Source organism: Alteromonas sp. OM2203 (assembly GCF_048517045.1).
Lineage (GTDB): Bacteria > Pseudomonadota > Gammaproteobacteria > Enterobacterales > Alteromonadaceae > Alteromonas > Alteromonas gracilis.
In genome coordinates this window covers 2,420,235-2,477,905 of the sequence record NZ_CP183209.1, presented here as the reverse complement: position 1 = coordinate 2,477,905, position 57,671 = coordinate 2,420,235, and the positions used below count along the sequence as shown (strand labels likewise).

54 protein-coding genes (1 of these 54 only partly in view) are annotated in these 57,671 nt (G+C 44.0%); 29 read left to right on the top strand and 25 right to left on the bottom strand.

The window, feature by feature from the left end:
- From fadE to purM, 4 genes are all read right to left on the bottom strand, one after another.
- Window positions 1-728 carry the beginning of an acyl-CoA dehydrogenase FadE gene (gene fadE, locus ACM0P2_RS11065; RefSeq protein ID WP_159119155.1) on the bottom strand. It extends 1,735 nt beyond the left edge of the window, so the window shows 728 of its 2,463 coding nt (coding positions 1-728); its start codon is at window positions 726-728; the stop codon falls past the left edge of the window.
- A gap of 376 nt (window positions 729-1,104) precedes the next feature.
- Entirely contained in the window at window positions 1,105-1,851 is a 747-nt protein-coding gene (locus tag ACM0P2_RS11060; RefSeq protein ID WP_236547125.1) for a DUF3108 domain-containing protein, read from the bottom strand.
- Complete coding sequence (gene purN, locus ACM0P2_RS11055; RefSeq protein WP_159119153.1) at window positions 1,811-2,461, bottom strand: phosphoribosylglycinamide formyltransferase; 651 nt, start codon at window positions 2,459-2,461, stop codon at window positions 1,811-1,813. The genes ACM0P2_RS11060 and purN overlap by 41 nt, the downstream gene beginning before the upstream one ends.
- Window positions 2,458-3,498 (bottom strand): phosphoribosylformylglycinamidine cyclo-ligase, encoded by a 1,041-nt coding sequence (purM, locus tag ACM0P2_RS11050; RefSeq protein WP_159119150.1) that lies wholly within the window; start codon window positions 3,496-3,498, stop codon window positions 2,458-2,460. Before purM ends, purN begins: the two co-directional genes overlap by 4 nt.
- 301 nt (window positions 3,499-3,799) lie before the next feature.
- On the opposite strand from purM, the gene ACM0P2_RS11045 reads away from it, so the two are divergent.
- Window positions 3,800-5,239 (top strand): DUF2066 domain-containing protein, encoded by a 1,440-nt coding sequence (locus ACM0P2_RS11045; RefSeq protein WP_159119148.1) that lies wholly within the window; start codon window positions 3,800-3,802, stop codon window positions 5,237-5,239.
- A gap of 6 nt (window positions 5,240-5,245) precedes the next feature.
- Entirely contained in the window at window positions 5,246-5,989 is a 744-nt protein-coding gene (hda, locus tag ACM0P2_RS11040) for a DnaA regulatory inactivator Hda (protein ID WP_159119146.1), read from the top strand.
- Window positions 5,990-6,063: 74 nt separating this feature from the next.
- Here the strand turns inward: hda and ACM0P2_RS11035 are convergent, their stop codons facing one another.
- From ACM0P2_RS11035 to arsC, 4 genes are all read right to left on the bottom strand, one after another.
- On the bottom strand, window positions 6,064-8,031 hold the full coding sequence (locus tag ACM0P2_RS11035) for a hypothetical protein (protein WP_419226596.1): 1,968 nt from the start codon (window positions 8,029-8,031) through the stop codon (window positions 6,064-6,066).
- 108 nt (window positions 8,032-8,139) lie between these two features.
- Window positions 8,140-8,562, bottom strand: coding sequence for a DUF2069 domain-containing protein (locus ACM0P2_RS11030; protein WP_120959129.1), 423 nt, complete (start codon window positions 8,560-8,562; stop codon window positions 8,140-8,142).
- 50 nt (window positions 8,563-8,612) lie between these two features.
- Window positions 8,613-9,215, bottom strand: coding sequence for an NAD(P)H:quinone oxidoreductase (gene wrbA / locus ACM0P2_RS11025; protein WP_159119144.1), 603 nt, complete (start codon window positions 9,213-9,215; stop codon window positions 8,613-8,615).
- A complete protein-coding gene (arsC, locus tag ACM0P2_RS11020; protein ID WP_173358545.1) occupies window positions 9,215-9,568 on the bottom strand; it encodes an arsenate reductase (glutaredoxin) in 354 nt (117 codons plus the stop codon). Before arsC ends, wrbA begins: the two co-directional genes overlap by 1 nt.
- Before the next feature lie 231 nt (window positions 9,569-9,799).
- Between arsC and ACM0P2_RS11015 the strand changes: the two genes are divergently transcribed.
- Window positions 9,800-10,309, top strand: a complete 510-nt coding sequence (locus ACM0P2_RS11015) for a TlpA family protein disulfide reductase (protein WP_159119141.1) — start codon at window positions 9,800-9,802, stop codon at window positions 10,307-10,309.
- A 13-nt stretch (window positions 10,310-10,322) separates the two neighbouring features.
- Here ACM0P2_RS11015 and ACM0P2_RS11010 read toward each other — a convergent pair whose 3' ends face one another.
- Entirely contained in the window at window positions 10,323-11,786 is a 1,464-nt protein-coding gene (locus ACM0P2_RS11010) for a M48 family metalloprotease (protein ID WP_105931409.1), read from the bottom strand.
- A 327-nt stretch (window positions 11,787-12,113) separates the two neighbouring features.
- Between ACM0P2_RS11010 and ACM0P2_RS11005 the strand changes: the two genes are divergently transcribed.
- Entirely contained in the window at window positions 12,114-13,187 is a 1,074-nt protein-coding gene (locus tag ACM0P2_RS11005; protein WP_159119139.1) for an AI-2E family transporter, read from the top strand.
- Window positions 13,188-13,306: 119 nt separating this feature from the next.
- Here the strand turns inward: ACM0P2_RS11005 and bcp are convergent, their stop codons facing one another.
- Together bcp and ACM0P2_RS10995 are read right to left on the bottom strand one after the other, a co-directional pair.
- A complete protein-coding gene (bcp, locus tag ACM0P2_RS11000) occupies window positions 13,307-13,771 on the bottom strand; it encodes a thioredoxin-dependent thiol peroxidase (protein WP_159119137.1) in 465 nt (154 codons plus the stop codon).
- A complete protein-coding gene (locus ACM0P2_RS10995; protein ID WP_159119135.1) occupies window positions 13,749-14,312 on the bottom strand; it encodes a glycine cleavage system protein R in 564 nt (187 codons plus the stop codon). Before ACM0P2_RS10995 ends, bcp begins: the two co-directional genes overlap by 23 nt.
- Before the next feature lie 178 nt (window positions 14,313-14,490).
- On the opposite strand from ACM0P2_RS10995, the gene dapA reads away from it, so the two are divergent.
- The 5 genes from dapA (at window position 14,491) to ACM0P2_RS10970 (ending at window position 21,048) form a co-directional block, all read left to right on the top strand.
- Window positions 14,491-15,375 (top strand): 4-hydroxy-tetrahydrodipicolinate synthase, encoded by an 885-nt coding sequence (gene dapA, locus ACM0P2_RS10990; protein WP_159119133.1) that lies wholly within the window; start codon window positions 14,491-14,493, stop codon window positions 15,373-15,375.
- Between the two features lie 12 nt (window positions 15,376-15,387).
- Window positions 15,388-16,491 (top strand): outer membrane protein assembly factor BamC, encoded by a 1,104-nt coding sequence (gene bamC, locus ACM0P2_RS10985; RefSeq protein ID WP_173358546.1) that lies wholly within the window; start codon window positions 15,388-15,390, stop codon window positions 16,489-16,491.
- Between the two features lie 12 nt (window positions 16,492-16,503).
- A complete protein-coding gene (gene purC, locus ACM0P2_RS10980; RefSeq protein ID WP_159119129.1) occupies window positions 16,504-17,217 on the top strand; it encodes a phosphoribosylaminoimidazolesuccinocarboxamide synthase in 714 nt (237 codons plus the stop codon).
- A 324-nt stretch (window positions 17,218-17,541) separates the two neighbouring features.
- Window positions 17,542-18,414 (top strand): DMT family transporter, encoded by an 873-nt coding sequence (locus ACM0P2_RS10975; protein WP_159119127.1) that lies wholly within the window; start codon window positions 17,542-17,544, stop codon window positions 18,412-18,414.
- A gap of 300 nt (window positions 18,415-18,714) precedes the next feature.
- On the top strand, window positions 18,715-21,048 hold the full coding sequence (locus tag ACM0P2_RS10970) for an EAL domain-containing protein (RefSeq protein ID WP_159119125.1): 2,334 nt from the start codon (window positions 18,715-18,717) through the stop codon (window positions 21,046-21,048).
- A gap of 40 nt (window positions 21,049-21,088) precedes the next feature.
- On the opposite strand, the gene ACM0P2_RS10965 is transcribed toward ACM0P2_RS10970, so the two are convergent.
- The gene (locus ACM0P2_RS10965; protein ID WP_159119123.1) at window positions 21,089-22,186 is read right to left on the bottom strand and encodes an NADH:flavin oxidoreductase; all 1,098 of its coding nucleotides are present in this window, start codon (window positions 22,184-22,186) and stop codon (window positions 21,089-21,091) included.
- A gap of 303 nt (window positions 22,187-22,489) precedes the next feature.
- On the bottom strand, window positions 22,490-22,804 hold the full coding sequence (locus tag ACM0P2_RS10960; protein ID WP_159119121.1) for a hypothetical protein: 315 nt from the start codon (window positions 22,802-22,804) through the stop codon (window positions 22,490-22,492).
- Window positions 22,805-23,135: 331 nt separating this feature from the next.
- Here ACM0P2_RS10960 and ACM0P2_RS10955 point away from each other — a divergent pair, with 331 nt between their 5' ends.
- Window positions 23,136-23,378: a DUF2164 domain-containing protein gene (locus tag ACM0P2_RS10955; protein ID WP_120959140.1), complete on the top strand. Its 243-nt coding sequence runs from the start codon at window positions 23,136-23,138 to the stop codon at window positions 23,376-23,378.
- 76 nt (window positions 23,379-23,454) lie between these two features.
- Here ACM0P2_RS10955 and ACM0P2_RS10950 read toward each other — a convergent pair whose 3' ends face one another.
- The 5 genes from ACM0P2_RS10950 to ubiG form a co-directional block, all read right to left on the bottom strand.
- The gene (locus ACM0P2_RS10950) at window positions 23,455-24,192 is read right to left on the bottom strand and encodes an SDR family oxidoreductase (protein ID WP_159119118.1); all 738 of its coding nucleotides are present in this window, start codon (window positions 24,190-24,192) and stop codon (window positions 23,455-23,457) included.
- 261 nt (window positions 24,193-24,453) lie between these two features.
- Window positions 24,454-24,726: a class I ribonucleotide reductase maintenance protein YfaE gene (gene yfaE, locus ACM0P2_RS10945; protein WP_159119116.1), complete on the bottom strand. Its 273-nt coding sequence runs from the start codon at window positions 24,724-24,726 to the stop codon at window positions 24,454-24,456.
- Between the two features lie 12 nt (window positions 24,727-24,738).
- Entirely contained in the window at window positions 24,739-25,869 is a 1,131-nt protein-coding gene (gene nrdB, locus ACM0P2_RS10940; protein ID WP_159119114.1) for a class Ia ribonucleoside-diphosphate reductase subunit beta, read from the bottom strand.
- A 123-nt stretch (window positions 25,870-25,992) separates the two neighbouring features.
- Window positions 25,993-28,314, bottom strand: a complete 2,322-nt coding sequence (gene nrdA / locus ACM0P2_RS10935; RefSeq protein WP_159119112.1) for a class 1a ribonucleoside-diphosphate reductase subunit alpha — start codon at window positions 28,312-28,314, stop codon at window positions 25,993-25,995.
- A 544-nt stretch (window positions 28,315-28,858) separates the two neighbouring features.
- Complete coding sequence (ubiG, locus tag ACM0P2_RS10930) at window positions 28,859-29,563, bottom strand: bifunctional 2-polyprenyl-6-hydroxyphenol methylase/3-demethylubiquinol 3-O-methyltransferase UbiG (protein WP_159119110.1); 705 nt, start codon at window positions 29,561-29,563, stop codon at window positions 28,859-28,861.
- Between the two features lie 301 nt (window positions 29,564-29,864).
- Here ubiG and gyrA point away from each other — a divergent pair, with 301 nt between their 5' ends.
- The 12 genes from gyrA (at window position 29,865) to ACM0P2_RS10870 (ending at window position 44,475) form a co-directional block, all read left to right on the top strand.
- Entirely contained in the window at window positions 29,865-32,579 is a 2,715-nt protein-coding gene (gene gyrA, locus ACM0P2_RS10925) for a DNA topoisomerase (ATP-hydrolyzing) subunit A (RefSeq protein ID WP_159119108.1), read from the top strand.
- 144 nt (window positions 32,580-32,723) lie between these two features.
- Window positions 32,724-33,809, top strand: a complete 1,086-nt coding sequence (gene serC, locus ACM0P2_RS10920; RefSeq protein ID WP_159119106.1) for a 3-phosphoserine/phosphohydroxythreonine transaminase — start codon at window positions 32,724-32,726, stop codon at window positions 33,807-33,809.
- A 1-nt stretch (window position 33,810) separates the two neighbouring features.
- Window positions 33,811-35,094 carry a 3-phosphoshikimate 1-carboxyvinyltransferase gene (gene aroA / locus ACM0P2_RS10915; RefSeq protein ID WP_159119104.1) on the top strand — a complete coding sequence of 428 codons (1,284 nt, stop codon included), beginning with the start codon at window positions 33,811-33,813 and terminating at the stop codon, window positions 35,092-35,094.
- A gap of 169 nt (window positions 35,095-35,263) precedes the next feature.
- Window positions 35,264-35,935, top strand: coding sequence for a (d)CMP kinase (gene cmk / locus ACM0P2_RS10910; protein WP_014976668.1), 672 nt, complete (start codon window positions 35,264-35,266; stop codon window positions 35,933-35,935).
- Between the two features lie 119 nt (window positions 35,936-36,054).
- Complete coding sequence (rpsA, locus tag ACM0P2_RS10905; RefSeq protein WP_105931390.1) at window positions 36,055-37,725, top strand: 30S ribosomal protein S1; 1,671 nt, start codon at window positions 36,055-36,057, stop codon at window positions 37,723-37,725.
- 76 nt (window positions 37,726-37,801) lie between these two features.
- Complete coding sequence (gene ihfB / locus ACM0P2_RS10900) at window positions 37,802-38,089, top strand: integration host factor subunit beta (protein WP_014949641.1); 288 nt, start codon at window positions 37,802-37,804, stop codon at window positions 38,087-38,089.
- 197 nt (window positions 38,090-38,286) lie between these two features.
- Window positions 38,287-40,629 carry a PilZ domain-containing protein gene (locus ACM0P2_RS10895; protein ID WP_173358551.1) on the top strand — a complete coding sequence of 781 codons (2,343 nt, stop codon included), beginning with the start codon at window positions 38,287-38,289 and terminating at the stop codon, window positions 40,627-40,629.
- An 82-nt stretch (window positions 40,630-40,711) separates the two neighbouring features.
- Window positions 40,712-40,969 (top strand): LapA family protein, encoded by a 258-nt coding sequence (locus tag ACM0P2_RS10890; protein WP_173358564.1) that lies wholly within the window; start codon window positions 40,712-40,714, stop codon window positions 40,967-40,969.
- The gene (lapB, locus tag ACM0P2_RS10885) at window positions 40,969-42,138 is read left to right on the top strand and encodes a lipopolysaccharide assembly protein LapB (RefSeq protein ID WP_105931388.1); all 1,170 of its coding nucleotides are present in this window, start codon (window positions 40,969-40,971) and stop codon (window positions 42,136-42,138) included. Before ACM0P2_RS10890 ends, lapB begins: the two co-directional genes overlap by 1 nt.
- A 6-nt stretch (window positions 42,139-42,144) precedes the next feature.
- The gene (gene pyrF / locus ACM0P2_RS10880; RefSeq protein ID WP_159119096.1) at window positions 42,145-42,843 is read left to right on the top strand and encodes an orotidine-5'-phosphate decarboxylase; all 699 of its coding nucleotides are present in this window, start codon (window positions 42,145-42,147) and stop codon (window positions 42,841-42,843) included.
- Window positions 42,844-43,519: 676 nt separating this feature from the next.
- Complete coding sequence (locus ACM0P2_RS10875; protein ID WP_173358553.1) at window positions 43,520-43,870, top strand: hypothetical protein; 351 nt, start codon at window positions 43,520-43,522, stop codon at window positions 43,868-43,870.
- Between the two features lie 83 nt (window positions 43,871-43,953).
- Window positions 43,954-44,475 carry a hypothetical protein gene (locus ACM0P2_RS10870; RefSeq protein ID WP_173358554.1) on the top strand — a complete coding sequence of 174 codons (522 nt, stop codon included), beginning with the start codon at window positions 43,954-43,956 and terminating at the stop codon, window positions 44,473-44,475.
- Between the two features lie 502 nt (window positions 44,476-44,977).
- On the opposite strand, the gene ald is transcribed toward ACM0P2_RS10870, so the two are convergent.
- Window positions 44,978-46,111 (bottom strand): alanine dehydrogenase, encoded by a 1,134-nt coding sequence (gene ald / locus ACM0P2_RS10865; protein ID WP_105931386.1) that lies wholly within the window; start codon window positions 46,109-46,111, stop codon window positions 44,978-44,980.
- Window positions 46,112-46,295: 184 nt separating this feature from the next.
- Between ald and lrp the strand changes: the two genes are divergently transcribed.
- The 7 genes from lrp to ACM0P2_RS10830 all read left to right on the top strand — a co-directional run bounded on the left by lrp (window position 46,296) and on the right by ACM0P2_RS10830 (window position 54,492).
- Window positions 46,296-46,781 (top strand): leucine-responsive transcriptional regulator Lrp, encoded by a 486-nt coding sequence (gene lrp, locus ACM0P2_RS10860; RefSeq protein WP_105931385.1) that lies wholly within the window; start codon window positions 46,296-46,298, stop codon window positions 46,779-46,781.
- Window positions 46,782-47,070: 289 nt separating this feature from the next.
- Window positions 47,071-49,845, top strand: coding sequence for a DNA translocase FtsK (locus tag ACM0P2_RS10855; protein ID WP_173358555.1), 2,775 nt, complete (start codon window positions 47,071-47,073; stop codon window positions 49,843-49,845).
- Window positions 49,846-49,861: 16 nt separating this feature from the next.
- Window positions 49,862-50,608 carry an outer membrane lipoprotein chaperone LolA gene (gene lolA, locus ACM0P2_RS10850; protein WP_159119084.1) on the top strand — a complete coding sequence of 249 codons (747 nt, stop codon included), beginning with the start codon at window positions 49,862-49,864 and terminating at the stop codon, window positions 50,606-50,608.
- A complete protein-coding gene (locus ACM0P2_RS10845) occupies window positions 50,595-51,902 on the top strand; it encodes a replication-associated recombination protein A (RefSeq protein WP_419226595.1) in 1,308 nt (435 codons plus the stop codon). The genes lolA and ACM0P2_RS10845 overlap by 14 nt, the downstream gene beginning before the upstream one ends.
- 75 nt (window positions 51,903-51,977) lie before the next feature.
- Window positions 51,978-52,361 (top strand): fluoride efflux transporter CrcB, encoded by a 384-nt coding sequence (gene crcB, locus ACM0P2_RS10840; protein WP_419226594.1) that lies wholly within the window; start codon window positions 51,978-51,980, stop codon window positions 52,359-52,361.
- A 10-nt stretch (window positions 52,362-52,371) separates the two neighbouring features.
- Window positions 52,372-53,670: a serine--tRNA ligase gene (gene serS / locus ACM0P2_RS10835; protein ID WP_419226593.1), complete on the top strand. Its 1,299-nt coding sequence runs from the start codon at window positions 52,372-52,374 to the stop codon at window positions 53,668-53,670.
- 117 nt (window positions 53,671-53,787) lie between these two features.
- Window positions 53,788-54,492, top strand: coding sequence for an SOS response-associated peptidase family protein (locus tag ACM0P2_RS10830; RefSeq protein WP_419227699.1), 705 nt, complete (start codon window positions 53,788-53,790; stop codon window positions 54,490-54,492).
- 128 nt (window positions 54,493-54,620) lie between these two features.
- Here the strand turns inward: ACM0P2_RS10830 and ACM0P2_RS10825 are convergent, their stop codons facing one another.
- The 6 genes from ACM0P2_RS10825 to ACM0P2_RS10800 form a co-directional block, all read right to left on the bottom strand.
- Window positions 54,621-55,058 carry a host attachment protein gene (locus ACM0P2_RS10825; protein WP_419226592.1) on the bottom strand — a complete coding sequence of 146 codons (438 nt, stop codon included), beginning with the start codon at window positions 55,056-55,058 and terminating at the stop codon, window positions 54,621-54,623.
- A gap of 372 nt (window positions 55,059-55,430) precedes the next feature.
- Window positions 55,431-55,778, bottom strand: a complete 348-nt coding sequence (locus ACM0P2_RS10820) for a TusE/DsrC/DsvC family sulfur relay protein (RefSeq protein WP_419226591.1) — start codon at window positions 55,776-55,778, stop codon at window positions 55,431-55,433.
- Window positions 55,775-56,086, bottom strand: coding sequence for a hypothetical protein (locus ACM0P2_RS10815; protein ID WP_159119070.1), 312 nt, complete (start codon window positions 56,084-56,086; stop codon window positions 55,775-55,777). Before ACM0P2_RS10815 ends, ACM0P2_RS10820 begins: the two co-directional genes overlap by 4 nt.
- On the bottom strand, window positions 56,086-56,454 hold the full coding sequence (locus tag ACM0P2_RS10810) for a DsrE family protein (protein ID WP_159119068.1): 369 nt from the start codon (window positions 56,452-56,454) through the stop codon (window positions 56,086-56,088). Before ACM0P2_RS10810 ends, ACM0P2_RS10815 begins: the two co-directional genes overlap by 1 nt.
- Window positions 56,454-56,843 (bottom strand): sulfurtransferase complex subunit TusD, encoded by a 390-nt coding sequence (gene tusD, locus ACM0P2_RS10805; protein ID WP_159119066.1) that lies wholly within the window; start codon window positions 56,841-56,843, stop codon window positions 56,454-56,456. The genes ACM0P2_RS10810 and tusD overlap by 1 nt, the downstream gene beginning before the upstream one ends.
- A 56-nt stretch (window positions 56,844-56,899) precedes the next feature.
- Window positions 56,900-57,565, bottom strand: a complete 666-nt coding sequence (locus ACM0P2_RS10800; RefSeq protein WP_014949619.1) for a Bax inhibitor-1/YccA family protein — start codon at window positions 57,563-57,565, stop codon at window positions 56,900-56,902.
- Window positions 57,566-57,671 lie beyond the last annotated feature (106 nt).

Genomic DNA, 57,671 nt, shown 5'->3' with positions numbered 1-57,671 from the left:
CCAGTCAATGCGAAACAAGGAATTTCTTCACCAGCTGCAAGACGCGGAAGATAATGGTCTTGCTGTTCTTTTGTTCCGTAGTGCTGAAGAAGTTCGCCAGGCCCTAAAGAGTTTGGAACACCAACAGTACTAGAAAGTACCGCGCTTACGCCTGCAAGTTTTTGTAATACACGTGATTGTGCGTACGCTGAAAACTCAAGACCGCCGTACTCTTTTTTGATGATCATGGCGAAAAACTTGTGTTCTTTCAAGAACTGCCAAATTTCAGGAGGAAGATCCTGGTCTTTATGGTTAATTTGCCACTCGTCAACCATGGAGCAAACTTCGTCACATGGACCGTCTAGAAAAGCTTGTTCTTCGGCAGACAGTCGACCTTTGGGGATACGATGTAATTTGTCCCAGTCTGGTTTACCGCTGAAGATATCGCCGTCCCACCATACGGTACCAGCGTCGATAGCCTCTTGCTCTGTGCTAGACATTTCTGGCATAACTTTGCGGTAGAAGGCAAGCAGCTTCTTAGAGATGTGCTGCTGTCTGATATTTACAAGTGTGAATGGCAGCGTTAAAGCAAGAAACACTACCCAACCAAGCAGGCCTATGTCACCGAAAAGGGTGCCTAAAATCATAACACCTGCGCCCATGGCAACTGCCGTTACCAAACTGGTGCGCTGATAGCTAGCAACCGCTAGTGTCAGAACAACCAGTAAAAACCATATAAAATCTGCCATACTTCACTCCTGAAAGGCGTTGAACGTTACGCTAGTCATTTTAATCACTCTACCAATCGCCGTTTTTTCTTAGCAAATATCGAGGTCAGACCAGCATGCTGTAAACCTATTATTTAAAAGTGCAAAGATCAAGATTTTTACATGAATATTCTATTAACAACGTGATAAATAGTAGGCTTTAACCGAGGACCTTAACTAAGTATAGTTATAAATTCTTTTAACTATATGAATTATTGTTGTAGGACCACATCACTATTTTGGTGAAATGGCTTGAGCGAAAAAAAAGCGCCGACTGGGAAGTAGCGGCGCATTTTTGTATTGAATGTAAAAAGGCGACGAAGGTTCGAGGGCAGCAAGCGCCACTCATCAAGTCAGGTTACTGCATTTCGAACGATCTGAGTTTAATATCGCCTTGTTCGTCACCTTCTTTAAACTGTTGCAGTCTAACAAGCGTGTAGTTCAGTGATGGTGCAAACCATGCAAACGTTTCTCTCGTTTTCGATTCTCGAATAAGTTTAACCTTCACTGTTTCTATTTTGCCATACGGTAAAGACAGCACTTCTTCGTCCACAACCTGAACGCCGTAGTGTCTTAGCTCGCCACGATAGTTCACAAAATTATAGTCTAGCGATGTTTCACCTTGCGCTAAGCGTTTAGCGAGGTCGATTCGGTAAATCTGGTTATCGAACTCGCCGTTCCACTCAAACGTGTCGCCGTTTTCGACTGAAATTTTACCTTCGCCCTGATGGCTAAACGTTACTTTCAATTCTTTATCCGGACCAGTGCCTGAGCGATTATAGTAGTACTCTGAGGGAACAACCGTGTTGTCATCTATAGTGAAAATAGAATGTTCACTGCGCTTGTCCGACAAAAAGAATTTAGACACTTTAGACGTATAAATAAGCGAATATTGCTGATTGCCTAATTCAGAAAGCTCTATATTTGCTTCACCGACATCGTCTCCCCACTTATAAGCGGTATAAGTCGCTTTGTAGGGCTGTAGTGGTAATTGTGCAGTACTGTCTGTCTGGGAGGCGGCTACATTCAGCGATATAGCCAAAAGAAAACTCAGCCCGAGAGGTTTAGTCGTTTGCATAACCAGATTCTGGAAGTTCTTGCTCATCTAAAACTGCCTTATTGTTTCGCATCGAAAGTCGACCGGCACTAAACCAAGATAGCACAAGCGGATAGATGCGGCGTTCTTGTTCCTGAACACGCTCAGCCAAATCGCTGGCGGTGTCTTCTTCAAACACCGGTACGCGACTTTGAATGATAACTGGACCACCATCAAGTTCTGGCGTAACAAAGTGCACGCTTACACCGTGTTCTTCGTCGCCATTGTCAATAGCTCGCTGATGCGTATTCAATCCTTTGTACTTCGGCAACAAAGATGGATGAATGTTCACTAATTTTCCAGTGAAGCTGTCTACAAACTCTGGCGTTAATATACGCATGAAGCCTGCAAGCACTACGCAGTCGGCACCAAAAGCATTAATTTGGGCTTTGAGTGCTTCGTCGTAAGACTCTCTGGAGTCGAAAGTAGTGTGATCTAAGCATATCGCTTCGATCCCAGCTTCTTTAGCACGCTCTAACCCGTAAGCATTCGGTCTGTTGCTGATAACACCACTTATTTGGGCGTTGAGACGCCCAGCTGTTATCTCGTCAATAATTGCTTGTAAATTACTTCCGTTTCCAGAAATAAGCACACATAGTTTGGTTACAGAATTACTCACGCGTTGATCTCTACTTGCTCATCGCCGTCTTTAGCTGCGATATCGCCAATAACCCACGCATTTTCACCGTGCTGCTTCAGAATATCCAATGCTTGGTCTGTATCTGTCTCGTCAACAACGATAACTAGGCCCACGCCACAGTTAAAGGTGCGATACATTTCATGACGCGTAACGTTTCCGTTTTCCTGTAACCAAGAGAAAATTTCAGGCCATGTCCACGTGCTTTCATCAATAACCACTTTCGCATCTTCAGGTAGCACGCGAGGGATATTTTCCCAAAAACCACCGCCAGTAATGTGTGAAATAGCACTTACCTTTACTTTTTCAAGTAACGCTAATACTGACTTAACATAAATGCGTGTTGGCGCTAATAAGTGATCAATAATTGGCTTGCCGCTTAAATCTGCGTTAACGTCTGCGCCGCTTACTTCAATAATTTTTCTTACTAATGAATAGCCGTTTGAGTGCGGACCCGATGAACCAAGAGCAATCAGTTTTTGACCAGGTTTGACATTGGTTCCGTCAATCACGTTGTCGGCTTCAACGACACCGACGCAAAAACCGGCAATGTCATAGTCGCCGTCGTGATACATGCCCGGCATTTCTGCGGTTTCACCACCAATTAGCGCGCAACCTGCTTGCTCACAGCCTGCTCCAATACCTGTTACCACAGACGCTGCAACATCCACATCGAGCTTACCAGTGGCGTAGTAGTCAAGGAAAAACAGAGGCTCTGCACCTTGTACGATCAGGTCGTTTACACACATAGCCACTAAGTCTATACCTACGCCGTCGTGACGGTTTGCATCCATTGCAACTCTTAGTTTTGTACCCACGCCATCTGTACCCGAAACAAGTAGCGGCTTCTTATATTTAGTAGGCAGTTCGCACAAAGCACCAAAGCCGCCCAAATTACCTTTTACTTCTGGTCTATGGGTTTTTTTGGTAACAGATTTAATGCGTTCAACAAGTTGATTACCTGCATCGATATCTACGCCTGCATCTTTGTAACTTAAAGAGGTTTTATTTTCGCTCACGGTTGGGCCCTGAAACTAAGAGGTAGAAAACCGCGGATTCTACCAGCAAGTCGGCACAAGTCCAATTTGTGACGGCTATTTTATGTGCTTTTTGATCTTTTTTATTTTATGGATGAAATTAAATGCAATATAAAAGACAATAGAACGCTACTTTTGGTGAACATCTTGCTTTATAAAATGTTTCGCCTCAAAGGTAGGGGCATGCAGTGCGGCAGTTAAATCGTTTTATCGCGCAGCGGTATAGTCGATTAATGGCGGGTTAGCTAGGTAAGGATTTGATTTGAGAGAGTATGGAGTGTCAATGTTAACGGCAGTAAAACGCAATATCAGTGGGACCAACAAAAAGAGACAACGCTCTAAATGTATTTTAGGTCTTTCATTGATTGCACTGCTGAGCTATACAAGCCCTGCACTGGCTTCTCAGCGTATTGTGGTAAACGAAGCGCAGATTCAGGTGGAAGACCAATCTCAGCGAACTCAACAAGCTGCCCAGAAAAAGGCATTACAGCAAGTACTCGTGAAAATGTCTGGAAGTACAGGTGTATTAGAAAATGCCGGCGTTCGTGCTGTGCTAACGTCACCTCAGTCTTTGCTTCGCTCTTACCGTTTTTCTTTCGAGAACGGCAAAACTTACTACGTCGCCGAATTTGACCAACCTAAGCTTAACGAATTACTTCAAAGAGAAATGCTTCCACTATGGGGGGACAGGCGTCCAGAGACTATTGTGTGGCTGGCCAAAGAAGACGATAACGACGCCAGAGTCATTTTAGATGAGTCACTAGACACTGAACTACAGCGTGCCCTTAAACAAACGGCAAAAGAGCGAGGCGTTCCCCTTAGTTTACCGCTAATGGATCTCACCGACAGTGTGAATATTTCTTCTTATGACGTATGGGGGCGTTTCGCCGGTCCATTGCGCAAGGCGTCCGCTCGTTACAGCGTAGATAACATCATAGGGGCTCGCGTATATCGCAATGACGCCAGTGCAATTCCAGACCTGCCTGAAAATGTTGTGCCATCGGGAACTGTTGAATCACTAGATGATGTGCTTCTTGATGAAACACAAAGCGATGAGCAGGGGACTGAATCTTCTGAGCCTTCAGCAGGTACTTCGGAGCCTTCAGCAGGCGGGCAAGACGGATTTAGTAGCGAAATAAACCCCATGCAAGATCAGCATGCCACTCAGTACAACACGTTACAAGAAAACACTCCAAGCAAGCAGTCGGATAGCGTGACGCCTTCACTGATTGATACCAGCAGCAACACAACCCTTCCATTTACCATGGATGAATTTGCTGATTATGCGAAACGTGCTAGCGAAGGTGAATACGCACTTGATTGGGTGTTCATAGGCGGAGGCAAGGTCAGTTACGGCAGTATTTATGGGGATTCTCCCGAAGCATTAGGTAGTCAACTCATTGATGCTTACTCAAATTACCTCTCTTCTCTTTATGCCATCGTTGGCATTGAGGCGTCAGAGCGTGAAGTGGTAAATGTATCAATCGCTAACATTGGATCAATAAGCAGCTATGCCTCCGCAACTGATTATCTCAACAGTTTAAGCGTTATCGAAAACGCATCGTTAATTGAGCAATCAGGCACTGTGGCCACTTATTCATTGACACTAATTGGCACCTATGACGATTTACTCAACAGTATAAAACTTGAGAGTAAACTTCGTCCTGTTACTGATGCGTACGGACAAACCGTTGAAGGGCACAGTTTCTATTGGAGTAACTAATTTAGCATGCAACTGCCTTTGCCTGTAACGCTACCCGTTGACGAGAACTTCGATAGTTTCGTTAATACGGGCAATGAAGAAGTGGTTTCGATACTTGAGCAGATCGCTGCTGGGCTTCCATATTGGCGGGAGTCTTACGAGTTAGGGCCATTATCGTCACTGCAGTTACCCTTGCTCACTCTATTAGGAAGCAGTGCTACTGGTAAAAGTCATTTGCTGTTCGCCACGTGTCATCAATTGGCCGATAAAGCAGTAAGTCACCTCTATCTCAATTTAAATGATTACCAGTCATGGTCACACGACATTTTTGAGGGGCTTGAAAACCTCTCACTTATTGCGCTCGATAATATTCACGCAATTTCCGGTGATATGGTGTGGGAAGAAGCACTATTTGACTTGCTAAACAGGGTTGTCGAAACCAAGCGTGCATTGGTTATATGTACTAGCCACCTAGGCCCGTCCAACCCTGCGTTTATACTTCCCGATCTGCGGTCCCGTCTTGCTTGGGGTGTGATATATCATGTAAATCGACTTGATGATGCAGGGCGAGAAGAAGCGGTTCGCCTTCGTGCGGAAGAACGCGGCTTGAAACTTTCTAAACAAGCGCGACAGTTTCTTTTACATCACAGTGAACGCGATTTAAAAAGCTTGATGTCGTTACTGGCACGATTAGATACCCGTTCATTGCAAGAACAAAAGCGGCTTTCAGTTGCTATGGTTAAGCGAGAATTGGATCTCGGTGAACAGTGACTCTTTAAAGGCTATATTACCGACACTTTCATCAACCAACTGAAACGCAACAAACTCGTTCAATAAACAATACCTTACCGATGCCCATTTCTGTCGTTAAATCGTGATGTAGTTTTGAATTCTTCACTAACCGTCATGGTATTATCTTCGTCTACGTCAACTATTGGTTCGGCAGCATCAATAAATACGCTAACACCAGCTACTTGTTCATCTGGGTTCACACTAGATGCAGAGTCACGCCAAGTAATGTTGGTAGGGAGCATGAAAGGAGCAGGCAATGAAGCCTGAATGGTAGGAACGTCCAAATCAGGCAACAACCTACTTGCTACGTAGTCGAGGCGCATGGTGACATTATCATCACTTATGCGATTGCGCTGCGCCCAGGTCGGTACAAAAGTGCCATCATCCAGCGTATCCCGTGTAAATACGCCAACGTCTGCTTCGGCGCTCAAGCGGTAAAGCATCATAAAGCGTTCAAAGAGCATAGCAAGGTCTTCGCGTTCGGTGAAATAAGCATAGAAATCTACCGCACCATCGTCCTCAAACCAATTGGCAACTTGTTGTGCAGTGTAATTACGCTGCGCATTAGATGCTGTAGCGCCGCCGAACCTTACGTCCGCCAGTGCGTGTAGTTGAGAAGAAGTAAGAGGCAGAGCAGACGTCAACCCTGTTGAAATTGGGGAGCGGTCGTCATAAGACGAAAGCGGGCTTGCGCTATCATTTAATTGTTGCCACTCGGTATAGTCAAAAAAGTCGTTGGCGTGCGCGAGTTCATGATACAAAAGGTAGCTCAGCGCCGCCTCAACATCAGCTCCGTTTCTAGGCTGCCGTTGGGCTACATTTGATGTGCTGATAATTGGAAAATAATATTCGCCATTTTTCACGTAGCGCCACGTTGTAGTAAAGTCGAGTTCGTTGCCGAAACCACTCCTATAGTCTGGGCGCGTATTCAACGTATCCCGTTCTTGTGGGGTTCGCCAAAAATTATTCCCGTCCAGATAAATAGCGCCCGTAGCCACCCAATAAAACGAGGGGCGAATATCGTATGAGATAACCACGGCCGTTGTTGCTCGAAAAAGCTTCAGCATATCTTCTTGGGTGGCTGAAGTTTCCAAAAAGTCTTTGAAAGCATCACCCATCCAAGGGTGAGAAACATACGTTCTATCTAAAATATCGTCTATGGTTGGGCTTTCAGTCACCTGTCCGATCAGTGGTAAGCTTGAAAACGAGCAGCTATTTGCCACCTGATTATTGTAAACACACGCTTTTAGCGCGTCGGCGTAGGGGCTGTTCGTGCGATAGGGCATCATGTGGGCGCTAACGGTTTCGGGAAGACCTGTTTCGTCGTCTACAAAAAATCCGTTATTGTTGATATCAATATTTTTTACAAGTACTTGCGCTGTGTCCGTAAGCGCCTCGCCATTAGACAACATAACGGTACTTTCTATTTCTATTACGCTATCGCTATTGACGTTAGGCGCTTGAAAATAAATTGAGTGAGAGTAATCGCCATCATCAAAGGTAAATTGACTCACTGATGGTCCGGACTTCTGACGCCATTCAATGGCAGTGATCGCTAAGTTACCTGCGTTTACTGTATCTACACGCAAGGAAACGCGACCGCCCTCAGAGGCTTCATGCCCGAGGCGTAAAGCTGCCAGTGGTGCGTTATTTTCGGCGACCTGTAGCGTGATACTGTCAGTCAACCGAGAGCCATTTACAAGCTCAGCGTTAACCGTAATGTCGTAACTACCGGCAGAAAGTGCGTCGAAACCAATAGTTTGTGTATGCGCGTTGAGCGGTTGTTGTGAGAGGCCTGTCACTTGCCATTCTATGCTGCTTATCTCTGCACCCGCTGGCGCTGACACAGCAAAATCGACGGAATCACCAGCTTTCGCATTTTCAGCGCCTAAAATGTTTATCGACAAGGGCGCTGTGGGCGTTGAAGGTGGGGCATTATTGTCAGAGCCTGAGCCGCCACAGGCGGTAAGTAACGTTAATGGTACTACACACCACACTAACACTGGTACTTTGCACTTCATTTTAACCCCTCGTAAAATTCAACACTGTAGGCCCCGCACTTGCACATTACTGGGTATTATTTCTGAGTGTTATTTCTGAGCATTATTTCTGAGTGTTATTTCTGAGTATTACTGCGAGCCCTGCTCAAAGCGCGCTTTCTCTTCTTCCATTTCGTCTTTTAGCTTTTTTATACCTAAGCCAAGTTCTCTGCCACGTTTTCTTGCAAATGCGGCACAGCCAACGAACATACCCGTGCACAACAGTATTTCTACCACAGCATACCAACGTTCATCAGGAACGGCATAGGCTACAGTACATCCGTGAATAAGATAAAAAAGAACGACGAAGTTAGCCCACGCATGTGTATATGGCTTACCCTTCAATACGCCCCAATAAGGTAACAATAAAGGCAAAATATAAAATAGGGCAATAAATAGGGGCGAGTACGTATGCATTTTAGTAAACGTAAATTGCCATAATGTTATCCAAACAATAAGCCCAGTGTGACTGATGAGTGCTAGATAGCGAAAAAAACGCGTATCTGATGCCATGTTAATTCTCCGATGAAATTGTGTTTCAAATTGTCTTTAAAATTTCGCTATTAGGTTTTCTGCTCGAGTTTTTTCGCCAGCATGGCCAGACGCTTGCCCTGCGCAAGGCATAATGCCTTTTCATCTGCGCTGAGCCTTTCAGGTGTTTTTTGCCCTGAATGTGCCACATGCGTTGCGCCATAGGGCGAACCGCCCGTTGTTGTGCTGTGCAATTCCGGCTCGCTGTACGGCAAGCCGCAAATCACCATGCCATGATGCATAAGCGGGATCATCATTGAAAGAAGCGTAGATTCCTGGCCGCCATGCATGGATGAAGAAGAAGTAAATACACATGCAGGCTTATTTATAAGCGAACCTTTTAACCATTGACTGCTGGTCGAATCTAAAAAGTGTTTCACTGGCGCAGCCATATTGCCAAAACGTGTAGGACTACCTAACGCCAGGCCACTACACTGTTCAAGTTCTTGAAGCGTGACTTCTGGAACCAAATCTGACGCATTCGCCTCGGTGTCCTCATCCTGTACGTCGTGAATACGCTTCACTGTGCGCACAATAACCGGCATATCCTCAGAAGAAACACCTTGTGCGATGGCATCGGCCAGTCGCTTGGTGCTGCCATGGCGGCTGTAATAAAGAACGAGTATAGGATGCACTATAGTATTTCCAAGACTGATTCGGGTGGACGGCCAATTCGCGCACTATCACCGTTAACAACGATTGGACGTTCTATTAACTTTGGTGTCGATGACATTGCCTCGAATAACGCATCGTCATTTACTGTGCTGTCACCTAAATTGGCGTCTTTATATTCGTTTTCTTTTGTACGCATCATCTCTCTGACCGATTCAACGTTAAGTTTTTTAAATATATCTTTTAGTTCTTGAACTGAGAGAGGGCGCTTTAAATACTCAACGATAACGGGCGAGATGCCTTGCTCTTGCAAAAGAGAAAGGGTTTGTCTGCTCTTTGAGCAGCGCGGGTTATGGATAATCGTAATGGCCGTCATAGATGCTCCTATTTGAGTGATCCTTTGAATTGGCGCGAACTATTGCGTTTTTGCCGAAGAATATCAAGCAGTTTACCGTTAAGTGGCATAGAGCGTGCAACTATCTACAAACGGAAATAGGGGGAGGTGAGTTATCAACGCGCGTTGGTTGGTTTAAATTAGAATAGAGATAAAAAACGGAATCTGGCACTATATTTACAGGTAGCGCTATTAAACGAATAAGAACCTAATATGAGTGTATCAGACACCCAATCCACTGTTGCGAAAGCCAAACTCTTCGTCTTTACGTTATTAATAGCGAGTGCAGCTCTCGCCGGTTTATTTACCTATCAATACCTTCAGCACGATTTTGAAACTTTAGATGGAAAAACATACCGCTGGAAAGGGTTAGAAGGGCAGTGGATAGTCGTAAATTATTTCGCCCCATGGTGCGCACCATGCCTTCGTGAAATGCCCGAATTAGCGATTTTCAATTCATCGTTGCCAGAAAAAACGCAACTTTTTGCGATTAATTACGACCCCAAATCTGCAAGCGAACTGGCTGAAATGACAAAGGAGTTTAATATTACCATTCCTGTCATCGTCAGTTCACAAAACACGAAACTGCCGATGAAAAAGCCACCTTACTTGCCAGCCACATTTATCATTGGGCCAGACGGGAAGGTAATTGATACCATTATGGGAGAGTTAACCGCTGATAACTTAAAACAGCGCCTCGAAATACTCAAAGGCGCTAATTAACAAGGGAAAGGCGCTAAAGCCTTTCTAGCCTTTCTTCCTGGTCTCTAAACTGCTTTATTCGTGCCCTTATTCGTTGCTTTTCTAAATGGTCTTCGCCAGCAAAGTTATAGGCATACTGTAACTCATCTACTGCACGGTTATAGGCGCCGTAGAGGGCATAGACTTCAGCTTTGCTCTGATGCATTTGAGAAAAGCGCTTAGACTTCTGATACGCTTCACTCATTAGTTGATGCGCAATTTGATAATCTTTCTTCACAAGTAAAAAGTCTTTAAGCAAGGAAATTGCATCGTCGTACTTTTGTGCACTGATATATGCATTCGCTTGATTAAGTGCCAATACTTGATTTCGAGGGTTATGTGTAACGTGTGGGCTCAGCAATTCGACAGCTTTAAGCGGTTCACCGAGCGAAATATAAATGTCGGTCAAAGCGTCAAGATAGAAAAGGTTATTGCTATCACCTGCAATAAGCTCGTCCATTATATTTTTGGCTTTCTCGGTTTGTTCTTCGCGCATGTAGGCCAGTGCCAGCCCATAAAGTGATGCTTCTTTACTGCGCTGAACGTTTTGTTGCACTGCGGCTTCAAAATATTCAACCGCGTAATCGGCTTTGAATGAATAACGGGCTTTGATACGTGCTTTGGCCAACTCAAATTGCTTATTGATAGGGAGATATCTGCGCGGGTAGTCTCCAGCTCTACTTCTTGCATCAGCAATACGCGTTTCCGTTAATGGGTGCGTAAGAAGGCGCGCAGGTGGTCGTGAGACCATCCGGTACTCTTCGGCCATGGTAGAAAAGAATGACGCGGCAGCAGTAGGGTCAAAGCCTGCTCTAGCTAGCATGGAGATACCAATCCGGTCGGCTTCTTGCTCATTGGTTCGGGTATAATCAATTTGTAGCTGAGCAGATGCTGCAGAGCCGGCCTGCATTGCTGCAATACCTGCTTCTGGATTAGCCATGGCAATAAGCACACCACCAATAAGTGACGCCAACGCCAGCGGTGATGAACGCTGCTGCGCCTGCATCCGCCGGGCAATGTGTCTTTGAGTAACGTGCGAAATTTCGTGCGCTAGCACGGAGGCTAATTCACTTTCATTTTCTGCTCGCCGCATCAACCCGGTATGAACGCCAATGTGTCCGCCAAAAAATGCGAAGGCATTAATCGCATCATTGTTCACCCAAAAAAATTCAAAGGGAAATTTAGCATTGTCGGCATGAACAACTAAACGGTTTCCTAAATCCTGCAAGTATTCGTCCAACACAGGGTCTGATATAACAGGACTTTGTCCGCGCATTTGACGCATAACGGCGTCGCCCACAATCATCTCTTTATCGAGTGATATGGCATCTGAGGCAACAACGCCAATTTCAGGAAGCGCGTTTTTATTGCTGTATTTGGCATCTTGTGCAACAGCCGTTAAGCTCGAAGTGAGCATGAAGGAAAGGGCAAACAAAGATGCTGAAAACTTTTTTCTCATGAACCTACAATCATTGTACACGGTTAATACTGCATAACGCTTAGAGCGCTAAGTTGCTAAACAGTTTCAAATTTTATTTTTTTCTAACATACATTCATCTTGGATAGACATAATGCCGAAGTTGTCTCGCTTATACTATGTTATTTGAAGCAAACTCTGTTTCTTTTAACAATATTTACTTAAAAACAGCTTAATACCCAACATTACATACGATGAAATCATCATACCAGTTTGATTTTCAAAGATTCTTAAGTTCTCCTTATTGCTAACTGCTAGTGCTATCAACTATGATGCGTGTCCTATTCTTAGTAATTTCTGGGCGTTTATATGATTAGCGTTTTTGGTCGTTGGTACCGACGCAAATTTTCCGATCCTGATGCAGCGATGCTGCTTATTCTTATTCTCTTAACTACGGCCGTCTTGCTGTTATGGGGCGGATTAATCATGCCGGTGCTGGTAGCGGCAGTGATTGCCTATTTACTAGATTGGCCGGTTTGCAGACTGGTAAATATTGGCGTGGGAAGAACCGTTGCTTGCGGGATCGTGATGTTAGGTTTTATTACCATCACCATTTTTACGCTTATCGGTTTAGTGCCCATCATATCAAAACAAAGCGTTAATCTTATCCAAGAGACTCCACTTATTTGGCAAAAGGCCCAAGAGTGGATATTAACGCTACCTGAAAAATATCCTGACTATGTGCAGGTATATCAAATACATCAAATGATGGAAGGGCTTAACGAAAAGCTTGTTGAAGTGGGCGAAACCCTTATTTCCGCATCGTTTAGTAACATTGCCAACTTTGCTGCGCTGCTTGTATACATGGTACTCGTGCCTTTAATGGTATTTTTCATGTTGAAAGATAAGCTTTTCTTCTTAGAGAGCATATCTCGTTTGCTACCAAAAGAGCGCCGGCTAATCACCCAAGTTGGTCACGAAATGAACGCGCAAATTGCTAACTATATTCGCGGTAAAGTCATTGAGATCATTATTGTCGGTGCAGTAAGTTGCGTCACGTTTGTGTTGATGGATCTGCGCTATGCAATACTACTTGGTGTGTTGGTTGGCTTTTCTGTACTTATTCCCTACATCGGCGCGGCTGTGGTAACCATCCCCGTGGCGGTGGTAGCGATGTTTCAATGGGGAATATCCCCAGAGTTTTGGTATTTAATGATAGCTTACGGCATTATTCAGGCATTAGACGGCAACCTATTGGTGCCGCTGCTTTTCTCCGAAGCAGTAAGTTTGCATCCCCTTTATATTATTGTCGCGGTATTAGTGTTCGGTGGTTTGTGGGGTTTTTGGGGCGTGTTTTTCGCTATTCCATTGGCCACGCTGGTTAAGGCTGTGATAACGGCTTGGTCGAGTAATCCAGTTGTCATACCTGAACAAGCTGGATAACGTTGTCAAAGTTGCTTCAAATGCCATGAAGATTGTGATGATGACAATGTGATGACAAATAAAAAAGCCTCGGGCGTTTTAAACGCCCGAGGCTTTTTTGAATATCGTGCCAAGTGGTCTTAGCTATTTAAGTAATCTAAAACCACGGTGTGGTGGTCTTTTGTTTTAAATTTATTAAATACGTGTTCCACAACGCCATTTTCATCAATCAAGAATGTTAGACGGTGAATGCCATCATATTCTTTGCCCATGAATTTTTTAGGGCCCCATACGCCAAACGCGTCTGCAACGGCGTGGTCTTCGTCAGAAAGCAGCGTAAAATTCAGGTTTTCTTTCTCGATAAACTTTGGGAGACGTTTAACTGCATCAGGACTAATCCCAAGAACAACCACATTTTTATCTTGGAGTTCTTGGTTTACATCTCGTAAACCCTGTGCCTGAACGGTGCATCCTGGCGTCATGGCTTTAGGGTAAAAATACACTAATACTTTTTTGCCCTTAAAATCGCTAAGGGAAACGGTTTGATCATCTTGGTTCTGCAATGAGAATTGCGGCGCAACATCACCAGCTTGTAACGTTTTCATTGGGATCCTTTTTCTGTTTGTCTACTACTTTGCCCGTCACGTTTAACGAAGCAAACAGGGCCATTAGATCAGTTTCTAAACTGTCCACGTTTTCATCGGAAGGGAGAGAGACCACGAATTTACATCGCATATTGTCCTTACCGGTTACTTTATCCTTAAAAGTGCGCTGCCGAAATGCGCTTATCATGGCGTATCGTTCTGCAAAAAAGCCAGTTACAGACTTAATAAGACCCGCAGCATCTTCACCACTAAATTCAACGTTAAAAAGATGGGCTAAGTTCTGTTTTTCATGGTGACTTGTTCGCTTCATCATCGATAGCAAATTAAGTCGCTGGAACAGAGCTGGAAGAAAACACTCCGCCTTGGTAATTGCGCTTTGTGTCCCTTCAATAATCATGGTCAAAGAGAACTCTTTGCCATATATGGCTTGTCGACTATCAAGAATATTGCACTGCGCTTCTGATACTGTCGTAGCAATTTCACTTAATATGCCCGTATTGTCTGTACCCAGAATGGTGACGATAAGTTGGTGTTTCGACATCTACTTCACTTCAATGGTAACAATGACGGGATGTTAGCACAGAGTTTTTTTAGAAGTCAGTGCATTTTTGTTGCCTTTGAATAAGATATTGTCAAATTCTTGTCATTTTACATGCGCTATTACTTGTGTTTAAGCACTGACATATTTACCATGTGCGCTCACATTTTGCGGAGAGATTATGTTTACTGGTAGTTACGTAGCACTCGTCACGCCGATGCTCGAAAACGGCGACATTGATTACAAGTCTTTAGAGAAACTTGTGAAGTTTCATGTAGAGCAGGGTACTCACGGTATAGTGTCAGTTGGTACTACTGGTGAGTCGGCAACGTTACCTTTTGATGAGCATATAAATGTAGTCAAGGAAACCGTTGCTATTGCGTCAGGTGCAATACCTGTTATCGCTGGTAGCGGTGCAAACTCTACTGCAGAAGCAATATTCCTCACGGAACAGCTTGGTTCAACAGGTATTGACGGCTTTTTAAGCGTGGTACCTTATTACAACAAGCCTCAGCAGGCCGGTATGGTTGCTCACTTCAATGCGATTGCAGACGCCAGTGATTTACCCGTTATTTTGTACAATGTGCCCGGCCGCACAGTAGCAGATATGTTGCCTGAAACCGTTGCCACATTATCTGCGCATTCGAATATTGTTGGCTTGAAAGACGCAACTGGCAGTATTGAACGTCTTAAAGCAACGCAGCCTCTTGTACCGGATAATTTTGTGTTGTTAAGCGGCGACGACGGCACCAGCTGCGAATTTATGCGTGAAGGTGGTCACGGCGTTATATCAGTGACGGCGAATATTGTACCCAAGGCCATTGCGCAAATGTGTGAAGCAGCGCTTGCTAAAGATTTTGACAAGTGTCGCGACATTGATGAAACAATCAAGTTGCTACACAGCGAACTATTTATAGAGCCAAATCCAGTAATGCCTAAGTGGGCGTTATATAAAATGGGCATGATGGAAAGTGCTGTTATGCGCTTACCAATGGTTTTACCGGAACTATCAAGCCAAAAACGTATCGAAGAACTACTAAAAAAATACGCATTGATTTCTGGTTAATAAGGAACACAGATGAAAAGAACGCTGGCTATAGCAAGTTCAGTAGCGATGGTTGCACTTGCAGGTTGTTCAAGCCAAATAGATAGAAAGACCGCGTCGGGCAGCTACGAATATTTAAAAACGAAAGAAGAGAAGTCGTTAGAAGTACCTTCTGATCTAGAAAAGCCTACATTCTCACGGGAATTCGAAGTACCTGCATTAGGCGAGAACGCTGATGCTGATTTTGTTGGGAAGTCACTGATGGTACGCTCGCCAGCTTTAGTTTTGCCCCTTGTGACTGGCTCACATGTTGAAGAAGGTAAAAGTTCAGCCACGATTTGGTTTGACCAAGTCGATGACAGTCAGCCGTTAAGCCAAGCTATTTGGAATTCGCTATTAAGCTTCTTGGATGAGCAGGGTATTGGTGTTGATAAATTCAGCCCTGAAGAAAAAGTGCTGGTTACTGACTGGATAGTGATTAAAAAAGAAATCGATGGGCCCTGGTACAGTTTCACTGATGAAGAAAGTGAAATAGGTGAGCGTTTCGAGTTTAAACTAGACGTCAAACCACATGGACGAAGTGCTGCGCTTACGGTAGATCTTAAAGATTACATGCAAACCTTGAATGGCGACGTCATTGCTGAAGTATCCTCTATGGAAGAGCGACGAGAAGAAGTCGAGGTGCTTAATCAAGTGATTGGTCATTACGAGTACCAAATTCAATTGGCTGAAACTCGACGCATTGCGCGTATACGTCAAGGTATTCAAACCGAGATGGGCTTCAATGACGACGGCGACGCCGCTTACATTGTTGAAGCGCAATATGACGTAGCGTGGCCTAGAATGTTGCTTGTGCTGCGCAAACTTGGTTTTGATGTAAAAGATTTAGATAAATCTAACGGCCTGCTCTTTGTCACCTATAATGGAGATCAAGGTAGCTGGTGGGATGGTTTATTCTCAGGCGATGATCAACTCCTTAAGAAGGGCGATTATCGTTTGAAAGTTGCAAAAGCGGGTGCAAATCGCACATCAGTGACTTTCATGAATAATGAAAGCGTGCCGTTTGAAGCAAATCAGGTTTCCGACCTTTACAGCGCCTTTGCTGAGGTCATGTCAGAAGATAATCTTGATATATAACTGAGACTGAGAATGGAAAAACGCGACGAGCTTTACCGCGGTAAAGCAAAAACTGTTTATTACACTGATGATAGCGATAAATTGATCCTTCACTTTAGAAACGACACTTCGGCGTTTGACGGTGAAAAAATTGAGCAGTTAGATCGCAAGGGTGAAGTGAATAATAAGTTTAATCACTTTATTATGACGAAGCTTGAAGAGGCTGGTATTGCAACGCAAGTTGAAGCACTGGTGTCTGATACTGAGTCTTTAGTTAAAAAGCTCGACATGATCCCCGTTGAGTGTGTGGTGAGAAACTTGTCTGCAGGTTCATTGGTTCGCCGACTAGGTGTTGAGGAAGGCAAAGAACTGAATCCACCTATTTTCGAGTTTTTCCTTAAAAACGATGCGCTGCACGACCCTATGGTTAATGATTACCATATTTTATCGTTTGGCTGGGCCACAGAGTCTCAAATTGCTGAGATGAAAGCATTAACGTTCAAAGTGAACAGCGTGCTAAAAGCGCTGTTTGATGAAGCGGGTATGTTACTTGTGGACTACAAACTAGAGTTTGGCGTTGATAAAGATGGCAACATCGTTTTAGGTGATGAATTTACGCCAGATGGTTGTCGACTGTGGGATAAAGATACCCGTAAGAAGATGGACAAAGACAGATTCAGACAAGGCTTAGGGTCTGTTGTTGAGACCTACATAGAAGTGGCAGAACGTTTAGGCTTATCGCTATAACTGGAACCACTTCTTCAGTTAATTTTCAAAAAGAGGACCAAAAGGTCCTCTTTTTTATTCCGGATTTGCGAATAAGTTATACCCGTCCGCATAGGTCATTACGCACTCAGCGAGAGTTAAAATGTTCGTAATCGCTGCGTGTTACCGCAGGTACAATGGTTCTATATCGTGGTGGCACAACAAAGAGTACGGACATAACGATTTAGCATCTCCCTAGTAATTTGAAGGCACACAGACGTGACGTTAAACAACCTGCTTCCATCGCTATATCTAAATAAGCTATTGTAGATAAAGAAAAATGAGAGCGTATTAAGGAATGAATCTGTGTTTAAGACTTTTTCATTAGTAACTTTGGCTATGGTTGCATTTGCGGCCAATTCACTGTTGTGTCGAATGGCACTTGCCAATACGTCGATAGACCCTGCCAGCTTTACTATATTGCGTTTAATGAGCGGTGCCATAGCTTTAGTCGTTCTCTCGTTAATATCACAAAGCCGAAAGAGCAACGTTGAGACACCAATAAAATTTTGGCATGACCTAAACAGCAATGCTAGTGTGCTTGGTGGTGTCTCCCTGTTTGTTTATGCAATATGTTTCTCATACGCATATATTTCTATGTCAACCGGCACTGGGGCCTTGTTACTGTTCGGTGCTGTCCAGCTAACGATGATATCAGTGGGCCTGTTCAAGGGAGAACGATTTGAGAAGCTGCAGTGGCTTGGTTTTGTGTTAGCGTTTGCGGGGTTGATCATCCTACTTCTTCCGGGAGCTTCGGCGCCATCTTTAATGTCAGGTATTATAATGACGACCGCAGGTGTTGCGTGGGGAGTATATTCTCTGTTAGGTAAAAGAAGTGCGTCTGCACTAATGTCTACGTCGGGCAACTTTATTTATGCTGCTTTGTTTTGTATTCCTATACTGGTTGTTTCGTACCTAAATTTGGGTGGGTTTACGCAAGATAAAGTCGGAATTTATTATGCGCTTACTTCGGGCATTTTTGCATCAGGGTGCGGCTATGCAATTTGGTATAGCGCTTTGCCGCTCGTTAAATCGACAACCGCGGCCACGGTGCAGTTGAGTGTTCCCGTACTCGCTTCGATTATGGGATGGATAGTCTTAGGCGAGGCGTTGACAATGCAAATATTGATCGCTTCTATCATTACGCTAGGCGGCATTTCGCTCGTAATTAGAAAATAGTGATAACACGTCTCGCTATCATTAGGCGTTTAACATTTCCTTTTTCTGGTTGTATATTAAAAAGCCATTATACTAATGGGCAATACTTGAAGCGTTTTTGAGTGATACTCTAGTGAATACGATTTTTCTTAATCAACGTGAAAAATTTAATTGTTCAAATTCTGATATATAAGTACTTTTCTGTTCCGGCGTTTAAGAGTATCGAATAGAGAATACTCTCCGACATGAACATAGGATAATACCCATGGGTATAAACGCTAAACATTGACGGCGGGCGTTCCCTTTGCGAAGGAGTAAGTTTTGCAATTACCCCCACCCATTTTAAACGATGATGAAAGAGTTAAAGCGGTAGAACGACTGGGGTTACTCGACACCCTGCCGGAAGAACGCTTTGATCGATTAACCCGATTAGCGTCAAGCATCTTTGGATGTCATTTCGCGACAATTACCTTTATTGACGCCGAAAGGCAGTGGATTAAGTCTTCAGTTAATCTTGACTTGGGTGAAAGCGCCCGTGAACTTTCATTTTGCGCTCACACTATCGCACAAAATGAAGTGCTGGTCGTTACTGATACCTGCAATGACAAACGTTTTAGAAATCACCCTTACGTAACTGGCTGCCCACATATTCGTTTTTATGCTGGGGTCCAACTCATGGCAGAAGGCCAACCCGTTGGAGCATTGTGTGTTTTTGATACCGAAGCAAAACAGTTTGATGAAACAAGCATTGAACAATTAGGCAATTTAGGCAAACTCGTCGAATCAGAGCTTCAGCGGCAACAGGTTACTGAATTGTCTAATCAGTTGGAAGAGTATCAGCGTCGTCTTGCTCGCACGCAAAAAATAACGCGTGTAAGAAGTGCCATACTCGAAAAAGTAGTTAATGCAGTGTCTTTACAAGTTGTGCTCAACGACATTGTGTATGCCATTGAAACTGAATTTTCAGAACAGATATGCAGTATATTATTGTTAGAGGATGGCAAGCTTAAAAAAGGGGCTGCGCCGTCACTGCCTGATTTTTATAACGAAGCTATTAATGGCGTTGAGATAGGTGTTGGTGTTGGTTCCTGTGGAAATGCCGCAGCAACCAACACACTGACTATTGTAGAAGATATCAGCACGCATCCCTTTTGGGCTGCATGGAAGGGTCTGGCAGAAAAAGCTGGTGTAGGCTCATGTTGGTCACAACCCATTCAAGACTCTAAAGGTCAAGTTATCGGAACGTTCGCTATCTATCATAAAGAAAAAGCCGTTCCGTCGTCCGAAGAGATCATTTTAATTGGGCAGTTTGCACATATCGCAAGTATTGCTGTGGAAAGAGAGTTGGCCAAAGCGCTTATCTGGAAGCAGGCTAATTTCGATGTGTTAACTGGCCTACCTAATCGTAATTTAATGCTAGATCACCTGCAACTTGCCATGGTTTCGGCTGACCGTGATGAAGAGAAAGTCGCAGTAATTTTTCTAGATTTGGACAACTTTAAAGATATTAATGACGCACTTGGTCACGATCTTGGTGATAAATTACTGGTCGAGTGCGCAGAACGTATAAAAAAGGCGTTGCGAGCAAAAGATACTGTATCTCGGCTAGGTGGCGATGAGTTCATTATTATACTCAACGGTATTTCTGGATTGAGCTCCGTCGAAGCTGTCGTTCAAAAGATACTGGATGCTATTGCCAAACCATATATGTTGGACCTTCAAAGAGTTCACTCTAGCGCAAGTTTAGGAATTACTATCTATCCTGATGATGGTCGTGATGTAACTAACCTATTGAAGAATGCTGATCAGGCAATGTATGGCGCCAAGGGTAAAGGAAAAAATAGTTATCAGTATTACACTCATGAAATGCAGACGGCGGCTATTAAAAGGATCACCTTACTCAATGACCTGCGTTACGCCGTAAAGAACAAGGAGTTGTTTATTGAGTATCAACCTATCTGTAACTTTGACAGTAAAAAGGTTGTGAAAGCTGAGGCATTGCTAAGATGGCAGCATCCAGAAAAAGGCAGGATCCCGCCAGACGAATTCATTCCACTTGCCGAAGAGTCGGGACTTATTATTGAAATTAGTAATTGGGTTTTCGATGAAGTGTGCAGGAATATCAAGCATTGGAAGTCGCGCTTTTGTAGCGAACTACAAATAAGTATTAATACATCACCGAGCCAATATTTTAACGCAGAGTCGAATATCACTGAGTGGCTGAATTTACTGTTGGATAGAGGCATATCAGCGCGCTCCATTCTTTTAGAGGTTACGGAAAACTTGCTAATGGAAGCGAATGATATGGTGTCTAAAAAGCTGTTTGAATTTAGGCAGGCTGGTGTCGATATCGCACTTGATGACTTTGGTACAGGCTTCTCGTCTATTTCCTATCTTAAGAAATTCCCTACCGATTACATCAAAATAGACAAAAGCTTTGTAAAGTCTATGACGGACGTGAGCAACGATAAAGTACTGTGCGAGGCCATCATCGTGCTAGCTAAAAAGCTTGGAATTAGTGTGGTTGCAGAAGGTGTGGAAACACAGGAGCAGTATGACATCTTAAAGCGTATGGGGTGTGATTACGCGCAAGGTTATCTGATTGCTCGACCACTATCCGAGGCGGATTTCGAGTCTTTTCTTATAGCACATTAGCGCAACAGGCGTTGCGCTAGTCATAAACTTGCCAGAGCGTTTAAGAGAGCGTTGCAAGCGATTGACCCGAATATGTTTCAAGCGCTTCTGTTCGGTTTTCTTTTATCTTATTCGCCCAATTAGGGTCTTGAAGCAGCGCTCTACCCACAGCAACTAAATCAAATTCCTCAGCGTTTAGACGTTCAAGCAGATCGTCAACGGAACGAGTATCTGAGCCTTGACCTTTGAAGGCACCGAAGAAATCATCATTCAGTCCCACCGATCCAACGGTTATCGTAGGTTTTCCAGTTAGCTTTTTCGTCCAACCCGCAAGATTTAACTCGCTACCTTCAAATTCATTTTCCCAATAGCGTCGCTGAGAACAATGGAATATATCGACGCCAGCCTCACTCAATGGAGTCAAAAATTTTTCTAATTCTTGGGGTGATTGTGCTAGACGCGCGGTGTAGTCTTGTTGTTTCCATTGTGAATAACGAAGTACGATAGGGAAGTCGGGCGAAGTTGCGCTTCGAATAGCTTTGATAATCTCAACAGCAAAACGGCCACGGTTTTCCATGCTGCCACCCCAACTGTCAGTGCGTTGGTTCGTGCCTTCCCAGAAAAATTGGTCAACAAGATAACCATGAGCACCGTGTATTTCTATTCCGTCCATGCCAATGGCTTTTGCGTCGGAAGCAGCCTGAGCGAATGCTGCAATTACAGATTCAATATGCTCAACAGTCATAGGCTCGGCGCCTTGCTTACCTGGCTTGAAGAGACCAGAAGGCCCTGCACTTGGAAGTTCAGGGTAGGGCGCTTTTTCTGCAACACGAGCCATACCAACATGCCACAATTGAGGCATTATTTTTCCACCCGCGCTATGCACTTCATCAACTACATGTTTCCAACCTGTCAGCGCTTCTTCTCCATGAAATTGAGGGATGTTTTTATCCATCGTTGCGACTTTATCGTTAACCGTTGTTCCTTCAGTAATAATAAGGCCTGTTCCACCTTGTGCCCGACGTTTGTAGTACGCTGCAACGTCAGCCGTTGGAATGCCGTTGGGAGAAAATTGACGCGTCATCGGCGCCATTACAATACGATTAGTTAGTGAAAGATTACCTTGTGAATAAGGTTTAAACAGTGCGTTAGCTGCCATTATCTATTCCTGATTATTATTTCGTTTTTAAGATTTTATAAAGTCCCATAGGGGCTTTTAGGTCTTAGCATTGACAACATTGGTTTGACGGTGAAAGCATTTTATTTGTAGCAGACTTATTGCTTCATCGCATGTTGTGCTCAAAGTATTAAAGCAAATTCGAGAAACTAAAAAGAGCTTTGATAGCAGTCGATATTACTTGGGAGGAGGGCTAAGTCAATTTTCTAATGTTGATAGTAAATAATAAGTAAAAATGAACTATCGGGCGCACGATGCGGCGCCCTTGCTAAAACATCATCAATGTTAATCTAAGATTTCAACTATTTCTCTTGTGGCTTGAATAAGTCTTACCACTTTGTTTTCAATACGAACGGTAATTAAGCCGTCGTTATCTAATGGCACAACAACGCGAGCATGGCCGTAAATATCACGGTCTAGACGTTTGCCAACATCTAACTTTTTTTCCCAACCTGGGGGGAGTTCTCCTGTCCGCTCATATTTTTTTTCTATACCTGGTGGTAGTGAGTTACCCTCATGCGGGTTGGTTGGATTAGCGGTAGCGGGTAAGCTATTTAACGATATAGCGGCTGCAATACCTAGAATGGGTAAAATTTTCATTGTTCACCTCTCAAGTTACTTAAAAGCCCTGCATCTTCAACTTAGTCAATCATGTTACTCATGGATCCTAGAGCAGCGACGCTTTCGGTTCGAGCGCATTTAGGCCCGGTATTTAAAACAATTTTTAATTAATGTTGAAAATTAAAAATACTGATGTGGAAGAAGTAATGCGAAACCTGTACCAAAACGAAATTTTTGGCCTAAAGATCTAAAGTTATAATGATTGTCATGTTAACGTTGACATTGCTTGGGTCGCATATGTTTACCGAACGCCAAGCTTTGAGTAATAGCAAAGGACGGTCAAGTTTAGAAATAATGTCGAGGAGTGATTATGAGTGATATTGAGTTTACGCGAGAGGAAAAAGAAGCATTAGTCGCCAAGTTGCAACGATATTTTGATAGTGAATTGGGGGTGGATCTCGGTCAATTTGATGGCGAATTTCTTCTTGATTTCATTGGTAAAGAAATAGGTGCATCGTTTTACAACAAAGGGGTCTTTGATGCGAGAGCCGTTGTAGCTACTCGTCTACAGATGATTGATGAAGAATTGTATGCGATTGAAAAGGTACAGTAGTAAAGAAGAACAAAGCCTGCCTAGAGCAGACCTTGCTATCAATGATTGACTAGTGCTAGTCATAAAAAAGTCAGAACTATAGCTCCTGATTCGTAGGCCTGATAATCATTTCGTTTATATCAACATCACCAGGTTGTTCAATTGCAAAGGTCACCGCGCGGGCAATAGCATCTGCATCTATGGCATCGTCATACATATCGTCCGCCATTTGCTTGGAATCTTTGTGAGAGATATGGTCAGTCAGTTCAGTAGCGACGGCGCCTGGCGAGATATTCGTTGAGCGAATCTGGCCGTTAGATTCTTTTCTAATACCTTCACTAATCGCTTTTACTGCAAACTTCGTAGCACAATAAACAGTAGCACCGGGAAACACCACATGGCCCGCAACCGATGATAGGTTGATGATGTGGCCACTTTTTTGTTCACGCATTGGTTTTAGCACTGCAGCAACGCCGTACATAACGCCTTTGATGTTTACGTCTATCATTTGCTCCCATTCTTCCACTTTCAATTCATCCAGTGGTGCAAGAGGCATGAGACCTGCGTTATTCACTAAGACATCAATTCGTCCGTAAGCTTCAATTGCTGCATCTGCGAGTGCTTGTACCTCTTCCTTTTTCGTGACATCTACGGTCTTGTAAGTTGCTACGCCACCAGATGACTCAATATCGTCAACGAGTTTTCTAAGACGCTCCTCACGACGGGCACCAAGGACCAATTTGGCGCCTTTGCCTGCAAGCATTTTCGCAGTAGCCTCTCCAAGCCCGCTGCTCGCGCCAGTAATAATGACAACTTTTCCAGATACTTCACTCATAACATTTTCCTTACGTTTGATTAGTGACAGTTCCTACGTACAGATGTTGAAGTGGATTACTTTCATTAGAAATTGATAGCGGGAAAGTGGGAGCGCTACTGCTTAAGTAAAAGGGAAGAAGACCAGTAAAAAGAGACATTTAAAGCTGGAGTCGCTAATTCATAATCGTTGTGCGCGATAACGGTAAATAAAGCTGCTTTAGAGAACGCCAAAAAGCGAGATGCTCTTTGTTTACGAAATTAGGGCCCAGAGATTAGAGACCTAGAGAGGAACTTTAATGGTTAAAGGGCATTTGGCAACGCAGCAGCAGGGAAGAATTTCGTCGTCATCGATGAAAGCAAGGGGGTCGGTAGTATACTCAACTTCGCCTTCTATAAGCTTACTTCGGCACGCACCACAAAACCCTTCACGACAGTGATAGTGAATATGAACGTCCGCTGCCTCAAGGGCGCTTAGAATGGTTTTATCAGAAGGGGCATGAATCGCGCCCACATCGACCACGTCGATGCGGACGAATTTTTCATTACTACTCATCAAGCTGTAATTTTACAGCTCAAAATCGGCAAAGTCGTCTTCGCTTACCGCTGAGTCAATCTGACCAACAAGGTAAGAGCTAATTTCAGATTCTTGAGGAGCAACTTGAACGTTGTCTGAATTCAGGTAGTTATTCATCCAAGGTAGCGGATTACTGCTGATATCAAACGGCGCATCTAGGCCTATAGCAGACATGCGCTGGTTTGCGATGTATTCAACATACTGGCAAAGGATCTCTTTGTTAAGTCCAATCATTGAACCGTTCTGAAACAGGTAATCTGCCCATTGCTTCTCTTGCTCAACGGCATTCATGAAAATAGCACGAGCTTCGTCTTTACACTCTTCTGCAATTTGTGCCATTTCTGGGTCGTCTTTACTCTTAGCCCAAAGATTAAGAATATGCTGTGTTGATGAGAGATGAAGGTTTTCATCACGGGCTATCAAACGAATGATCTTTGAATTACCTTCCATCAACTTACGTTCAGCAAATGCAAAGGTACAAGCAAAGGACACATAGAAACGGATAGCCTCAAGTGCGTTTACCGAGTTCATACATAGAAACAGCTTCTTTTTGAGCTCGTACATGTTAACCGTGTAGGCAGTACCGTTAACGGTATGAATGCCTTCACCCTGCGTTTGCCATAGCTGAGTGGCAAAAATGAGGTCGTCGTAGTACTTAGAGATATCAGCAGCGCGGCGCTTAATTTCGTCATTCACTACGATATCTTCAAAAATTTCACTCGGGTCTGAAAACAAGTTCCGAAGAATATGCGTGTATGAACGAGAGTGGATCGTTTCAAAGAAAGACCATGTTTCAACCCAGGTTTCTAGCTCAGGTAGCGAGATAATGGGCAAAAATGCAATGTTTGGACTGCGGCCTTGTACCGAATCCAGAAGAGTCTGATACTTAAGGTTTGATATAAAGATATGTTTTTCTGGATCGGTTAATTTCTGAAAATCAACGCGGTCACGAGAAACATCAACTTCTTCAGGACGCCAAAAAAAGCTAATTTGTTTCTCAATAAGCTTTTCGAAAATGGCATGTTTTTGTTGATCGTAACGTGCAACGTTTACGGGGTTGCCGAAAAACATCGGTTCGATCAATGGATTAGTACTTTGCTGATTAAACGTAGTGTATTTCATGATAGCCTAACTAAAAACTTAATGATTAACGCGTATTATTGTTTGTGTTCTTGCTGCGAAACGTTAAGGGCAAGTGCGGTAATATCCTTTTATACACTTGCCACTTAAACAGGTGAGCGCGTATTAAATTTTACACGCGCCGCCTGCACAATCATCATCTTCCTCTACAACCACCTCTTCTTGGCGTGGCATAGGCTCGCTTGCTTTTGCGTCTAGCGCTGAGGTGTCTGATGCACCATCGCGAGTATTGTGATAATAAAGTGTCTTAACACCAAGCTTGTAAGTGGTAAGAAGGTCTTTGAGCAGAAGCTTCATTGGTACCTTATTACCTTCATAACGGCTTGGGTCATAGTTTGTATTTGCTGAGATAGTTTGGTCAATAAACTTCTGCATGATACCAACAAGTTGTAGGTAACCATCGTTCGAAGGAATATCCCAAAGTAGCTCATATTGATCTCTTAAAGTTTCGTACTCAGGTACTACTTGCTTAAGCACACCATCTTTACTCGACTTGATACTGATGAATCCACGTGGTGGCTCAATACCGTTCGTCGCGTTAGAAATCTGTGAAGATGTCTCTGATGGCATCAATGCTGACAGCGTAGAATTACGCAAGCCGTGAGTTTTAATTTCTTCACGAAGCGCATCCCAGTCGTAATGAAGCGGTTCATTACACACACTATCAAGATCTTTCTTGTAGCTGTCGATTGGCAAAATACCTTGCGAATACGTTGTCTCATTAAACTTAGGACACGCACCTCTCTCTTTCGCAAGATTGTTCGACGCTTTTAATAAGTAGTACTGCATTGCTTCAAATGTACGGTGAACCAGACCATTCGCACTGTGATCTGAATATTTAACGCCGTTTTTAGCAAGGTAGTAAGCAAAGTTGATAACACCGACACCTAATGTGCGACGCCCCATAGTAGCATTGTATGCCGCCGGAACAGGATAGTCTTGATAGTCGAGAAGGTTATCAAGTGCACGTACAGCAAGATCGGCAAGTTCTTCGAACTCATCTAGTGACTTAATTGCGCCAAGGTTGAATGCAGATAGCGTACACAATGCAATTTCGCCGTTTTCATCATTAACGTGCTGCAACGGCTTAGTAGGAAGCGCAATTTCAAGACAAAGGTTGCTTTGACGTACTGGCGCCACTTCTGGGTTGAATGGGCTATGCGTATTACAGTGGTCAACGTTTTGAAGATAAATACGACCTGTGCTGGCACGCTCTTGCATGAACAGGCTGAACAGTTCCATAGCTTTAATTTGCTTCTTACGGATGCTATCGTCGTTTTCATATTTAACGTAAAGCTCTTCGAATTTCTGTTGGTCGGCAAAGAATGCATCATAAAGACCAGGTACATCAGACGGGCTAAACAATGAAATGTAGCCGTCTTTCATCATACGTTGGTACATCAGTTTATTGAACTGAACGCCATAGTCTAAGTGACGTACACGGTTTTCTTCTACACCACGGTTGTTTTTAAGAACCAATAAAGATTCGACTTCCATATGCCAAATCGGGTAGAAGAGTGTTGCTGCACCACCACGAACACCGCCTTGTGAACAGCTTTTAACGGCAGTCTGGAAGTATTTGTAAAACGGGATACAGCCAGTATGGAATGCTTCACCACCGCGGATAGGGCTACCAAGTGCACGAATGCGACCTGCATTTACGCCGATACCAGCACGCTGGCTTACGTATTTAACAATAGCGCTTGCCGTTGCGTTAATTGAGTCTAGGCTATCGCCCGTCTCGATAAGTACGCATGAACTAAACTGACGTGTTGGCGTGCGCACACCGGCCATGATAGGCGTAGGTAGAGACAGTTTGAACGTTGAAGCAGCATCATAGAAGCGACGGATATAATCCATACGCGTGTTTTTGTCATAATTTGCGAAAAGGCATGCCGCCACTAAGATATACAAAAACTGTGCGCTTTCGTAAATTTCGCCAGTAACACGGTTTTGTACTAAGTACTTACCTTCAAGCTGCTTTACCGCCGCATAGCTAAAGTTCATATCGCGCCAATGGTCGATGTACGAATCCATTTCTGCAAATTCTTCAGCCGTGTAGTCTTCAAGCAAGTGCTTGTCGTACTTGCCCATGTCTACCATTTTACCTACATGCGTAAGCAGCGAAGGTGGTTCAAACTGGCCATATGCCTTTTTGCGAAGATGAAAAATGGCTAGGCGCGCAGCGAGGTATTGATAATCCGGCGCGTCAGTTGAGATCAGGTCCGCCGCTGATTTGATCAGGGTTTCGTGGATCTCACTTGTGTTTATGCCGTCATAAAACTGGATCTGTGCTTTTATTTCAACTTGTGAAACTGAAACGTTATTGAGGCCTTTGGCTGCCCAAGTAACGACTTTATGAATTTTTTCTAAGTCGATGGTTTCTTTTTCACCGTTGCGTTTGGTAACAAATAAGTTGTTGTTCATGTTACTGGCCGTTTTTCTGTTAGCGCTTGATGCGGGGCTATGTGTTGCCCATTTTAATTTTAATTATTGTATGAATTACTGCTATTTACATTGACTCACGCCAAATAACAGCCCACACAAAAGCGGCCTAGACCAAAACCTCTAAAGTTTGAAGTAAAGACTGCTTGTTAAATTCGTTTACTGCTTTTTTCCAGCGAGCTTGTTGTCGCAACAGTCAGATGAGTTCGTTCACCTACTTGTAAAGCTGCGATCTGGCGATCCCAAAAATGGGCTGGGATCGCTTGCTGAATCAAACACAAGATAGTGAGGTTTTAACCGTAATGCAACCCAATATCTGGTGGTATTTCAAGCACTCAAACTGGCATGGAATTTATGTTAGTAACAACTAACTTTTTAGGGTTCTCCAAGCATTAAATAACGGGATTGCAAGCATTTTAATTAGATTCTTTAACGTAAAAATTAATTTATTCTTAAGATTCAATTTTTATAAAAACACGATATATGGTGTTTAAAATATCGACGCAACCCAAGATATAGTGTTAATTTAATTTTGCGCCACTGTATAAAGTAAGTAGTTTACGTCTACATTATTAGACGAAAGATAAAAACCTTGAGAGATAGGGTCCATGTGAAGCCCTGTCATGTCACGGGGGAGTAAACCTGCTTGATCGGTCATCGCCATGAGCTCTGAAGGTTTTATAAACTTACTGTGATCGTGCGTACCTTTTGGCACGAGTTTAAGAACATACTCAGCGCCAACGATACCCATCAGATAGGATTTTATATTTCTGTTTAACGTCGAGAAAAAAACATGGCCACCAGGTTTGACTAACTTTGCGCAGGCCATAACGACAGATGCGGGGTCAGGCACGTGTTCTAGCATTTCCATACAAGTTACGACATCGAACGCGCCAGCATTATCTTGAGCAAAGTCTTCAGCCGTTGAACAAACGTAGTCTACTTTTACTCCAGACTCCAAGCCATGTAATTTAGCAACTTCTAATGACGCTTCTGCCATATCTAAACCGGTGACAGTTGCGCCAGCACGCGCCATAGATTCGGCTAAAATACCGCCTCCACAGCCAATATCGATAACTTTTTTGTCAAAGAGTCCTTCACTGTGCTGGTTAATGAAATCTAAGCGCAGGGGGTTAATCAAGTGGAGAGGTTTAAATTCACCTTCAGGATCCCACCAGCGAGAGGCGAGTTCAGAAAATTTATTGATTTCTTGTTGATCTACATTCGTCATGAGTAAAACGATCCTTAAACTATCTCTTTTTAAGATATCGCAAATCAGGCGCGTGTTTCACTGTTTTTAAATAGATTTAGTGTTTTTATATCAATGGGTGAGTGAAAAATAATCGCTTGTCTTTTTGTTGCCCAATAAGCGTAATTAACCGCTACATAAATCTGTCATCAAGTGGTACACTCAAGCAACGATTATGACCCACATAATAACAAGAGTGCGCGCCCAGTCTTGCTTTCACAATGATGTGATGCAAGGCGCTGGATAACGCAGAACAAACCAAAATAAAGGGATTAAGCAGTTTATGTCTGATAACGCTAAAGAAATCCTCCCCGTTAATATTGAGGAAGAGTTAAAGAACTCATACCTTGATTACGCGATGAGCGTTATTGTCGGGCGAGCCTTGCCTGATGTAAGAGATGGCTTGAAGCCAGTGCACCGTCGCGTGCTGTTCGCAATGAACGAACTGAAAAATGACTTTAACAAGCCATACAAAAAATCTGCCCGTGTGGTAGGTGACGTAATAGGTAAATATCACCCTCATGGTGATTCCGCAGTTTACGATACCATTGTTCGTATGGCGCAGCCTTTCTCTCTCCGTTATATGTTGGTAGACGGGCAGGGTAACTTTGGCTCGGTTGACGGCGACTCAGCCGCTGCCATGCGTTATACAGAGGTTCGTATGGCAAAAATTGCCCACGAACTTCTTGCTGATTTGGATAAAGAAACCGTAGATTTTGTACCCAACTATGACGGTACAGAATTTATTCCTGAAGTATTGCCTACAAAAGTACCTAACCTCCTTATAAACGGTTCTTCGGGTATCGCGGTAGGCATGGCGACGAATATTCCGCCGCATAACCTTACTGAAGTTGTTAACGGCTGTATTGCATTGATCCAAGACCCATCAATTACGATTGATGATCTAATGACTTACATACCGGGTCCTGACTTCCCAACGGCGGCGATGATCAGTGGTCGTAAAGGTATTGAAGATGCCTACCGTACCGGTCGTGGCAAAATATATCTTCGCGCTAAAGCAGACATTGAAACTGACGCTAACGGCAAAGAAACCATTATCGTTAACGAAATACCTTATCAGGTGAACAAAGCACGTCTTATTGAGAAGATTGCCGAGCTTGTAAAGGAAAAACGTATCGAAGGCGTATCAGCACTGCGCGATGAGTCTGATAAAGACGGTATGCGTATTGTTGTTGAAGTTAAACGCAACGAATCTGCAGAAGTGCTGCTCAACCATTTATATGCCAACACCCAGCTTCAAACGGTCTTTGGTATTAACATGGTTGCGCTGGACAATGGTCAGCCTAAGGTATTCAACCTAAAAGAAACCTTAGAGTGTTTTATCCTTCACCGCCGTGAAGTGGTAACACGCCGTACTGTCTTTGAATTACGCAAAGCCCGTGACCGTGCTCACATCCTTGAAGGTTTAGCTATCGCTCTTGCCAACATCGACCCTATTATTGAGTTGATTAAAGCGTCGCAAAGCCCTGCAGATGCGAAGAAATCGCTTGTTGCACAAGGTTGGGACCTAGGTGACGTGGCCCAAATGCTAGAACGCGCTGGTGATGATGCTGCTCGTCCAGATTGGCTAATGCCGGAATTTGGTATTCGTGATGACAAATATTATCTGACTGAACAGCAGGCCCAAGCGATCCTTGACCTGCGTCTTCACAAGTTAACAGGTCTAGAGCATGAGAAGATCCTCGAAGAATACAAACAGCTTCTAGAGCTTATCGCTGAACTACTTCACATTTTAAATAGCCCTGAGCGTTTGATGGAAGTCATTCAAGAAGAACTTGAAAAGATCCGTGACGAGTTCGGCGACGAGCGTCGTACCGAAATTACCGCTGCAAGCCACGATATTGATATTGAAGATTTAATCGAGCAGGAAGATGTTGTTGTGACCCTTTCTCGCGAGGGGTATGTGAAGTATCAAAAGCTCACGGATTACGAAGCACAGCGTCGAGGCGGTCGTGGTAAGTCTGCCACTAAGATGAAAGATGAAGACATCATCGAGAAATTGTTAGTGGCTAACACTCACGATCACATTTTGTGCTTCTCTACACGGGGACGCTTATATTGGTTGAAGGTTTATCAACTGCCGTTTGCTAGTCGTAACGCACGTGGACGCCCAATTGTAAACATTCTTCCTTTAGAAGATAACGAGCGAATTACCGCCATTCTTCCAATTAAAGAATTTGAAGAAGGCAAGTTTGTATTGATGGCAACGGCAAACGGCACAGTTAAAAAGACTGACCTAAGCCTATATTCTCGCCCTCGCTCAAGCGGTATTATCGCAGTAAATCTGAATGACGGCGACGAGTTGATTGGTGTTGATATCACCCATGGTGATGACGATATCATGCTGTTCTCTGATGCGGGTAAAGTAGTTCGCTTCAACGAAAAGCTTCGCGATAGCGAAACAGGTGAAGTCAAGCGCGACCCAGAAACAGGTGAAGAGCTGTTAGCGCTTCGTCCTATGGGACGAACTGCAACAGGTGTTCGCGGTATTCGTCTACAAGATGGTCAAAAAGTGGTTTCACTTATTGTACCTAAGGGCGACGGACCCATCCTGACAGCGACAGAAAATGGCTTCGGTAAACGTACGCCGTTAGAAGATTACCCAGCGAAGAGCCGCGCGACGCAAGGTGTTGTGTCGATTAAGGTATCTGAGCGTAACGGGAAAGTTGTAGGTGCGGTACAGGTTGACGAAAGCAATGAAATAATGCTTATTAGTGACCAAGGCACGCTGGTACGAACCCGTGTTGGTGAAGTGTCGGTAGTAGGCCGTAACACACAAGGCGTTCGCTTAATACGTACAGTTGAAGGCGAGCACGTTGTTGGTTTGCAACGAATTGAAGAAGTTGCCGAGTTACAAGAATTAGATGAAGACGGTAACCCAATAATTCTTGATGACGCGCCAGAACAAGCAGAAACTGCTGTTCAAGAGCAAGATAACACCGCACAAGACGGTGAAGGCTCAACGACAGAAGAGTAGGGGTAACGCGCGAGCAACGTGCCTTGCGCATTATCAGTGTTCTTTTAAACAAGCGGCTTTTGCCGCTTGTTTGCCTAATGGCTCACGGAATATAAATATGCTCGTGAGTTTAATGGTAATTATCTACAGGTGTTGAACAACGCGATGAAAGAGGTTTTTAACTTTAGTGCGGGTCCAGCCATGCTTCCTAAAGAAGTGATGCTAAAGGCTCAAGCAGAATTTACGAATTGGCGCGATCTAGGCTGCTCTGTTATGGAAGTGAGCCACCGCGGTAAAGATTTCATTGAAATAGCAGCTAAGGCAGAGCAAGACTTGCGCGACCTGCTATCCATTCCTAACAACTACCACGTACTTTTCACACATGGTGGCGGTCGCGGGCAGTTTGCGGCGGTACCGCTAAACTTGTCAAATGCGAACGATACCAGTCTTCATCTGGTAAGTGGTTCTTGGTCAAAAGGTGCAGTAGATGAAGCCAACAAATACAACAATGCTGTTGTTGTTGGTGAGGTGTCTGAAAAAGACGGCCTTCATTATATCGCAGAGCCTCCATTAAGCGATATCGACCAGTCTGCTGCATACTATCACTTCTGCCCTAACGAAACGGTTGATGGTATTGCCTTTGATTGGTTACCAGAGTCTGGTGATGTACCTCTGGTATCGGATATGTCGTCAACTATCTTGTCGCAACCTTTAGACGTCGCAAAACACGGTGTCATTTATGCCGGCGCACAGAAAAATATTGGTCCTAGCGGCTTATCTGTAGTTATTGTACGTGATGACCTTGTGGGCAAGGCACGAAAAGAAACGCCTTCTATCTTTGATTACGCGCTGGCAGCCAAATCAGACTCTATGTACAACACACCGCCTACTTTTTCTTGGTATTTGGCGGGTCTTGTATTTGAATGGCTTAAAGATATGGGCGGCGTTGATGCTATGGCAAAACGCAACGCTGAAAAAGCAGCGTTACTATATTCTGCGATTGATAGTTCTGACTTTTATTCAAGCAAGGTACACCCCGACAACCGTTCGAAAATGAACGTACCGTTCCATTTAGCTAACCCTGACTTAGATAAACTATTTCTTCAACAGTCACAAGACGCTGGTTTACTTGCATTGAAAGGCCATCGTTCGGTAGGGGGTATGCGTGCCAGTATTTATAACGCAATGCCAGTTGAAGGTATTGTTGCGCTTGTTGAGTTTATGCGCGAATTTGAAAGAGTGAATGGATAAAATGGAACAGTTAACATTAGACCCGATTGCAAAAGTATCGGGAGAGGTCAATGTACCTGGTTCAAAGAGTCTGTCTAATCGCGCTTTGCTACTTGCGGCGTTAGCAGAAGGCGAAACGGAGCTGACTAACCTTCTTGACAGTGAAGACATTGAACACATGCTTAATGCCCTCACGAAGCTAGGCGTTAGCTACCGCCTCAGTGATGACAAAACGCAGTGTGTCGTGCAAGGCAATGGCGGCGCATTTGACGTGGCTGAACCGCTAGAACTTTTTCTAGGTAATGCCGGTACGGCAATGCGTCCATTATGTGCCGCGCTCGCTGCGAGTAATGTTGATACCGTGCTAACTGGCGAGCCGCGTATGGAAGAACGTCCCATTGGAGACTTAGTCGATGCATTGCGCGAAGCCAACGCCGACGTTACCTATTTAAAAAACGACGGTTATCCGCCGCTGCAAATTAAGGGTAAAACATTAAGTGGCGGTGAGATGTCTGTAGATGGAAGTGTTTCCAGTCAGTTTCTGACAGCGCTTCTTATGGCGGCTCCGCTTTTTTCAGGCGATGTTACGATTCGTATTAAAGGTGAGTTAGTCTCTAAGCCCTATATCGACATCACGCTAGACACCATGGCGAAGTTTGGCGTTACGGTTAGTAATGATAACTATCAAACGTTCACGGTTTCGGGCAGTGCAAAGTACGTGTCGCCGGGTAAATTCATGGTAGAAGGTGATGCTTCGTCTGCATCTTACTTCCTTGCAGCTGGCGCCATCAAAGGTGGAACGGTACGCGTAACCGGAATAGGCCAGAACAGTATTCAAGGCGATATCCGCTTTGCTGATGTGCTTGAGGCAATGGGCGCAAAGGTTGTGTGGAACGACGAATACGTGGAAATAACCGGTGCACCGCTTAAAGGTGTCGATATGGATATGAATCATATTCCTGATGCGGCTATGACTATTGCGACCACAGCACTGTTTGCTGAAGGCCCAACAACCATGACCAATATCTATAATTGGCGTGTAAAAGAAACCGATCGACTTGCTGCTATGGCAACGGAACTACAGAAGTTAGGCGCAAAGGTAGAAGAAGGCCACGACTATATTAAAGTATGGCCGACGGACTCGCTGAAGCATGCAGAAATAGATACATATAATGATCACCGCATCGCCATGTGCTTTTCTCTGGTAGCGCTTAGCGATACTCCAGTCACAATTAATGACCCGGGATGCACTCGAAAAACTTTCCCTGATTACTTTACGCGTTTTAAAACACTCTATAACGCATAAGGCGACCCTAAAGTAGTGCAGCGATTGTTTTTTATTCACTGCATTCATGTTGATCTGTATCAGATTTATCCTAATGTTCAATGCCACCTAGTATAGGTGGCATTGCTTATCCCGTGCTAAAGCGTATAATTACGCGCGATTTTTTAGTAATTTAAATGATGGAGCAGGTATGCATTCCACACCCGTAGTCACGGTTGACGGTCCAAGTGGCGCTGGCAAAGGTACATTAAGTAGCTTGTTAGCAAAAAAATTAGGGTGGCATTTTCTAGATAGCGGTGCGATTTACCGTGTTTTAGCAGTTGCCGCACTTCACCACGACCTGCCGTGTGATGATGAAGAATGTGTTGTTCCTCTAGCAACCGGTCTCGATGTAAGTTTCGAGACGAATGGCGATACTACCCGTATTATCCTAGAAGGCGAAGATGTCACTGATGACATTCGTACTGAAGAAGTCGGAGCGGTAGCATCCAAAGTCGCCGCTTTGCCTCGTGTTCGTGAAGCTTTGCTTCGCAGACAACGTGCTTTTCAACAAGACCCTGGCTTGGTAGCAGATGGTCGCGACATGGGAACCGTAGTATTCCCCGATGCGCCTGTAAAGATTTTCCTTACAGCTAGCGCAGAGGCTCGTGCTGAGCGTCGTTATAGCCAGTTGAAAGCAAAGGGCATGGATGTTAATATTGCGCGCCTTTTGACCGATATCAAAGCCAGAGACGAGCGCGATACACAACGTGCAGTCGCACCATTGGTACCGGCACAAGATGCTGTAATTATAGATTCAACAGACTTGGATATTGACCAAGTCTTTGAAAAAGCGATGGATATTATTTCCTCACGCCTTTAATGACGAGAGCTGATCGCATCCAAAGCAGTGTTGCTACAGGGAGTGGCGACTAAATTTAATAACCCCGCGTTATCCGGATAAGAAGCGTGGATATCAACTTAAAAGTTTATTTGAGACTTATGACTGAAAATTTTGCACAACTTTTTGAAGAAAGCTTACAAGAACTAGAAACACGTCCTGGTTCAATTGTAAAAGGTACTGTTGTTTCTATCGATAAAGATATCGTTCTTGTTGACGCAGGCTTGAAATCAGAAAGTGCTATCCCAGCTGACCAATTTAAAAACGCTGAAGGCGAGCTTGAAATCGCTATTGGTGATGAAGTAGATGTAGCGCTAGATGCAGTAGAAGATGGTTTCGGTGAAACTATTCTTTCTCGTGAAAAAGCCAAGCGTCACGAAGCGTGGGTTGAGCTGGAAAAAGCTTACGAAGATAAAGTCACTATCAAAGGCGTTATCAACGGTAAAGTTAAAGGCGGTTTCACTGTTGAAGTTAACAGTGTACGCGCGTTCCTTCCAGGTTCTCTTGTTGACGTACGTCCAGTACGCGACACTACGCACCTTGAAGGCAAAGAGCTTGAGTTTAAAGTTATCAAGCTAGATGCTAAGCGCAACAACGTTGTTGTTTCTCGTCGTGCAGTTATCGAAGCTGAAAGCAGCCAAGAGCGTGAATCACTACTTGCTAACCTTGAAGAAGGTCATGAAATCAAGGGTATCGTTAAGAACCTTACCGACTACGGTGCGTTCGTTGACCTTGGTGGCGTAGACGGTCTTCTACACATCACTGATATGGCTTGGAAGCGCGTTAAGCACCCAAGTGAAATCGTGAATGTTGGCGACGAAATCAACGTTAAAGTACTTAAGTTCGACAAAGAGAAGCAGCGTGTTTCTCTTGGTATGAAGCAAATGGGCAACGATCCATGGCAAGAAATTGCGTCTCGTTACCCAGAAGGTACTAAGATTAACGGTCAGGTTACTAACCTTACTGATTACGGCTGCTTCGTTGAAATCGAAGACGGCGTTGAAGGTCTTGTACACGTTTCTGAAATGGATTGGACCAACAAGAACATCCACCCATCTAAAGTTGTTAACCTAGGTGACACTGTAGATGTAATGGTTCTTGAAATTGACGAAGAGCGTCGTCGTATTTCTCTAGGTCTTAAGCAGTGTATTGCTAACCCTTGGGAAACATTTGCTGAGTCACACGAAAAAGGTGACAAAGTATCTGGTAAGATCAAGTCAATCACTGACTTCGGTATCTTCATCGGCCTTGACGGCGGCATCGACGGTCTAGTTCACCTTTCTGACATCAGCTGGAACAAGTCTGGTGAAGACGCGGTTCGTGACTACAAGAAAGGCGACGAAATCTCTGCAGTTGTACTACAAGTCGACCCAGAGCGTGAGCGTATCTCTCTTGGCGTTAAGCAAATCGAAGAAGATCCTTTCAACAAGTATCTGACAGATAACAAGAAAGGTGCTATCGTTACTGGTACAGTAACAGCAGTTGATGCGAAAGGCGTTACTGTAAACCTAGCTGAAGAAGTTGACGGCTACATCCGCGTTGCAGATCTTGCTGTAGAGCGTGTTGAAGACGCAACAGAAGTAGCAAGCGTTGGTGATAGCATCGAAGCGAAGTTCATGGGCGTTGACCGCAAGAACCGCACTGTTAACCTATCTGTTAGAGCGAAAGATCAGGCTGACGAAAAAGAAGCTATCGATAAAGTTAACCAGCAAGAAGATGTTGGTTTCGCTAACGCGATGGCAGAAGCATTTAAAGCTGCTAAAGGCGAATAATGCTTTTGTGGGTGTGCACATGCACACCCAATTCGCGATAGCTGTTTAAACAATAATATTGACAATGAGGTTAAGCATGACCAAGTCTGAATTAATTGAACGGCTCGCGGATCAAGCGCGTCATATTCCGGCGAAAGAACTCGAACTGGCAATTAAAGAACTTCTAGAGCAAATGGCGCAAACCCTCCAAAAGGGTGAACGTATTGAAATTAGAGGTTTTGGTAGTTTTTCTCTTCACTATCGCGCACCTCGCGTGGGTAGAAACCCTAAAACGGGTGAAACAGTGAAACTTGATGGTAAATATGTACCTCACTTCAAGCCAGGAAAAGAACTTCGCGAACGGGTAGATGCCTCAATCGCATAACGCAATTTAAAAGCCGCTGTTAAGCGGCTTTTTTGTGTCTGCTCGTTTTTTATGAGTAAGTGGTGGACGTGAATGGTTTTGTATCGCTGACAAACCATTAGCTCTATATACTTACGTTTAATTTTTAATACCTATTGACCCCAAGTTGAATAGGGTTATATATTGTTCTGATAACAATAAACGGTATTCATGAAGCAATGTCAGCCGGCGATGAACAAGCAATAATAAAACAATACCAGCCGCTAATTCGCGCTTTAATTCCTTACGAACAACAAAATAAGTTGTTAGAAGGGATAAACAAATTTTCGAAGCGCCTTCCAAGCAGTGTCCGAAAGGTAGTAAAAGAGGAAGTCGTAAGGCTGACCTCACTTACAGACGCGCCTGCAGATAACTCAGCGTTCGCCCAATTTCCCGTGATGAAATTTAAACATTTCGGGGTCCAAATGCGCCTTGATAAAGTGGGCGCACAGATACTTAAAAATGAAACCTCGCTTTATCAAGACAGGTATACGGTAGGTGTGTTTGAGTCAGTAATGAACTCGGACTTCTATCAAAATCAGATAAAGAAAGAGCAATTTAAGAAAATTGTTGATGCCTTCAATGTCGAGAGTCAATCATTTACGGATATTGATTTTGGTGAAGACATAGCCATTCGACCTAATTTCACTATTTCTTCTCCAGAATTTGAAAAAGGGCGGCATTGCTCAATTAGTTCGATGTCGCACAGGGAAATAACCCTTGAGACAAAAAGGCCCCCTAATGCATCTACCGGTGATGTGCTAACTTTCACCATTCCTGAGGTTAAGGGTCTCACTAAAGAACCTACTGAGATAACGCTAGAGTTAGAGACGGTTAAGTATAATAAGCACCTTGGAAAGTATGAAACCTCGTTCACCTTTAAAAATGATGTAGACAAAGAATTTATCGCATTGTTAAAACGTTATGTCGCGGTAACGGCCTACAAGCAGCCGCTTCAACGGGATTTAGAAATAGAACGCGCAATGCAGGAGCTAGAGCGTGACCGCATATTGGAAAATAGCCCTTGGTTACCTGTCTTTTTAGCACCTGAGAAAAAATCACTGAAACCCGTTATTGCACTTTTTACAAAGGCCAATGTAGAGCATAACAATGCGGAAAAGTTATTGGCGAGTCTACAAGACAAACCCATTTTCGAAACGCTAGTAGAGGAATTGCGCAAATACAACGAGGCGTATGTTTTCCAGGGAAACATCAAAACAAAAAGTGGAAACGTCCAAATAACCGCAACCCATCGACAGTTGTTAGCGCTCAAACAATTGAATGCCTTGGTCTATTTGCTCGCGAAAAGCGGCGACTTTATATGTACGCATTGTCGTCTTGATGCAGTAAGCAGAGAAGATAAGCAAAAAGCCTTTGCAATCCACGATATCGCCAGTAAAGAGTTCGAACAACTGGCTCAGATATCTCACGTGTTGTATTGCAAAGACGTCTCTTCTTACCTGACTAACTTAACACTTTCCGCTAAATGTGACTTCAAGCCTCTATCTAAATCGCTCAAGGCCAGTGGAAATAACTGGCGGATTGACTATGTGATGGAAGAAGACTTAGACAGGCGCTCAGAGACTCGTTACATCATCGATAAGCCGGCGTCAATTAAAGTGGGTTTACTCTCTTCTCTCGATGCTCGTGTGGCAGATTTAAGCGCCAGCGGGATGAAATTGATTGTGGCACCGAACAGTGAATTACAAAAAGAAGTTCGTGTATCGGTTCCAGAATTAAAAATTAAAGGCGAGAAGTATAAGCTTGTTCATTATCAAGCAAGTACCGGTGTCGCTAGACTTTGTCTAGTAGAGGACATGAGGAAAGCCAAGGTTGGGTCCAGTGTTGATAGCATGGTTGAGGAAAACACAGCCTATTTTAAGGTGAGAGATATTGCGCGGATTCAGCGTTCAACGCACCGTTTTATATGGGAACTTGCCGTCCGCCATATGCCTTCCTTAGCGGTACTTTGTGTAATGAACCGATTTACGTTGGACAGATTGAAAACCGTTTACCAGAGTGATTCGTCTGACGATCTTTATCCGTTTTCGCGAACACAAAATATTATTCCGCTGCACGGTTTCTTTGCCGATAAAGGTCAAGCAAAGCCAAAGTCTCGAATACTTGAGGGTATGTTTAAAGAAACGTCCAACCAGGCACTTGTAGTACACTGCGTAAGAAAAAGTGATAACAGGCTGGTGTATATAAAAGAGCGAGATTTCCTTTTTTCTAAGTTGCGAACCCAGATCAAGTCACAGCTTGATGATGGGAAAATACAGTTAAGTGCTACAGATGTAACTGCCATTCGGTGTCATGGCGCTATTACTCCATTAACCAAAAAGCGTTTAGCCCAATTGTCTAAAATAGATAAAGCCATGTATGGAAAGCTTGAAACCATGCAAGCGGGTTATACGCATTGCATTTTCATTACTAACATGTCGGCATTGCATCACGATCTAGTTATCGACAACCTCATTGCTAAACCAGAACGACGAGAACTGCAGGCAGAAGGGGCTGCTTAAACGCAATTCTGCTACGCTTTTTGTGTAATCTCTTTTCGCATTTTGCTATTCTTGTAAATAAATCAATAAAAAGGGTTTAGTGTTGAAAGGGATCCTAACGTTTCTTATCATTCTGGTGCTGCTTTCCATTGCGTTTGTTATTGGCTCGCAAAATGAAGCACAAGTGACAGTAAATTATTTGATAGCTCAAGCTAATTTACGTCTATCGACCCTCATTGCAATAACCTTATCAATCGGCGTAGGCATTGGCATTCTTATCATGCTTTTAAGCTGGCTTAAATTGAGGGTACAGTTGATGAGTGCTCAATCAAAAATACAGAGTTTGGAACAAGAACACTAATGCTCGAACTGCTGTTTCTTCTTTTGCCTGTTGCGGCAGGTTATGGCTGGATAATGGGACGAAATAGTGTCCGCCAAGCCCAACGAAAGCAGTCTAGTATCCTATCAAAACATTATTATAAAGGCCTGAACTTTCTTCTTTCAGATCAGCCTGATAAGGCCGTAGACACGTTAATTAAAATGATTAACGTGAATAGCGATACGGTGGAAACCCACATCGCAATGGGTAGCTTTTTCCGCCATCGCGGTGAAATCGACCGTGCGATAAAGGTGCATCAGAATTTAGTAAGTAGAGACGAACTTCAGCCAGCTCAGCGCGAGAACGCCCTCAGAGAGCTTGGTCACGACTATACACAAGCAGGTTTTTTAGAACGTGCTGAAAATGCATTCCTTCAGTTGCTTAACAGCGAAAAGCATTATCTTGTTGCACAACAACAACTATTTAGCATCTACCAGACTACGAAAGAATGGGAGCGCGCCATAGAGTTAGCTGAGCGGATGGTTCAGTGCCATGGTGATAATGATGACGTGTGCGAGCGGCTGGCTCATTTTTATTGTGAGCAGGCGGCAGTAGAGCTTAAAAATGATAGCCAAGGCGCAGCATTAACGCTTCTTCAAAAAGCCGTAAATGCAGATGAACACGCTGTAAGGCCGTGGTTAATGCTAGGCGATATTGCTTTAGAACAGCAGCGCTACACAGACGCTAACGCCTATTTTACTCAAGTCGCAGAACGTGACATTAATTGGTTTAGCGAGGCGGTTCCTAGCCTTGAAAAAATAGCCGAAGAAACTGATGACTGGGACAGTTTTCAAAAGAACTTAGAAGCCCACTGGCAAGAGTGCGCTACCTCGTACTTGGCTATGGTTGATATTTTAATGAAGCGTGGCGAAACGCTTCAAGCTGCTGAGTATTTGTTAGAACAACTTAGAAAGCGTCCTACCATGCGGGGTTTCAAAACCCTAATGGGGCTTTATATTGATCAGCTCACAGATAAAACCACAGCTGATAGTCTGCGGCTGTTAAAAGAACTAGTAGAAAAACAAATGCTGCAACGGCCAAAATACCGCTGTGGAAGCTGTGGATTTTCAGGTCGAAAATTATACTGGCTTTGCCCGAGCTGTAAAAAATGGGGCGTAGTGAAACCAATTAAAGGGCTAGACGGAGAATAAAAAGACATGCATGACCCACGCGTTATTGTTGCTTTAGATTATGACAATAAAGACACTGCCTTGGCGTTTGTAGATAAACTAGATCCAAGCTTGTGTAAGCTAAAAGTGGGCAAAGAAATGTTCACCTTATTCGGCCCAGAGTTTGTGAAGGCGCTTATTGCCAAAGGCTATGATGTTTTTCTCGATTTGAAATTTCACGATATCCCCAATACGGTAGCCAAAGCATGTAAAGCAGCGGCGGAGCTGGGTGTATGGATGGTAAACGTGCATGCTTCTGGCGGGTTGCCAATGATGCAAGCGGCGAAAGAAGCCATTGCAACAAGCACTAATCCTCAAACTAAGCTTATAGCGGTTACCGTACTTACCAGCATGGACGAGGCGCAGCTTGCTGATGTGGTAAGCGGTGTAACACCAGAGCAACAAGTTTTGCGCCTGGCTGCTCTTACAGAAAAAGCAGGGTTAGACGGCATTGTTTGTTCGGCGCAAGAAGCCAGCGCGCTACGTGAGAAACATAGCAACGACTTTCTTCTAGTGACACCAGGTATTCGCCCAGTAGGCGCAGACGCAGGGGATCAAAAGCGGGTTATGACACCTCCTGATGCAATGAAAGCGGGCGTGAGCTATTTAGTTATGGGGCGACCTATCACAAAAGCAGAAGACCCTATTGCAGTACTGAATGCAGTAAACGCATCAATAAACGGTTAGCACTAATTCAGTAATGTATTGGATCGTAGTTGTATGCTGAGTTACTCATTTTAACGCTGCTGAGATATTTATGAATTTAGGTATCGAAGCGTATCCAATGGAATAGACTGCCCCTAAACGTGGGTTGTTGCCCTTCATTTGTTCTACATGGTGAAGATGAGTTACGAATACTCGGATTAGGGTATGCTCGTGGGCTAGATTACTTAAGTCGGTATTGATATCGCAAAATCCCTTTTTCAAGTGCACGGCATTATCGAAACTGCAACGGCCAAAAAACAAAATGCGTTCGAGTATGTGATGACCGGTCTCGCTGAATTCAGCATGCTTAAATATGAGATCGGATAACTGTTACCATGGCAATTTGTAAAGTGCTAAGTGTGATTCACGGTAGCTTATATTAAAACTAACATATGCAGATTAAGAAGGTGTAAGGGTATTAAACTGAGATTAAAGAATAAATCGAAGCTAAATTAGGGAACTGAGTAAGTATTATTTAACTGAAATAAATACTTTAAGCCCTAGCGTCATTAATGACGGAAAGTTTCACCACAATCAGTATTCATAAGTTGCTCTAAAATCAATTAGCTTTAATGGATTATCCTGACTAAGCTAACAAAGAAAAGGATGTTGTATCTCTGAAAAGTACAATTGATTATCAAGGATATAAGGATACAAGATGGAAAAAATGAAGCCTCAAAAATGCTGTGCAATAAATGCGTATACTTCATTAAAAGCCCTTTTTTTAGCAACCGCTTTATTTCACCCCTTACAGGTATTTGCAAACGAACCTTATATAACCGTATGCGGCTATATGCCGTCCGGTTCATTTCAGGAACCGGTTGAACACGTATTAACAGGTGATTCATATTATCCTGAGTGTCCTTCCGAAATCTCTCGGACATCTTCAACAACATCGGTTGTTGCTATACCAAATCCTCAAGCGCCAGGTGGAGTAACCTACGTCCAAACTCACGACTCGGTAACACAAATTTGGGGCTTAGTTTACGAGTTGCAAGGCGGCTACTAAAAACAGCAGATTACTTGCGCATCCTTGATGTGCAAGTAATTTATTGAAAATAAGAAACTATTTATCAGATTAGGTAATATCTAATGAAACACGTATTGTTTTTAATTCTGTTTAGTTCTTTTACTCTATCAAACACTTTAGTGCCAGAATCTCAAAACGAGGATATTGAGACAATAACTGTCGAAGGCTCTAGACCACTAGGTTATTTTTACAAATTACGACAAAAAGAACGAATTGCATTCATGGAAAAATTTAACCGCCTTATCAAGGATGAAGACTTACGTTTTGAATGCAGAACAGAAACTCAAACCGGCTCTCACATAAGCTCTAAAGTATGTAGAAATGTATTTGATTGGCGGATAATACAAGAGATCGTAACGGAAGAGATTAACAGGGGGAATATTTACTCTGCTTATGCGACTGCTTTGATGGGAAATAAAGAGCAAGAGAAGCGAAGACAAGAATTGATTCATACAATCAATGCGTTGCTGGAGAGTAATGAAGAGTTATCAAGAGCTTATGAAAAGTTTAGAAAAGCCGACTCAGCATATAAGAAAGCACATGGTGAACGATTCGGAAACCTAAGTCCTTATAATAATAAGTAAATAAATTTCCAATAGAGAATAATTCACTCTTTACTAATTTGGTGAAAAAACAGCTGTCAAAACATGGGCGTTATGGCATTTGCTCTACCAGCTTAATATTGTTTAGTGTAGCGATTGGCCATAGCTTCGCATTTCCAATTCCCCTAATGCACAATTTCTGCCATAGGCACGTCAACCTCCATGAAAGATAGAACTCCACTGTTGGGGGTGCTGTGACTAGTAACCTCTTCATTTGATATGATTAAGCTCAATGGTTAGGATGTTTGATGCACCGATTGGTGGTCTCTAGTGACGTAGATACGTAGCAACAATTTACATAGCAATTTACTAAGTGTGAGGTGGGATTGTAGGTAGTGAACTTGAAGCAATAATAAATTTAGCTTATTTCGCTATTCAGCGTTTACGATAAAAAAAGCTCGGATGTCGTGTTCACATACCGAGCTTTTTTAAGGCTACTTATTCACGAAAGTGACCTATAGCGATTAAAATAATAGAAATAAACTTATTCGCCTTTAAGTGCAACTTCAGCAGGCGTATACGTTAAACCTAGTTCTTCACCTAGTGCATCAACGACTGCCTTGTAGGTTACTTTACCCTCGTGAACATTTAGGCCGTTAAGCAAGTGCTTGTCTTCAAGCATGGCTTTCGCTGGGCCTTTGTTTGCAAGGGCTAAGCCGAATGGCAATGTAGCGTTGTTAAGTGCCATTGTCGAGGTGCGCGCAACGCCACCTGGCATGTTCGCAACACAGTAGTGAACCACATCATCAACAATGTAAACTGGGTCTTGATGAGTAGTGGCTTTAGAGGTTTCAAAACAGCCACCTTGGTCAATCGCAACGTCAACAAGTACTGAGCCAGGTTTCATTGCCTTAATTTGTTCGCGAGTAAGCAGCTTCGGTGCCGCGGCACCAGGAATAAGTACTGCGCCAACAACAAGATCAGCTTTTGAAGAATAGTGCTCAATAGCATCAACAGTTGAGTATACTGTTTTTACCTGACCGTTAAAAATATCGTCTAGCTGACGAAGGCGTGGAAGAGAACGATCTAAGATGGTTACATCAGCGCCGAGACCCAGCGCCATTTTCGCGGCGTTAGTACCTACAACACCACCACCGATAACCAATACTTTACCCGGCGCTACGCCTGGTACACCACCAAGAAGCGTACCGCTTCCGCCGTGCGCTTTTTCTAAATAATGTGCACCGGCTTGAACAGACATGCGACCAGCAACTTCACTCATAGGTGCAAGTAGCGGCAGCCCATTGCGTTCGTCAGTTACGGTTTCATATGCAATACATGTTGCGCCTGATTCCACAAGAAGCTTGGTTTGTGTGGGGTCTGGGGCAAGGTGTAGGTAGGTATAAAGCGTTTGACCCTTACGCAGCATTTTACACTCGTTAGGTTGTGGCTCTTTTACTTTTACAATCATTTCTGCTTCTGCAAACACTTGCTCAGCTGTAGCTGCAATTGAAGCGCCCGCCTCGATATACAAATCGTCGGTGAAACCAATAGCATCGCCCGCGTTAGTTTCAACTAAAACACTATGGCCATGGGTAACAAATTCTTTTACCGCTGCAGGTGTTAAGCCAACACGGTACTCATGGTTTTTAATTTCTTTTGGTACACCAACTATCATGTATCGTCCTCAATTTTAAAGTGAGCTTCTATGCGGCTCTGGTTGAATTTCAATTTATAGCTGTGGGTGACATTGCCCAACACGATATTCGGCGAGTATACGCCATAAAAAAACGAACTATCTGCTGAAGAATATTCTTTTATAGAATATAATTCTGTATATCCTCAATTATGAAATACATTATATGCTGGTAAAGACCCCAAAACACCTTGACCGAATAGACAGGAATATTCTTGTACAACTCCAGAAAAACGGGCGTATATCGAATGTTGAGCTTGCTAAAGAGGTAGGTTTAAGCCCCAGCCCGTGCCTAGAGAGAGTAAAAAGACTGGAGTCACAAGGCTATATCAAAGGTTATCACGCCATTGTTGACCCCGAGAAGCTAGGTGCCGCTATGCTGGTGTTTGTAGAGATAACCCTAACCAAAACATCTGTCGATATCTTTGCAGAATTTTCTGCTGCGGTGAAACTGCATGACGATATACAGGAATGTCATTTGGTATCGGGAGATTTTGATTTTCTGTTAAAGGCGCGTGTAGCGGATATGGGAAGTTACCGAAAACTGTTAGGCGATACGCTATTACGATTACCAGGAGTAAGCGAGTCGCGAACCTATGTCGTGATGGAAGAGGTAAAAAGTACATCGTCACTTCGCATTAATTTGAAGTAATGAAAGCGTGGCTCAATTGAGTGATTTTATGGTAGGCTGTGCAAAAATACAGTGTTTAAGATTTCTCAAAGGAAAGCAAGAAGTGACAAACGGAAGGGCAGGGAACCGGAAAGTAGTTGTTTTTGCGGTTTTAGTGTCTTGCATAAAATAAAAATTATCTAGGAATTGCAAGGAGTTTGCTAAGCTCTTTGTTGCTATTAGCGCATATCTCATGCGAAAAGCGTGTAACAAAACATGTGATAATAATAGCTGTAGTAAATGCGACGGAATTTGAAGGTTTTTTAGGGTTATGGCGCGATTAACAGGGGTTCAGCGAGTGTGGGAAGCAGGCATGATTATCGCCTGTGTTTTCGCCTTCTTTTTATTGCTGGCACTAGCATCTTTTCATCCAGGAGACCCAGGTTGGAGTCAGGCTGGGTTGCAATTAGACGTACACAACTGGGTTGGAGCATCCGGAGCTTGGGTAGCTGATCTTCTGCTCTTTTCTTTTGGTTTTTTAGCTTATCTTTTGCCTTTCGGAGCCGCCTTTTTAGGGTGGTTTTTGTTTCAGCATATCAAAGAGCTGGACGAGTTTGATTACCTCACCATCGGGCTGCGCATCATAGGCGGTTTGCTGATGGCCCTAGGCGCAACGGGTATTGCTAGTATTAACTTCGACGATATTTACAATTTTTCAGCTGGCGGCTTTGTCGGCGACGTTATTAGTTCAGCGCTTGTGCCGTATTTTAATACGGCAGGTACAATTCTTTTACTACTGTGCTTTTTCTGTACCGGTTTTACGCTACTAACAGGTATTAGTTGGTTAACCATCATCGACAGGCTGGGCGAGGGCACGCTTTGGTTAGGGCGTAAAACACTTTCTGCTCCGCAGAGCCTTTTAGCGTTGGAAATGCCGCGCTTGGCCCTTTCCAACAAATCCTCTCAACAAAACGGTGATGATACCGCAGCGTTAGATATTACAAGTATGCGCGCAGAACCGTTAGCAACAGACACTGACACACAGCAAGTGCATGCTAAGCCCGCAGCTGTAAAGCGCAGTGAGCCAACCTTCGGTAGTAGTGGCATAGACGACGAGCCTCCGTTTTACACATACGACACAAATAACGAAGCGAGTAATACACCTCCCGACAAAACTAGCGATACGAAAAGTGATATTGACGAACAAGCTGATAAAGAGTCCGGTAACACACAGGACACTAAAAAGTCTGCATTCTCATTGTCAGGTTTTAAAAATGCTGTTGCTGACTCTGTTAAAGATAAAGTCGGGTTTGGCAAATCTCATGAGGATGGAGTAAGTGCAGAAAGTACACTTGCTGAACATTCGCAAGGGACGGCTACTCAGCAAAGCCCGCACATTAATTTTGACGAGTTAGAAGAGTTTGATGAGGATTTGCCCTATGAAACAGGCACAAAGCCAACATCCTCTGCTAGTAGCACATCTAATGCAGCGCAAGAAGAGCAAGCAGAATCGATTTCAACTCCGCTTCAGCCTCAAGCACAGAATTTCGCTCCCGCTGCGCTAGGAGCAAAACCAGTCAAGCCCAGAGTAGAAGAGGTGGATCCGAATCTACCACCCATGCCATCTTTTGATTTACTAGAGCGCGCAGATAAGCACGAAAACCCGCTCACTCCTGAAGAGATTGAAGGGATTTCACGGCTTGTTGAAGAAAAACTTGCTGATTTTAATATTGAGGCAACAGTCGTAGGGGTTTATCCCGGCCCAGTAATCACTCGCTTCGAACTTGATCTGGCCCCTGGTGTAAAAGTGAGCAAAATTACTGGTCTCTCAAAAGACCTGGCCCGCGCTATGTCAGCAATCTCAGTACGCGTTGTTGAAGTTATTCCCGGTAAGTCAGTTATTGGCCTAGAACTTCCGAATAAAAAGCGAGAAATGGTTCGCTTGAGCGAAGTGATTAGTTGCGACACGTTCCAATCAAACAAATCGCCGTTAACGATGGTGCTGGGTGCAGATATCTCAGGGCAACCCGTTGTCGTTGATCTGGCAAAAATGCCTCATCTATTGGTGGCAGGTACGACCGGTTCAGGTAAATCAGTGGGCGTAAACGTGATGATACTGAGCTTGTTGTATAAGAGCACGCCAGAAGACGTGCGCATGATCATGATTGACCCTAAAATGCTTGAACTGTCTGTATATGAAGGCATTCCCCATTTATTGTCGGAAGTGGTTACAGACATGAAAGAGGCCGCTAATGCGCTTCGTTGGTGTGTGGGTGAAATGGAACGCCGTTATCGACTTATGAGCGCCCTTGGCGTGCGTAACCTTAAAGGCTATAACGCAAAAGTTGAAGAGGCTATTGCCAACGGTACGCCAATTAAAGACCCGCTTTGGAAGAATGAAGAAAGCATGGATGCCGAAGCTCCAGACTTAGGTAAGCTTCCCGCTATTGTAGTCGTTGTTGATGAGTTTGCCGACATGATGATGATAGTGGGTAAAAAAGTTGAAGAGCTCATTGCACGTATCGCACAGAAAGCACGTGCTGCGGGCATACACCTTATTCTTGCCACACAGCGTCCGTCTGTAGATGTTATTACAGGTCTGATTAAGGCGAACATTCCAACTCGTTGTGCGTTTCAGGTATCGAGCAAAATTGATTCAAGAACCATTCTGGACCAACAGGGCGCTGAAACTCTGTTAGGTATGGGAGATATGCTGTATCTGCCGCCGGGAAGTCCGGTGCCTACCCGAGTGCACGGTGCGTTTGTCGACGACCATGAAGTGCACGCTGTGGTAGCTGACTGGCAAAAACGCGGTGAACCCGAATACATTGACGAAATCTTAAATGGCGAGGCATCGGCAGAAGTATTACTTCCTGGTGAACAGCCTGAAGGTGAAGACCAGGAGTTTGATGCTTTTTATGACGAAGCTGTGGCATTTGTTACTGAAACCCGCCGAGCTAGTGTCTCTAGCGTGCAGCGTAAATTTAGAATTGGTTACAACCGCGCCGCGCGACTTGTTGAACAAATGGAAATGAGTGGTGTCGTAAGTGCACAGGGGCATAACGGGAACCGTGAGGTACTTGCACCGCCGCCCCACAAAGAATAACGAATGGATTGAATAAATGAATAAAGCAGTTTCGGTTTATTTTATAAGTGCACTAACCGCTGGCGGCCTAATGATAAATGCTGCCAACGCATCGGCAGAATTAGCTACTAGTAGCAGCGTAGACACTACAGCTATAGCGCAAAAAGAAAGTATCAATGACTCAGTAAGTTCATCGCTGCAGACGCGATTGAGCAACATGAAACAGTTCCGTGCTGAGTTTGCTCAGACAGTGGTTGATGCGCAGCAAAACGTAGTGCATGAGGCCCAAGGCACGCTTACTATGACCCGTCCCAATAAACTTCGCTGGGAAACAACATTTCCAGATGAAACATTGCTTGTAGCCGATGGAGATGCAGTTTGGAATGTGGATACCTTCGTAGAGCAGGTGACGGTGCTATCTCAAGATAATGCGATTAAGGATAACCCTATCGTTTTGCTTACATCTACAGATGAAGCGACGTGGTCAAAGTTTTCTATCAGCCAAATGAACAATGGTGTACCTACCAACACTTCGGCAAGCGATATCAATAACGATACGGTGATGCAAAGTTATCAAATCACGCCTAAAGAAGAAGGGGGGCAAATCGTTACTCTCACGCTGTCTTTCAACCAAGATAACGAACTGGCTTCGCTCAATATGCTAGATGCTCAACAACAGGTAAGCACCTTAGTATTCAATAATATTGAAACCCGTTTTCCTATTCCTGCCGATACATTTTCAGTAGATATCCCAGATAGCTTTATAGTTGATGACCAGCGTTAAACAAGACTTCGCGCCGTTGGCGGCGCGCATGCGCCCCGTTACCATAGCGCAATATAGCGGGCAAGAGCATCTACTGGGAGAAGGCAAACCACTTCGTAAAATGTTAGAGGCAGGGCACTGCCACTCGATGATTTTATGGGGGCCTCCTGGCACCGGAAAAACTACGCTTGCGGAGCTTATCGCTCAGTATACTAATGCGTCTGTACTACGTATTTCGGCGGTTACTTCCGGAGTCAAAGACATTAGAGCAGCCATGGAAACGGCTGAAGATAATGCCCGTTATAATCAGCGAACGCTGCTTTTTGTTGATGAAGTTCACCGGTTTAATAAAAGTCAGCAGGACGCCTTTCTCCCATTCGTTGAGTCAGGCGTTGTCACCTTCATAGGCGCAACAACAGAAAACCCTTCATTTGAACTAAACAAAGCCTTGTTATCTCGAGTGCGTGTGTATGTGTTAAAGACGCTGGAACAACACGCGCTGTCAGAGTTAATCGATAGGGCGCTAGTCGATACTGAAAAAGGACTGGGCGACAGGGCTCTTGGCATTGATGCAACAGCCAGAAACGCGCTTATCGATTTATGTGGCGGCGATGCTCGTCGTCTTCTCACTTATTTGGAGCTAGCTGCAGATTTCACAAGCGCTAACGACATTACCGTTAGCGATGTTGAACATGCAGTGGGCGAGAAAGTGGCGAGCTACGACAACAAGGGCGATACCTTTTATGACCTGATTTCAGCCTTTCATAAATCCGTGAGAGGCTCAGATCCTGACGCTGCGCTTTACTGGTACGCAAGAATTCTCGATGGTGGCGGTGACGCGTTATATGTGGGAAGACGGCTTCTGGCTATTGCGTCGGAAGATATTGGTAACGCCGATCCAAGAGCAATGCAGCTTTGCATTAACGCATGGGATACTTTTCACCGAGTAGGACCAGCCGAGGGTGAGCGCGCTATTGCGCAAGCTGCAGTATATTGCGCATTAGCAGCAAAAAGTAATGCGGTTTATATGGCGTTTAACGAAGCAAAAGCACTGGCGCGCAAGACCTCAGATGCGCCGGTTCCTATGCATTTGCGAAATGCGCCAACAGTGCTTATGAAAGAGCTAGGCCACGGCGATGGTTACCGTTATGCGCACAACGAGCCAAATGCATTCGCCGCAGGTGAGTCCTACTTTCCTGAGAGCCTTACCGGTACTCGCCTATACAACCCCAATGAGCGTGGTTTAGAAAAAGCCCTAAAAGCGAAGCGTGAATTTCTCGACTCTCTTAATGCGAGAAGTAACAATAAAAGGTAAAGTTGCACACGTGCACTTCAATGAATTCAAGTAATATAAAATAGCTTATAAATAGAACGTGCTAGGGAGTTTTTCGTGCCTCAAGGGTTAGCTTTGTATTGTTTTATTGCCGCTGGCGGGGCAACTGGTGCCTGTTTACGCTATTTTGTTACTACAAGTGTTGATTCCTTATTTGGAAAACACATGCCGTTTGGTACACTAGCGGTGAATGTGGTCGGGTCGTTTGCACTCGCATTGCTGTACGGTTTTATCGAACGTCATGATTTAAGCGAATCCCCATACCGAGCGCTTATTGGTGTAGGGTTATTAGGTGCCTTTACCACATTCTCAACATTTTCCGTTGAAACCTTAACTTTATTAGAAAACGGGTTGTGGCTTAAAGCCGCAGCAAATGTATTTCTTAACGTTGGCGCTTGCCTAATAGCTGGTTGGCTAGCCATTCAATTAATGAAAGGATAATTAGAAACACATGTTAGATCCAAAGTGTTTGCGAAGCGATATAGAACAAACAGCTAAGCGATTGGCTGCCCGTGGTTTTAACCTCGATGTAGCAGCTTTCAGTTCGCTTGAAGAAAAAAGAAAAACACTTCAGTCCAGAACACAGGATCTGCAAAACGAGCGAAACGTACGAAGTAAATCCATTGGTAAAGCAAAAGCGCAAGGTGAAGATATTGCGCCGCTTCTCGCAGAAGTGGGTAAGCTTGGTGACGAGCTTGATGCCGCTAAAGCAGAGCTTAGCGAACTGCTAGAAGAAATTAATATCTTTACCCAAGGCATTCCTAATTTACCACATGAGTCGGTGCCGGAAGGTGAAAACGAAAACCACAACGTTGAGATTTCTCGTTGGGGCGAGCCGCGTACGTTTGATTTTGAAGTAAAAGATCACGTAGATGTTGCTGAAGGCTTGAACAACGGCTTAGATTTCGCAACCGCCAGTAAGCTTACTGGCAGCCGCTTTGTTGTCATGCGCGGGGATATCGCTCGCTTGAACCGTGCTATTGCTCAATTTATGCTAGACACCCATACCCAAGAGCATGGCTATCAAGAAATGTACGTGCCTTACTTGGTTAATGCCGACAGTTTATACGGCACGGGCCAGTTGCCTAAATTTGGTGAAGATCTTTTCCACACCAAACCAGCAACAGAAGAGGGGCAGGGTCTCAGCCTTATTCCAACGGCAGAAGTACCGCTGACAAACATTGCCCGTGATGAAATATTAGATGCGAAAACATTGCCAGTGAAAATGACGGCTCACACGCCTTGCTTCCGTTCAGAGGCCGGTTCGTACGGACGTGACACCCGTGGCCTTATCCGTCAGCACCAGTTCGACAAGGTAGAACTTGTGCAGCTAGTTAAGCCAGAAGATAGCTTTGACGCACTTGAAGCACTTACAAGTCACGCCGAAGTTATTCTGCAAAAGCTAGAGTTGCCGTATCGTAAAATGCTGTTATGCACGGGTGATATGGGCTTTGGCGCGTGTAAAACCTATGACCTTGAAGTATGGCTACCTGCGCAAAATACATACCGTGAAATTTCTTCGTGTTCAAACATGCTGGATTTCCAAGCGCGACGTATGCAGGCACGGTTCCGCAACCCTGAAACCAATAAACCTGAATTGCTACATACACTGAACGGTTCTGGTTTGGCTGTAGGGCGTACGCTTGTTGCTATCTTAGAGAATAACCAGCAGGCAGACGGAAGCGTTACGATTCCAAAAGCGCTAGTGCCTTACATGGCAGGGCAAGAGGTTATTAAGGCGACTGCTTAGTTTCCCCTTGTTTGACACGAAGCGTTATTAAAAGAAGCGTTATTAAAAGTAATTTTGAAATCCGGTATTGTTAAATGCCGGATTTTTTTAACCATTCGAGCTCTAGGATATTGTCCAATCTGCGGATTTATACAACGTATTACAGACTCACCCGATGTTATAGCACTACTTGAAGAAGTAGGGCTTACGCAAACCATTCCGCTTTTTGTTGACGAGTACTCCTCAAGCAACGTTATTAACTTCTATCCTGCATTTGGTAAAGCGCCCGAAAAGCAAATTACCAATTTAATCGTGTCTGGAGATAGCACCATAGACGCAACATGGTGGTTTGACGCCAAGCCCGTTGGTGACACACTGCAAATTAGCGATAGAACCACATTTAACGCCCGCAATCTAGATAGCCCTTATTGGGGAAAGTTTATCCGTGAGCGGCGAGCAGTGGTTGTAGCAACGGCGGTAGGGGAGTCTAACCCAGTTGGGAAAGGAAAAGCACATTATTTAATGAAGCCCACAAGCGGAGCATTGCTCATTGGCGTAGTATACCGGCGCTTTAGCAATGGGCTGTTTTCCTGTGCAGTTGTGACGCGGCCAACTATCGATGGCTTTAGCCAGTATCATGAAAAGTCGATTCCCTGTTTTCTTCCTCATGATAGTCATGCTATTAATGCGTGGCTAACCGCTGACACACAAGGCTCATTAAATAATGAGGTAGAGTATATTTTGAATAATCCTCGTATTTATACCCACCTTGAAGTAACGCGAGTAAAGACGTTTAAAAGTGCAGAGGCAATAGGAGACACGCAATTACTTAAGGCTTGGTAGCGTTTTTTTATAAACGCAATAGTGGCCCAGTGCAAGAATCTACCAAGGTACAAGCTTTTCATTATGTGTAAGGCAGGCGGCTCAGTCTGCGACAGCCGCCTATATTTAACTATTTATTAAGGGGAGTGCTATCTAAGATAAGAAAGTAGAGTTTCTTCATCGGCACCTAAAACATTCTTTGTTACTTCTTTATCGACAACGTCGGTACACGCGGATGACATTTCATTCCTGAGTTTTCCCAGAAAACCTGGTCCGCTAATAATATCTATTGAACCTAGCGCACCTCTTTTACGCTCGCTATCTAGCCAGTCTGCAATATCACTGGCGAAACGCTCATCTTCAAGTTCAGCTGCGTCTTTTCGATTCATACTGTCCACGCCGGGTACTTGCGACGCAGGAGCCGACTGTCTTCCCGGCCTGTCGGTGTAGATATTTTGATCGCTGGCGTCACTAAATTCGTTATGCCACTTTTTAACTTCAACAAGCGCGGTTCCATGATTGGTATAGGTGTAAGCAATAGCGTTGTCGTGGTTGGCAACGATTACGTAGTGTTTTTGAACTGTCATACAGCCTCCTATGTCCATTTATGTAAAACATTCACGTTTCTGGTGTTTTGCAAAGGCAAATATGAAAAATGTGCCTGAAACAGCAAATAAAACGCTTATGTAAAGGAGTTGTTGCAATATCAGCACCAATACCAAAAAAACATCAATAATGCGCGCTTGAAAGGGCCTAACGAAGGCTAGCTACTGTTACCACGCTAATTAGAATTTGGTTTTTTCTTAATAGAGCGCTTGTTTAAAAACTAGCAGTAGATGTTACGCTTTGAAGGATAAAAAAATGGAGCAAGGCGCGTTTAAAGCGGGAGGCTAGCGGTTATTGCTAGCGCTTCAACTATGACGCCAAAATGTTGTTAAAAACGTTTTTTAAATAAAGCGTTATAAACACTTCGCAGGTTTGGGCAATCCAGCAAGTTTGGTGGCTTGCTTAGCAGGGCCTTTTTTAAACAGTCGCTGCAGATAGCGGCTATTACCTTTCTCTGGGCCAAATTTATTGGCCATGGCTTTTACAAGGGCGCGGATCGCTGGGCTGGTTTCGTACTCTTCATAAAATGCGCGCACGAAACGAACTACTTCCCAATGCGCTTCAGTTAATTGAATGTTTTCTTCTTGCGCCAGTGGCTCAACCATACCTTCTTCCCACTGCGTGTAGTCGAGCAAATACCCGGCTTTGTCCGTAGGAATTTCTTGGCCCTTATAATTAAAGCTATAGGTTTCTTGCGTCATGAAAGAGTAATCCAGTGTATGTGTTTTGCTGACAAGGCTGCTAATTCTCTAGAAGTGATAGGTGTAGCGTAATCCGGCAGCGTAGCGCCTCGTGAAGATGCATCGCTATCGATAAATGCCAAACTGAACGGTGATTCTTCTTTGCCGCTATTTGTTAATTTTTCAAAAAATGCGCTTTCGATTTTAGGGGCATATACGCCGTCGCTTACACACACAACACTTAAATCTGCGTTTGATTGTTTAACGGCAGCCGTTAGAAACTGTTTATCAGCAATAGAGAGTGTTGGGGTTGAGATAGTAATAAGCATTAGAAGGTCACCACATGGTCAACGCTTTGTATAAGGGCAAGTTTTTCAGCTGGATTTATCCACTCACATTCAAGTTCCTCAAACAAATCGGTATTTGCAAGAACATGGTCAATATCGTAATTCTCTGCACTTGTTTTACATACAAAGCATTCTTCTATATCAAAAAAGGGCATACTGGCTAAGCGCTTAGTATGATTCTTAAGCCCCTTAATTGATGCTGATTTAACAAGCTGAAGCACGCCTTGGTTTTCAAAGATCACCTTCACTTCGTGCCCGTAGTTTGTTGCAGCGAGGGCGAAATCTAAACCGTCTTGGCTTTTCGCATTAGAAAAGGGGCCTTGCGTAAATCTAATAAGTAAACGTGCCATTAAAATTGCACCAACCTGTTACACTCATGAAGGGCAGTAAAAAACTCGCCCAAACCTGCTTGTTCAAACGGCGCTGCAAGGTTGGCGTGTGCAATGCCATTCTCTTTCGCTTCTAATTCACTCACAATGCCTCGCTTAACTGCAGCAGTAATGCACACCAGTAGCTTAACGTTGTGCGCAGTTGCGAGTGCTCTCCAGCTATCAAGCGCAAATAGCTCGTCACCAGTGTTAAGCATTAAACTGTTGGTGTGATAGACCCCGTCGCTGTAAAAAAAGACGTGGTTTATTACATCGCCGTTGTCAATGGCACCTTGCACAAAGGCGAGGGCGCGTAAAGCTGTGTCGCCTTGAAACGGTGATGATGTGATAAGTATTGAATATTCTGCCATACAAATAAAAACACCCCGTTTAAGGGGTGTTTGTCTTTTAAACCTTTAACGCTGTATTAATCGTCGCCGCCAAATGCACCTAGAAGGTGAAGGATAGACGTGAACAAATTGTATATGTTCAAGTATAGCGAAACTGTCGCGCGAATGTAGTTTGTTTCACCACCGTGGATGATACGGCTTGTGTCAAACAAAATGAAGCCTGACATGATGAACACAATCGCTGCGCTGATTGCTAGGCTTACCGCAGGCACTGCGAAGAAGATGTTCGCAATAGCGGCTACAAGCACTACAACTAGACCCACAACCAAGAAGCCGCCCATAAACGAGAAGTCTTTCTTAGTAGTAAGAGCGTAGCCAGATAGCGCAAAGAACACAAGTGCTGTTGCACCTAGTGCTTCCATGATTAGGCCGGGACCTGCTACACCTAGATAGAAATTAAGCGTGTAACCTAGTGATGCACCCATTAAACCTGTGAATGCAAACACCCAGTAGATACCAGATGCTGAATCAGCTTTTTTCTGCACAACAAATAGAGTTATAAAAGCGCCGATAGTCATAACAAGAGACATCATAGGAGAAATGCCTACCGCCATTGCTATACCAGCACAAACCGCACTAAACGCTAGTGTCATCGCAAGCAGCATATAGGTGTTGCGAAGAACCTTGTTCGTCTGCAATACCGATGGTTGAGATGCACTTGAATACATCGAACGTTGATCCATTGTTTCCTCCAACAGGACTTATGATATGACCAAAATGGTACACAATTATTTAGTGTATGTTGTATGGGTTTTAGTTCCCATTTTCAAGTAGTTTCAGATGAAAATG

Excerpts from the sequence above, each read along its gene's own strand:
- ACM0P2_RS11060 (WP_236547125.1), bottom strand. The coding sequence starts at position 1,851 with ATGAGCAAGAACTTCCAGAATCTGGTTATGCAAACGACTAAACCTCTC.
- ACM0P2_RS11045 (WP_159119148.1), top strand. The coding sequence starts at position 3,800 with ATGTTAACGGCAGTAAAACGCAATATCAGTGGGACCAACAAAAAGAGA.
- hda (WP_159119146.1), top strand. The coding sequence starts at position 5,246 with ATGCAACTGCCTTTGCCTGTAACGCTACCCGTTGACGAGAACTTCGAT.
- ACM0P2_RS11035 (WP_419226596.1), bottom strand. The coding sequence starts at position 8,031 with ATGAAGTGCAAAGTACCAGTGTTAGTGTGGTGTGTAGTACCATTAACG.
- ACM0P2_RS11030 (WP_120959129.1), bottom strand. The coding sequence starts at position 8,562 with ATGGCATCAGATACGCGTTTTTTTCGCTATCTAGCACTCATCAGTCAC.
- arsC (WP_173358545.1), bottom strand. The coding sequence starts at position 9,568 with ATGACGGCCATTACGATTATCCATAACCCGCGCTGCTCAAAGAGCAGA.
- ACM0P2_RS11015 (WP_159119141.1), top strand. The coding sequence starts at position 9,800 with ATGAGTGTATCAGACACCCAATCCACTGTTGCGAAAGCCAAACTCTTC.
- ACM0P2_RS11010 (WP_105931409.1), bottom strand. The coding sequence starts at position 11,786 with ATGAGAAAAAAGTTTTCAGCATCTTTGTTTGCCCTTTCCTTCATGCTC.
- ACM0P2_RS11005 (WP_159119139.1), top strand. The coding sequence starts at position 12,114 with ATGATTAGCGTTTTTGGTCGTTGGTACCGACGCAAATTTTCCGATCCT.
- bcp (WP_159119137.1), bottom strand. The coding sequence starts at position 13,771 with ATGAAAACGTTACAAGCTGGTGATGTTGCGCCGCAATTCTCATTGCAG.
- ACM0P2_RS10995 (WP_159119135.1), bottom strand. The coding sequence starts at position 14,312 with ATGTCGAAACACCAACTTATCGTCACCATTCTGGGTACAGACAATACG.
- dapA (WP_159119133.1), top strand. The coding sequence starts at position 14,491 with ATGTTTACTGGTAGTTACGTAGCACTCGTCACGCCGATGCTCGAAAAC.
- bamC (WP_173358546.1), top strand. The coding sequence starts at position 15,388 with ATGAAAAGAACGCTGGCTATAGCAAGTTCAGTAGCGATGGTTGCACTT.
- purC (WP_159119129.1), top strand. The coding sequence starts at position 16,504 with ATGGAAAAACGCGACGAGCTTTACCGCGGTAAAGCAAAAACTGTTTAT.
- ACM0P2_RS10965 (WP_159119123.1), bottom strand. The coding sequence starts at position 22,186 with ATGGCAGCTAACGCACTGTTTAAACCTTATTCACAAGGTAATCTTTCA.
- ACM0P2_RS10960 (WP_159119121.1), bottom strand. The coding sequence starts at position 22,804 with ATGAAAATTTTACCCATTCTAGGTATTGCAGCCGCTATATCGTTAAAT.
- ACM0P2_RS10955 (WP_120959140.1), top strand. The coding sequence starts at position 23,136 with ATGAGTGATATTGAGTTTACGCGAGAGGAAAAAGAAGCATTAGTCGCC.
- ACM0P2_RS10950 (WP_159119118.1), bottom strand. The coding sequence starts at position 24,192 with ATGAGTGAAGTATCTGGAAAAGTTGTCATTATTACTGGCGCGAGCAGC.
- yfaE (WP_159119116.1), bottom strand. The coding sequence starts at position 24,726 with ATGAGTAGTAATGAAAAATTCGTCCGCATCGACGTGGTCGATGTGGGC.
- nrdB (WP_159119114.1), bottom strand. The coding sequence starts at position 25,869 with ATGAAATACACTACGTTTAATCAGCAAAGTACTAATCCATTGATCGAA.
- nrdA (WP_159119112.1), bottom strand. The coding sequence starts at position 28,314 with ATGAACAACAACTTATTTGTTACCAAACGCAACGGTGAAAAAGAAACC.
- ubiG (WP_159119110.1), bottom strand. The coding sequence starts at position 29,563 with ATGACGAATGTAGATCAACAAGAAATCAATAAATTTTCTGAACTCGCC.
- gyrA (WP_159119108.1), top strand. The coding sequence starts at position 29,865 with ATGTCTGATAACGCTAAAGAAATCCTCCCCGTTAATATTGAGGAAGAG.
- serC (WP_159119106.1), top strand. The coding sequence starts at position 32,724 with ATGAAAGAGGTTTTTAACTTTAGTGCGGGTCCAGCCATGCTTCCTAAA.
- aroA (WP_159119104.1), top strand. The coding sequence starts at position 33,811 with ATGGAACAGTTAACATTAGACCCGATTGCAAAAGTATCGGGAGAGGTC.
- cmk (WP_014976668.1), top strand. The coding sequence starts at position 35,264 with ATGCATTCCACACCCGTAGTCACGGTTGACGGTCCAAGTGGCGCTGGC.
- rpsA (WP_105931390.1), top strand. The coding sequence starts at position 36,055 with ATGACTGAAAATTTTGCACAACTTTTTGAAGAAAGCTTACAAGAACTA.
- ihfB (WP_014949641.1), top strand. The coding sequence starts at position 37,802 with ATGACCAAGTCTGAATTAATTGAACGGCTCGCGGATCAAGCGCGTCAT.
- ACM0P2_RS10895 (WP_173358551.1), top strand. The coding sequence starts at position 38,287 with ATGTCAGCCGGCGATGAACAAGCAATAATAAAACAATACCAGCCGCTA.
- lapB (WP_105931388.1), top strand. The coding sequence starts at position 40,969 with ATGCTCGAACTGCTGTTTCTTCTTTTGCCTGTTGCGGCAGGTTATGGC.
- pyrF (WP_159119096.1), top strand. The coding sequence starts at position 42,145 with ATGCATGACCCACGCGTTATTGTTGCTTTAGATTATGACAATAAAGAC.
- ACM0P2_RS10875 (WP_173358553.1), top strand. The coding sequence starts at position 43,520 with ATGGAAAAAATGAAGCCTCAAAAATGCTGTGCAATAAATGCGTATACT.
- ACM0P2_RS10870 (WP_173358554.1), top strand. The coding sequence starts at position 43,954 with ATGAAACACGTATTGTTTTTAATTCTGTTTAGTTCTTTTACTCTATCA.
- ald (WP_105931386.1), bottom strand. The coding sequence starts at position 46,111 with ATGATAGTTGGTGTACCAAAAGAAATTAAAAACCATGAGTACCGTGTT.
- lrp (WP_105931385.1), top strand. The coding sequence starts at position 46,296 with ATGCTGGTAAAGACCCCAAAACACCTTGACCGAATAGACAGGAATATT.
- ACM0P2_RS10855 (WP_173358555.1), top strand. The coding sequence starts at position 47,071 with ATGGCGCGATTAACAGGGGTTCAGCGAGTGTGGGAAGCAGGCATGATT.
- lolA (WP_159119084.1), top strand. The coding sequence starts at position 49,862 with ATGAATAAAGCAGTTTCGGTTTATTTTATAAGTGCACTAACCGCTGGC.
- ACM0P2_RS10845 (WP_419226595.1), top strand. The coding sequence starts at position 50,595 with ATGACCAGCGTTAAACAAGACTTCGCGCCGTTGGCGGCGCGCATGCGC.
- serS (WP_419226593.1), top strand. The coding sequence starts at position 52,372 with ATGTTAGATCCAAAGTGTTTGCGAAGCGATATAGAACAAACAGCTAAG.
- ACM0P2_RS10825 (WP_419226592.1), bottom strand. The coding sequence starts at position 55,058 with ATGACAGTTCAAAAACACTACGTAATCGTTGCCAACCACGACAACGCT.
- ACM0P2_RS10820 (WP_419226591.1), bottom strand. The coding sequence starts at position 55,778 with ATGACGCAAGAAACCTATAGCTTTAATTATAAGGGCCAAGAAATTCCT.
- ACM0P2_RS10815 (WP_159119070.1), bottom strand. The coding sequence starts at position 56,086 with ATGCTTATTACTATCTCAACCCCAACACTCTCTATTGCTGATAAACAG.
- ACM0P2_RS10810 (WP_159119068.1), bottom strand. The coding sequence starts at position 56,454 with ATGGCACGTTTACTTATTAGATTTACGCAAGGCCCCTTTTCTAATGCG.
- tusD (WP_159119066.1), bottom strand. The coding sequence starts at position 56,843 with ATGGCAGAATATTCAATACTTATCACATCATCACCGTTTCAAGGCGAC.
- ACM0P2_RS10800 (WP_014949619.1), bottom strand. The coding sequence starts at position 57,565 with ATGGATCAACGTTCGATGTATTCAAGTGCATCTCAACCATCGGTATTG.